Here is a 55259-nt window from a genome sequence, read left to right on the forward strand (position 1 = left end):
CGTCGACTACACCGCAACCGCTTCCACCGTCCGTACGCCGTCGACCGACAATCCGGAACAGAACGGCTACACCGCGCAGCAGTTCAACCGCTAAGGACGCACGAAAGGCTGTTGCCGGGTTCCTCCCACCGGCATCAGCCCGTTCGGACTCCCCTTCCGAACGTTCCTTGCAAGATGCCCCGGTCGACGACCGGGGCATTTTTCGTTTGCGGGCTCCCCGCTTCGCCGCTGACATGATCGGCGCTGCCCAAGCCGGCTTCTGATGACCGGCCGCACAGCAAAGCGCGGCAAATGCCTGCTCACTTGGCGCGTTGCGTGACCGCGATCCCGCAGACGCCCAGAGCGCCCCCAAATCGCACAGACCGGCGCCGGCCCTGGGCTGGCGTTCAGAACTGCCATGTCCCCCACTCTTCCTTTCTACCGACCCAAGCTTGTGTCCGGCAATGGACAGTCAACGGCCCGCACAGCCGCCGCCCCATCCCGGTCATTGTTGTGCGGCTCCGGCCATTTCGGCTGGCGCCTGGCGCTTCATCCGGGCCGAACTAGCGAGGCGGCGAAGGCGGCTTGCGACCTGAAAACGGGTGCGGTCAGGCAGGAATAGATCGTATTTTCATCACTTCCGGTCGAGGCCGATCACGCGTTGCGTGAACGGCCGTGAGAGCGCCTGGCGCGGGCCTCAAGGCGGGCGAAAAGGTGGAAAATTTCTGCAAAATCGACGCCCGCAGGGAAGCCCGGATTTCCGGGGTTTCGAGAGCGCAGCAAGCGCCGGATTGTGAACGGTGAGGGTGTGCCACGGTTGACGCCGGTCGCGCACCACGTATCGAAATCTCAACCTAACTCATTGTATTTATTAATTAAAACTTGCCTCTTCGATCGGATCAGTCGCGCTGGATCACGTTTTCATCCCCTGGCGATCACGGCCATGTGGTTCGTAAGTCATCCGGGCCCAGCCTATCTCTTGGTCATCGGAACGGCGCGGCCCGGACAGCAGATCGGCAGACGATCCCCGGGTCACCGCTCCAGACCAAGTTGAACATGAACTGTCGAAACAGACACACAAACCGAAACACAAGGAAGACCACAATGAACAAGATCATCATCGCCCTCGGCCTGACCCTCGCAGCCTCCACCGGCGCATTCGCACAGTCCCCCAACGACTGGGTTGAACTGAACGCACCGGTCCACGGCCCGGCTGCCGAAGCCCATGCCGCACAGAGCGCCCAGGGCGGCATCGACTACACGGCGACCGCCTCGTTCGACCGCGCTCCGGAAACCAAGAAGGGTTACACCGAGCTGCAGTTTGACCGCTGAGGCCGGCCACGAGGGAATGAAGCCGGGCACCTCCAGCCGGCTTCATCCCCCGCCGCAGGGGCAGACAAAAGAGACGTGAAACTTTTTTCCAAGCCCGCCCGTACTGCTCATATGACCTTCGAACACGGGTCATGAAAACGGAGCGCCCCGGACACGGATCGCACCCTTCAGACCAAACAATTGAACCAGACACACAAAGGAACAAGACCATGAACAAGATCATCATCGCCCTCGGCCTGACGCTTGCAGCCTCCACCGGCGCCTTCGCCCAGTCACCCAACGATTATGTCGAACTGAACGCTCCGGTCCACGGCCCGGCCGCAGAAGCCTATGCCGCAAAGAGCGCCATGGGCGGCGTCGACTACACCGCAACCGCCTCCACCGTCCGCATCCCTTCGACCGACAACCCTGCCAACGGTTACACCGCACTGCAGTTCAACCGCTAAGCCGGCCTGAGGGAAAAGGGGCCCGGGCGTTGACCATCGGGCCTCTCCCTTCCCGCAACCACACTCACACAGCTTAACCAGACACACAAAGGAACAAGACCATGAACAAGATCCTCATCGCCCTCGGCCTGACCCTCGCAGCTTCCACCGGCGCCTTCGCCCAGTCGCCCAACGACTATGTCGAACTCAACGCACCGGTTTACGGCCCGGCCGCTATCGAACATGCCGCAAAGAGCGCCATGGGTGGCGTCGACTACACCGCGACCGCTTCGACTGTGCGCATTCCCTCGACCGACAATCCGGCGAACGGCTACACCGCACTGCAGTTCAACCGCTAAGCACGAAACCGACGGACAGGCCGGGCTCCTCCCAACCGGATTGTCCTTCGCCAGGGCGCTCGCCCCCGCGCCCTGTAAAAAGCCCCGACCGAAAGGCCGGGGCTTTTTCGTTGAGGTCGTGTTCTTTCAGCGGCGGTAGGTGTTTCCGGCGGTATCGAACAGATGCAGCTTGGCCTTGTCGGCGGTGAAGCGCAGTTTGTCGCCGCGCCTAACCTGCTGATGGCCGGGCATCTTGGCGATGATCGGCTCGTCCTCGGTCAGATCCTCGACATAGAGCAGCGTGACCTCGCCCAGAGCCTCGACGATCGACACCGTGCCCTCGAACAGGAAGTCGTCGCCGGTGGTCGCCACAAGGTCTTCCGGCCTGACGCCGAAGGACGCCTTCCTGCCCTTGTCTGCGTCGGCAACGGCAATGCCGGTTTCCACCGACTTGCCATTGGCAAAGGCGATGGTGGCGCTGTCTCCGGTGCTTTCGATCGTGCCTGGAATGATGTTCATTGCAGGCGACCCGATGAATTGCGCCACGAACAGGTTCTGCGGCCGGTCGTAGAGCTCCATCGGCGGACCGACCTGCTCGATCACACCTTTCGACAGAACCACGATGCGGTCGGCCAGGGTCATTGCCTCGACCTGGTCATGGGTGACGTAGATCATGGTGGTCTCGGGCATGGATTCATTGAGCTTGGCGATCTCGATGCGCGTCGCCACGCGCAGGGCGGCGTCGAGGTTGGACAGCGGCTCGTCGAACAGGAAGACCTTGGGATCACGGCAGATGGCGCGCCCGATGGCGACGCGCTGGCGCTGGCCGCCAGAGAGTGCCTTTGGCAGCCGGTCGAGGTAATCCTCAAGCTGCAGGATCGAGGCAGCGGAACGCACCCGGCGGTCGATCTCGTCATTGCTCTGGCCGGCAATGCGCAGACCGAAGGCCATGTTGTCGTAGACCGTCATGTGCGGATAGAGGGCATAGGACTGGAACACCATGGCAATGCCGCGCTTGGACGGCGGCACGTCGTTGACCACCATGCCGTCGATTTCCAGCGTGCCGGCGGTGATCTCCTCCAGCCCCGCGATCATCCGCAGAAGCGTTGACTTGCCGCAGCCGGAAGGGCCGACAAAGACGATGAACTCGCCCTGCCGGATTTCCAGGTCGACCCCGTGGATCACGTCAACGGCGCCGTAGGACTTCTTCAAGCCCTCAAGTTTCAAGCCGGCCATGCAAATCTCCTCCCCCTCACGCCTGAACTGGCTTCACCCGAGCCTGGCGAAAAAAGCATCATAAGGTGATATTTCTATCGTATCCGGTCGCAGGAATCCCGAAAAACCGTGCCCGTCGAGCGGCTCGAGCGCGCCTTCGGGACGCTCGATCACTTGCATCTCTTCGCTCAGGTTGAAGGCGCAGAAGATTGCCTCGTTGCCATCGCGCCGGACCATCGAAAGCACGGCATCGCCGGTTTCGACGAATTCGAGGCTGCCCTTGACCAGCGCCGGGTGCGCCTTGCGGAACGCAACCAGGCGCCGGTAGTGGTTGAGCATCGAAGCCTGGACATGATCCTGCGCGTCAACCGCCAGCTGCCGATGCTCGGGGGGAACCGGCAGCCAGGGTTCGCCGCTGGTGAAGCCGGCGCACTGCTCGTGCTCGGACCAGACCATCGGCGTCCGGCAACCGTCGCGCCCCTTGAAATCGGGCCAGAACTGGATGCCGTAGGGATCCTGCAGGTCCTCGAAGGCCAAGTCGGCTTCGGTCAGGCCGAGTTCCTCGCCCTGGTACAGACAGACCGAGCCCCGCAGCGACATGATCAGTCCTGCGAGCAGCCGCATGTACCGCTCCCTGTCATTGACATGGTCGCCCCAACGGGTGGCATGGCGGACGACATCATGGTTGGAGAAGGCCCAGCAGGCCCATCCTTCCGGCGCCGCCGTCATGAAATCGGTCATGACGGTTCGCACACGGTCGACGGTCAGCCGCGTATTGGAGAGGAACTCGAAGGCATAGCACATGTGCATCTTGTCATTGCCGGAGGTGTAGTCGGCAACGATCTGCAGCCCGATCTGGGCATCGCCCACCTCACCCACCGCCGTGGTGCCGGGATACTCGTCGAGCAGGGCGCGGAAGCGCTTGAGGAACTCGAGGTTTTCCGGACGGTTCTTGTCATAGACATGGAGCTGATGGTTGTAGGGGTTGACCGCCGGCGCAATGGAATCGTTGCGCAGTTCCTTTGCGAGAGGTGGATTGTCGCGCAGTTCCTTGTCGTGGAAATAGAAGTTGATGGTGTCGAGCCGGAAGCCGTCAACGCCCCGGTCGAGCCAGAAACGCACCACGTCAAGCAGAGCCTGGCGAACTTCCTCGTTGTGGAAGTTCAGGTCGGGCTGCGAGGTGAGGAAATTGTGCAGGTAATACTGCTCGCGCTTGCCGTCCCACTGCCAGGCGGAACCGCCGAAGATCGACAACCAGTTGTTGGGCGGCGTGCCATCGGGCTTGGGTTCGGCCCAGACATACCAGTCGGCCTTGGGATTGGTGCGGTCCAGGCGGCTTTCGATGAACCAGGGATGCTGGTCCGACGAGTGGGAGAGCACCAGGTCGATAATGATGCGAATGCCGTGGTCGTGCGCCACCTTGACCAGATGATCGAAATCGCCAAGCGTGCCGAACATCGGCTCGACATTGGTGTAGTCCGACACATCATAGCCGAAATCCTTCATCGGCGAGGTGAAGAAAGGGGAAACCCAGATTGCGTCGACGCCAAGCGAGGCGATGTATTCGATCCGCTCGGCGATGCCGATCAGATCGCCAACGCCGTCACCGCTGGTGTCCTGGTAGGAGCGCGGGTAGACCTGATAGATGACACCACCACGCCACCATTCGGCATCAGCTGTCATCTCGGCGCCAGTTTGCTGCCGCTTGCCGGCAAGTGTCATGGTTTTCATAAAAGCCTCTTTATTTCACGGACCCGGCCAGAAGACCGCGCACGAGATATTTCTGCATGGCGAAGAAGACCACCAGCGGCACCGCGATCGAGACGAAGGCGGAGGTTGCCAGGATCTCCCAGTTGCCGCCGCGGGTGCCGAGCAGTTCGACGATCTGCTTGGTCATGACGGTGGTTTCGCCGGTCGAATCAATGAGAAAGACTAGTGCGACAAGCAGATCATTCCAGGTCCAGAGAAACTGGAAGATGGCAAAGGAGGCCAGCGCCGGAAACGACAGCGGCAGGATGATCTTGACGAAAATCTGGAAATCGGTGGCGCCGTCGACGCGGGCGTTTTCGATGATGTCACGCGGCAGGCCAACCATGTAGTTGCGCAACAGGTAGATCGCCAGCGGCAGGCCGAAACCGGTATGGGCCAGCCAGACCCCGAGATAGCCCTTGCCGATGCCGATGTCGTTGTGCAGCTTCAGGAGCGGAATCAGCGCCAGTTGCAACGGCACGACAAGCAGGCCGACGACCGCAGCGATGAGCAGAGATCTCCCGGGAAACCGCATCCAGGCCAGCGCATAGGCGGCGAAGGCGGCAATCACGATGGGAATGATTGTTGCCGGTATGGTGACCGTCAGCGTGTTGAAAAAGGCCTTGGCCATGCCCTCACGGTTGTTGGGATCAAACAGTACGAAGCGGTAGTTCTCGAGCGTGAACTCGGGCGGACGCGTGGCCGTGGTGAAGACCCGCGGCAGACGGCTGTTGCCGAAACTCTGAGGCGCGGACAGGCGGAAGGCGCCGTTCTCGGCCACGGTCAGGCGCTCGCCGTCGCCCAGATCAACCACCTGATCCGGCTCGTAGGCCTCGGGTTCGCGCGAACTGGTGCCCCAGCGGCTGATGGTGACATTGCCGGCCTCGAAGAGATTGCCCGCGATGACGAATTCGCCGTCAACCTGCTCTTCCGCGCCCTCGATCCGGATCGCCGGGGCCTGGCGTTCCTGGGTGAAAAGCGACGCCCACCAGCCCGAATTGGCGATCTGGTCGGCGGTGCGGAAGGAGGACACGAACAGACCGACGGTCGGGAACAGCCAGAGCGCGACAAGGGCCACGACCGAGATGTGAACGACCCAGACGAGAGGCGATTTTTTCGATGTTGCGTGCATCACCTTCTCCCTCAGCGCGTTTCTTTGCGGGCGTTGTAGACATTCCAGACCAGGATCGGCGTGACCAGCAGCATGATCACCATGGCGCTGGCGGAGCCGACGCCCCAGTCATTGGCGCGGAACAGCTTGTCGTACATGTAGTTGGCGAGAACCTGGGTCTCCCACTGGCCGTTGGTCATGGCAAAGACGATGTCGAAGACCTTGAGCACGACGATGGTGATGGTGGTCCAGACCACGACGATGGTGCTCATGATCTGGGGCACCTTGATCTTGAAGAAGATCTGGAACGGGTTGGCGCCGTCGATGACGGCGGCCTCGATGGTTTCCTCGGGAATGCCGCGCAGCGCGGCCGAGAGGATCACCATGGCAAAACCGGTCTGGATCCAGACCAGCACGACCATCAGGAAGATCGAGTTCCAGAACGGGATGGTCAGCCATGTCTGCGGTTCGCCATAGGGCAGCGTGGCTGAGAAAAGCGAGACGATCGCACCGAGCGACAGCCAGATCATCCACAGAGCAGCGATGGTGATGACGCCGCGCAGGACATGAGCCCACCAGTGCGATTTGCCATGGCCCTTCTCCCGGCCGAGGACCGGACGCAGGGTCTGGTAGATGGCGAGCCCCATCAGCACCGCAAAACCCGCGATCAACAGCAGCGGAACGATCTTGAGAAACAGCACCGAGAACGATCCGCCGTCGAAAGCCAGCCAGACGGCGTTGAGGATACCGATCTGGTCCTGGCCGGCGGGCCTTGTGTCATAGACCAGTTTCCAGATCACCGCGGCGCCGACGAAGGAGATCGCCATCGGCATGAAGATCAGCGACTTGGCGATGCCACCCCAGGAGATGCGGTCGGTGAGCTGGGCGGCGAGAAGCCCGAAGGCGGTGGAGAACGCCGGCACAATCACCAGCCAGAGCATGTTGTTGCTCATGGCTTCCCAGAATTTCGGCTCGCCGGCCATCTGGATGTAGTTGGCGAGACCGACGAACGCGCCGCCGGCATCGCGGTCGGTCAAGGACAGCCAGAACGTGGCGAACACCGGATAGGCAAGGTAAAGGCCGAGCGCGAACAGCGCGGGAAACATGAACAGCCAGGGCCTTATCTGGTTGGCCCGGTTGATGTTGCGACCGGCATTCTCGCCCCTGGCCGGGAACAGAACCCGGTCGAGAAACTGGTTGGAAAAATAGAAGTAACCTACGCATCCGCCGACGCCGACGATGATGGTGATCAAGCCCTGCAGTGCCGGATGCATCCCTTCCCTCCCCAAAAGGCAGTGCGGATGGCAATCCCGGCGGCCTGCCGGGATTGCCCTGTTTGCAAAGGACGCCGGATTACTTCAGCGAATCCCAGGACTTCTGGATTTCCGAGGCCACTTCCTCGGCCGGCTTGCCACCGGCGTAGTCGACCATGCCGGTCCAGAAGGAGCCGGCGCCGACACCGCCGGGCATCAGGTCGGAGGCATCGAAACGGAAGGTGGTGGCGCCAAGAAGAATGTCGTTCATCTTCTTGAGCGTCGGATCGGCGAAGACATCGGTGTTGACCGCCTTGTAGGGGGTCAGGAAGCCCTTCTGGGCCATCCAGACCTCATGGGCGATCGGCGATTCCAGGAACTTGATCAGCGCCTGCGCACCGGGGCTGTCCTTGGTGATCGCCCAGAGCGTGCCGGCACCGAGAACCGGCTTGCCGAGATCCTTGTCGGCATAGGCGGGCATGTAGAAGAAATCCGCGTCGACACCGACCTCGGTGCCTTCAGGGAAGAAGGCCGGGATGAAGGAGGCCTGGTGGTGCATGTAGCACTGCGGCGGCGAGGAGAAGAGACCCTTTGGGCTGTCGCGGAAATCGGTGGTGGCGACAGCGCCGGAGCCGCCGGCGACGAACTGGTCGTTGCGGGCAAACCAGCCGAATTCCTCGATGGCGCCGATGACGGCGGGATCGGTGAACTCGATCTCGTTTGCGACCCACTGGTCATAGACCGACGGCGGCTGCGTGCGCAGCATCATGTCCTCGACCCAGTCGGTTGCGGGCCAGCCGGTGGCGCCGCCCGATCCCAGGCCGATGCACCAGGGCGTGCCGCCATCGGCAACGATCTGCTCGGTCAGGGCCTTGAGCTCTTCCATGGTCTGAGGGATCTCGTAGCCGGCATCCTCGAAGTTCTCCGGGATGTACCAGACCAGCGACTTCACATCGACCTTGTAGAAGAAGCCATAGAGGTTTTCGCTGCCGTCCTTGCCGGCATAGGTGCCAAGATCAACCCAGGACTGGCCGGCGGCGTAGTTGTCCCTGACCCATTCGGCGGTGCCTTCGGGCAACGGCGAGAGGAAGCCGCGGCTGGCCATGTCCGAGGCGAGTCCTGGCTGCGGGAAAACCGCGATGTTGGGGGCCGAGCCGGCCTCGGCATCAATGACGATCTGCTGCTCGAAGCTGTCGGAGCCGACATATTTGACGTCGGCGCCGGTGGCCTCGGCGAAATAGGCGAGCACCGCCTCGACGTTCTCCTGGTCCGGCCCGAGCCAGGGACCGAACACCGTGACCTCCTCGCCGTCGAGCTGGGTGGCCTTGAGCGCCTCGTAGCTTTCCCAGTTGAAATCCCCCTCTCCCGGGGTGAACTTCAGATCCGCGGCATGGGCCGAGCCCAATGTCAGGGCTGCCGCCGCCGCGCTCATCAAGAACAGTTTTTTCATCAAATTTTCCTCCCGGCCGATGATTGGCCTTCTCAGTGAAGCTTAGCAGTTTCTCCGAGCCGGCGCCCTGCAATCCCAAAGCGCTTTGGCATGCTTTTAGAGGATTACGTGTGCCTGCCTGAGTCAAGGGCTAAAGTTGTCCCACGGCTTCAATTACGCCCTCTCCGGCAGACTGCGGTGCACCGCCTCACCTTGTGCTGCAACGCAAAATCATTTTGCAGCGCATGATCGGCTTTTTTGCTTTTTTTGCGCGCCCTGCTGGGCTTAGATGGTGGACTTGGACCGCCCGATACCACCCATTTTCAGGGTTTTCCAAACCGCTTTGAGACCACAGGACAACAGCGCCTTGAACCTTAAGCAGCTGTCAGAGCTATTGGACCTGTCGCAGACGACGATCTCGCGCGCGCTCAACGGATATCCGGAAGTCAGCGAACGCACCCGGTTCAAGGTGGTCGAGGCGGCGCGCAAGCATGGGTACAAGCCCAACTCCAACGCCCGCAAGCTGGCGACCGGCCGGGCGGGATCGATCGGCTATGTGCTGCCGGTGGGCCGCAATGTCGATCTCGATCCGCATTTCGTGGAATTCCTGTCCGGCATGGGCGAGCATGCGCTCAGCCGCGAGGTCGACCTGTCGCTGACGCCCGCGCCCTATGAAAAGGAAAGCGAGGCCTATCGCCGGATCGCCGCGAGCCGGTCGGTCGACGGAGTCTACCTGTCGTCGATGCGCAATGACGAGCAGCGCATCGCGCTGGTGCGGGGGCTTGGGCTGCCGTTCCTGGCGCATGGCCGGGCGCTCGCGCCAGCCGATGGCTATGCCTGTGTCGATATCGACAACGAGGGCGCGTTTCATGCCGCGACGCGGCTGCTCCTGCAACTGGGACACAAGCGGCTCGCCTATCTCAACGGCGACACCGATTATGCCTTCGCGGTGCACCGGCTCAACGGCGTGACCCGGGCAATGAGCGAATACGGCCTGGCGGCTGAAAGCCTGCGGCATCATTCGGCGGCGATGAACGAAGAGAACGGCTACCGGCTGGCGATGATGATGTTTCGCGACAGCGACCCGGCCACCCGCCCGACCGGCGTGCTGAGCGCCTCGATGTTCACCACGCTGGGGATCGTCCGCGCGCTTAACCATCTCGGACTGAAGATGCCCGACGACGTGTCGGTGATCACCCATGACGACGTGTTTCCGTTCCTGAAGCCCGAGAGCTTCTCTGTGCCGCTGACCACCACCCGTTCCTCGATCCGGGCGGCGGGCGCACGGATCTGCGAACGCCTTGTCGACATCATCACGGGCGTGGAGAGCGAGCCGGTGCAGGAGATCTGGCCGGTGGAACTGATCGTCCGCGCCTCGACCGGGCCTGCGCCGGCGGAGGGGAAACGGGCGCACGGGCGTGCCGCCGAGCCTGCGGAATAGGCCTGGACCGGTCTATCCGCCAGGTGGCTGCCGCCAGGATGCCGGGGACGCAGGCTTTCGGCTCGCCCGGGAAGAGCTCCTGACGTCAGGCAGAGCCTGACTGGCGGGCCATGACAACCAGATTGCCAACTGATTCCTGGACCACTTCGCCGTCCTGATTGAAAGTCCTGCTTCGCACCTTGATCATGCCCTGCGTCGGGCGGGATCTGGAGGGCCGCACTTCCAGAATCTCGGAGACGACGCGGAGCGTGTCGCCGGGACGGACCGGACGGGGCCAGTTCAACGACTCGAATCCCGCTCCGACAATACCGTTGGCAGGGGTCATCTCGCCATCAACAAGCAGCCGCATCGTCAGCGCCGCAGTGTGCCAGCCGCTAGCCGCGAGGCCGCCGAAGAATGTGTCCCTGGCAGCCTCCGGATCAAGGTGGAAGGGTTGCGGGTCGAATTCCGCTCCAAACCGCATGATCTCGCGATCGCTGACCATCAGGCTGCCCGAGCCGAAGGTCTGCCCCGCTGCGAAGTCTTCAAGATACAAAGCGGTCATGGCCGTGCCTTGCTCCAACCGCCGAATCGAACCGCAAGGGCTATGATAAAACCGTAAACCAGCATGGCTGCCCCGATCGCCGCGAAGATGCCATTTAGCCCCAGGTCCGTGTATGTCGTGAGGATCAGCGCGCCGACGAGGGCAACGGCCATGCGCCCGAGGCTGCTGATCACCGGCCACAGCATCCGCCCTGCCCCCTGCGAGGCGAAGTAAAGTGCGAGGCCCAGCCCGAAAAAGGCATAGAAGGGCGCAACATTACGGAAGTAGCTGCGCCCCGCGTCGAGCGCGGCGGTGTTCGAGGGTTCCAGGAACAGGCCCAGCCAGAGGTCCGGAAAGACTGCCAGCAGCATGCCGACACCGCCGACGACAGCGGCGGCCGCGCAGGAGCCGGTCCAGGCCACGCGCAGCGCGCGGTCGATCCGGCCTGCGCCGATATTCGCGCCGACCATCGCCGTCATCGCGGCACCTATGCCGAAGATCACCGGGATCATCAGGAACTCCAGCCGCGCGCCCAGCCCGTAGCCGGCCAGTGCCGCTTCACCGAAGCCCGCGACAAGACCCGTCATCATGATGATCGTAACGGTCGTAAGCACGGTGTTGATCGATGCGAGCGCCCCCACAGTCAGGATATCGCGGAACATCCCGGCACTGAGGCGTTGCATCGCACCCCGAAAGGCGAGGCCGGCCCGGCCGAAAACGATGTAGCCTATCGCGGCAACGCCCCCGAAGGCGAAGGCCAAGACAGGCCCAAGCGCGAGACCGGCCATGCCGAGCGCAGGCAACGGCCCCCACCCAAGGGCAAATCCGCCCGACAGAAGGATCGACGCCACAGAGACAAGGAGCAGTACGAGAGCGGGCATCTGCATTTCGCCAGTGCCGCGGATCACGCTGAGCGAGGCGTTGCAGAGCCAGATTGCCACGCATCCGGGAAAGAACACCAGCGCGTAGTTCGTCGCGGCCGCGACCGTCTCCTCGCCGCCGCCGAGCCACTCGAAAAAGAGCGCCCCCAACAGCCCAACCAGTACCGCCATCACAAGGGCGAGAGCTGCCGCAATAATCCAGGCGGCCACGGTCAAGGTTGCGGCTCGCGCAACGTCGGAGGCCCCGAGCGCCCGGGCGACGGAGGCCGAGATTGCCCCGCCGATCGCACCGGCCGAAAGCATCTGCGTCAGCATCACCAGTGGAAACACCAATGCCAGACCTGCGAGGGCCGTGACGCCAAGCAGGCTGGCGAAATAGGCCTCCGCGATGCCTTGCGCGGCCTGGACGAACATCGCGAGCACGTTGGGTGCCGCCAGCTTCGCCAGGGTTGGGGCGATGGGGGCCTCTATCAGAAGCCGGGTGCGGGAAGCCCGCGCATGTGCCGCGGCATCGGCAGCAGCGGGCGCGGCGGGAGCGGGGCTCGCAAGAGCCATCAGCTTGTTTCCCGACGGGAGTTGAGGCGTCGGCCCAGCATTCCTGTGACTACCGAAGCATTCATGGGCCCACCTCAATGCCTGACCTGTTTCGCCACCGGTCAAGATGGCTTTCAACAAGTCCATTCCTTTTTGGAACGCACAGTAGTAAGTTCCTTTTCAGAACCTGTCAATTGCTGCTATGGTGCGCCCATGAAATGGAACGACCTTCAAACCGAAGCCTGCCCCGTCGCCCGCGGCCTCTCGGTGATTGGCGACCGCTGGACCATGCTGGTGCTGCGCGACTGTTTCCTGGGTGTTCGCAGGTTCGAACAAATGCAGGAGCGGCTCGGCATCACCCGCCACGTACTGGCGGACCGGCTGCGCAAGCTTGAGGCTAACGGCGTGTTGCGCCGCGAGCGCTACCAGGAACGACCGCCTCGCCACGAATACCGGCTCACCGAGCGCGGCAAGGCGCTCTACCCGGTCCTGGTTTCGGTGATCGAGTGGGCGAACGCGCATGTTCCGCCAACGGGAGCACCCTCCGTCACCCTGGTCTCGCGCGAAACCGGCGAGCCCATCTTGCCCGTCCTCATAGACATGAACACGGGCAAGGAGATTACTTACCGGACCGTGACTGCCCTGGGATCGGATTAGGCGATAAAGAGCGGGACCGAGACGCCCCTTGCGGCGCGCTCCGCCAAGGCCCTGGTTTCACAATGCGTTCGTCGCAAAAATTGTGCAGTAGCAGCGGCCAACCTAGCCATGGTGGCCGGAGCCGGTGCAGGAAATCCGGCCGGTAGAGTCGATTGCGCGCGCCTCGACCAGCCCTGCCCCGGCCGACCGAACACCGGTACGCGGACGTGCGGCGTCAGATCGATCCGAGGTAATAGCCGATGGCCTCCGCCAACTCGGTTTCCTCATAGCCGAAATGAGAGCGTACGACCTCTTCGAGCTTTCGGAATGTGTTGCCGGCCTGAACGAAGTTTGCCTCCGAGGGGGACTCCGCCAATGCATCTGCCGCGCGACTGAGGCGGATGATCAATTCATGGACGACCTCGTGCTCCGCCTTTAGCTTCGCCACAACCTCGCGAAACCTGCCGCCACCCGCTGCCTCAATCCGGGGGAACATGTCGGCGCTTTCGATATCGTGGTGAAACTTGAGCACTTGGCATTCACGGCCGCAGAGCGATCCGAACGCCCGAAAATTCTCAGCCATATCGAGTGAAAGCACAAGCTGCTTCAGGTGTTCCGGCGGAGCGTCCCGCGCTTCGATCCTGACGAGGACCGCGCCGATTTGAGCCATTTCTCTGAGATAATGACTGTGGATTGCAGCGAGTTGCCGGCCTTGGCGACGGTGTAGGTCTGTTGCCTCTGGCACCGGCGGGGCCTTGGGTCGCGCAGCCTCATCGACGCTGAGTTCATCCAGCGGTTTGGTCGAAAGATCGGTCATGAGGCCTCATATTGGCTTGTTATGGGCTAAGTCAACGACCTCCGCTCGGGGGCGAAGGCGCCAATCATCCACCGCCGTTGCCGCCCATTCCGCTCCCGAGCCACCGCCTCAAAACGCGGGCGGCTTTATCCCGTGGGCGCGCATGGCCGCTGTCACGGTGTTGGCCATCAGCATGGCGATGGTCATCGGGCCGACGCCGCCGGGGACCGGGGTGATCACTGCGGCGACCTCTGCACATTCGTCGAAGGCGACGTCGCCGACCAGGCGGGTCTTGCCTTCGCCCCGCTCGGGCGCGTCGATGCGGTTGATGCCGACATCGATGACGGTGGCGCCGGGCTTGACCCAGTCGGGCTTTACCATGCGGGGACGTCCGACGGCGGCGACCAGGATATCGGCGTTGCGGCAGACGCCCGGGAGATCCTTCGTGCGCGAGTGCGCCGTCGTCACGGTGGCGTTGGCGGCGAGCAGCAGCGCCGACATCGGCTTGCCGAACAGGTTGGAGCGGCCGATGACGACCGCGTTGAGACCGGAAAGATCCTCTCCGTGGGTCTGGCGCACGAACAGCATGGCGCCAGCGGGCGTGCAGGAAATCAGCCCGCCCTCAAGATCGCCGGTCATCAGCTTGCCGGCATTGACGATGTGCAGGCCGTCGACATCCTTTTCGGGCCGGATCGACTGGATCACCGGGTCGGCAGCGAGATGATCCGGCAAGGGCAGCTGCACCAGGATGCCGTGAATTTGGGGATCTTCGTTGAGCTGGGCAACCAGCGCCTCAAGTTCGGCTTGCGTGGTTTCGAGCGGCAGAGTGTGCTGCACCGACTTGAAGCCACACTGCTTGGCCATGCGGCTTTTCGATGAGACATAGACATGGGAAGCCGGGTCATCGCCAACGATGACCACGGCGAGGCCGGGGCGGGCTCCGGTCTGAGCCTCGAGAGCGTTGCTTGCGGCGGTTACCTGTTCGATCACCTCTGCGGCGACCGCCTTGCCGTCAATCACCTTCGCCATATCCCGTCCCTTTCGATCTCATGCCTTGCGGTCTCAGATGCCGCGCCAGGCCCGCAACGGGGCCCGCATCGCTGAGCGGACCCTACGAAACCGAGGGCGGCGGCCGATAGCCTCTTTGCGTCCTCCGGTGTCAAAATTCAAGCGCTGTGACCCCGTCAGGCGCGGCGGCGGTCCGAGCCGTAACCATCGATCCGGGAGCGGAGTTCGTCCATCTCGCGGCGAATCCGGTCGACCGAGGCATTGTCGGGTGCCGGCCGTTCGGGGTTGCGGGCAGGCGCGGCGGGTTCGGTCGGCTGGTGCGGCGCGCTGGCAACCGGGGCAGCGGGCTGCTCCCAGGCGGGGGCGTGCACTGGCACGAAGTGCGGCTGAGGCTGAGGCTGATGAAATTGCGGTGACGGCCAGGGCATGGCCGCAGGCTGCTGCTGCGGATAAAATTGAGGCGGCTGGGCCGGCATGCCCTGCAGCGGTTGCGCCTGATAGGGATGGCCCGCCAGGGCGGCAGCGTAACCGGGCTGCGGGGCCGCATAGGCAGGCGGATAGGGCTGAGCCGGGTGGTGGTAGGGTGCAGGGTGGTGGGCGTGCGTCGGCGTCGCAGGCAGCGGGATCTGCGGCTGATGTTGCGGCGCGCCTGAGTACTGCGCATGGGCCTGATGCGGGGGTGGAGAGTAGTGTTGGGCCGGATAGGGTGCAGGCATCTGAGGCTGCATGTAGGGCTGGGGCTGTGCCGGCCGGGGTGCCCGGACCGGGTGAGTGCCCTGTGCATTGTGATGCTGCCCCTGTTCGTCCCCGTGGCCGCCAGCCTGAAAGGCTTCAGGCCTTGCCAGGTCGTGCGGCTGGCCATGGCTTGCGAAGAACGCCTGGGCGTTGCGTCCGTTCCCATGCTGCGGCACGGCGATTTCACCGTGCTCGTGATATCCGCCGCTGCTGGCGGAAACGGGGGCCTTGCCCCGGATCGGCCTGGGGCGCAGCAGACCGATGCGAAACACGTCACGGAATCCAGGCCCTGCCTCCTCCATCGTGGCCTGTCGGGCCACCGGCGTTTCGGCGTCGTGGTGGGCGCGTGCACCGGAAAAGGATGGTTCCGGGGTTCGGGCCGGGCCGGTGTCACGGCCGGCCATGTCGCTTTCAGCGCGTGGCCGGAACCGCTGGCCTGGGCCTGTTGGCGGCGTCCGTGGTCCGGGCGCAGGCGGCTGTGGATGCCCGCCGGCGGGGGGGCCGGGATAGCGGGCCTGATGCAGCGCGCTGTTGTAGGCGCGGACGCTCTCGACCGCGCCGGCAAGCAGCGCCAGGCCGAAGCCGGCCAGAAAGCCTGCCATCATGCCGCCAATGGCGATGAACTTGCGCGACGGGCCCATCGGCTGCAGCGGTGCCTCGGCGGGTGAAATGACCCGGACATTGCGGGTCGACAGGTTGGAGCGCTCGCTGGTCTCGCGCGAGCGGGTGAGGAAGGCCTCGTAGATGCCGCGGGTTGCGTTGGCCTTGCGCTCGAGCTCGCGCAGGGTGACGAGCTCGACCGACTGATCGATGGCGCGGCTCTTTGCCACCGCCATCTGGCTTGCCAGTTCCTGCTCGGTCTCGACCGCGCGCTGCAGCTCGGTCTGCGAGCTGGCGACGATGCGGCGCAGTTCGGCGCTGATCTCGTTGGTGATGGTCTCGAGTGACTGCATTGCGGAGATGTATTGCGGATGACGCGGTCCGAGCCGGGTGGCCAGCGATTCCGCGTTTGATTTGGTCTGGGCATACTGCTTGCGCAATTCGCTCAGATTGGACGACAGAAGCTCTTCGGGAAAGGCGCCGGAGAGGACGTCATCGATCTTCACCCGGGCGAGGTTGTCGGCCTTGACCCGAATGCCGACCTTCATGGCCCGGGCATTGGCGAGCTGATCGCTAAGCGCCAGGATTTCCTTGTCGTCAATGTACTGGCCGCCAACGCCGACAAGGCCGTTCTCGGCCTTGAAGCGCTCGACCTCGCGCTCGGCGGCATCGAGGTCGGCACGCAGGGAATTGATCCGGGTGTCGATGGATTCGGATGTCCGCTCGAGCAGATTGGATTGCGCCTGGCCTTCGGAATCGAGGTAGGTCTCGACAATCTGGTTGGCAATCAGCGCCGATTTTTCCGGATCACGCGTGTCAACACCAACGATGATGACAAAGGTCCTGGCATCACGGCCGACCGACAGTGCGTCGCGGAGATTGTTGAGCGCCTTCTGCTCGCCTTCGGTCGCGGGATTCTTGCCTGTGAACAGTTCCCTTATCAGCGAAATGCCGCCGCTTATGCCGCCGGGCGCCATGGATCCGTTGAACTCCGGATCCCGGTCGAGCCCAAGATCCTCGATCACCTTCTCCAGAACGCTGGTCGACGAGAGGATCTGCAGCTGGCTGTCGGTGATCGCCAGCATGGCTTCGGTTGAGAGCTGCTGGTTGCGGATATCGTCTTCGGTGACCCGGATCTCGCGCGGATCAACGAACAACCGGCTTTCGGCGTAATATCTGTGCGGTGTCGACAGCGCCATCAGCACGCCAACCATGGCTCCGGCCACAGTTGCCGCCACAATCAGCCGGCGGAAACGCCAGACTGCGGATATCAGAATCGATGCGTCGAGCAGCGGCCGGTTGCCGTCCTCGAACTGTCCGCCAGCCGAAGCCGCGTGCCAGTGATAATGATCATCGCCATTGGAATGGCCCTGTCGCGGGCGATAGGCGGGTTGCGCCGAGGCATCGGCCTCGTATTCGGGCCAGTTTTCGGGCTGCGGGCGGCGCTGTGAGCGGGCCTCCTGCCGCCGGTGTTCTTCCGGGCGGGCCGGCTCCGGCGGTTCGGCTGTCTCGCCGGCATCGGCCAGGCGGGGTTCAGCAGGTTTGGATTCGGGCGCGATGGTGCCGATCAGCCTCGAGATCCGGTCGCCGAATCTCTCCCGGTCCGCATTGGTCTTCCGGAGGGAGGCTGGTTGCCGAGCTTCGACAGAAGCGGCGGGGGCAGACGCAACGGGTTCCGGCGGTGCGGCGCTGCTGGCCGGGGCCGAGGACAGCAGGGATTGCGCGGGCCGGGCCGGTGCCTCGGAGCGATGATCCGCATAGCGGGACGTGGACACCCGGGCCGAGCGGTTGGGCGCGGTCAGCAGGGACGGGGACGCGGCGGCGGAAGGCTGCCCGGGACGCGCGGTCTCATTGGCACCCTGGCGCGCAGAAGCCGGCTCGGACGACTGCGCGTCCCGAGCGTGATCGAGCAGCGATCCTCGGCGGCCGCGATGTCTTCTGTCTTCGGGTGAATCGCTCATGTCCGGCTATGGCCGCCCCAAATGGCAAGTTTGTCGACTTCGTTAAGACAAGCTATAAATTCATGGGTAACAAAAGGTTAATTTCCACCGAAACGATTGGAAAATCGTCAGTTGTTCCACAAATTGCATATATCGCGAGGTCCTGGACCGGCACCTGCAAAACCGGACAATTTCCACCGGTCCAAACCCCGAATTAACATATTCCCCATATGATTTGACGGATGAAACGACGGGGGCGGCAGCTGCAATCGTCATCCCGAAACGGTACATGATGATTGTTCGCCTGAAACATCTTGCCAGCGCCAATGGCGAACTGATCCGCGCCTACCTATCCATGGTGGGCGGTTCGGCCGGTCGTCTGGTGATTTCACTGGTCTATTTCATCGCGATCGCAAACACGTTGTCGATCAGCGAATTCGGCCTGTTCGCCACCGCGTCGGCTTGTGGCATCATGCTTTCAAGGCTGCTGGCCTTCGGTTTCGTCTCACCGCTCTACCGGATCGCCACCGTCAAGACCCGCCTGCTCGGGGTCTACACGGCCGGCTTCCTGGGCGGCGTGGTGTTGTCGGCACCGGTCATCGCCCTGGCGGCCTGGCTGACCCATGCACTTATCTTCACCGACCAGATGGCGCTTGCGACCTTTGCAAAGATCATCGTGGCGGAAGTGCTGTGCTGGCGGATCATGGAGATCGCGGTCATTGTCAGTTACGGCACCAACCGCTTCGGCTCGGGGTCGGTGCTGGTGGTGGTGGCCACCGCGCTCAAGACCATTGCGGCGGTGCTTTTCGCATGGCTTGCAGATGGATCGCTTGCGACCTGGGGCTGGTATTACCTCGCCGCCAACGGTTTGGCAGCGCTTATCGCGATCCTGTTCTTCTATCCACGGGTGCGGCTGCGCTGGAAACCGGCGCTTTACACCAGGCGCTGGGTCGATGCCGTATCTGTGGCCGGTGCGGAAATGCTGTTTTACATCCAGTCGGAACTCGACAAGGTGCTGGTGCTTTCACTTGGCGGACCCGAAACCGCCGGGATCTACGCCATCATCATGCGGCTGGTCGACCTGACCGCGCTGCCCGTCCGCGCCTTCCTGACGGTGCTGACGCAGAAGCTGATGCGGACCTCAGCCATGCTCAACAGCCTGAGGAACCGGCTGTTGCTGGAGGGCGTGGTGGCCGCGGTCTCGACCGCGGGCCTGCTCGGCATGGCCGGTTTCCTGTGGCTGTTTCCCAATGCGCTGGGGACCAATGTCGCCGTGGCGGCGCCGCTGCTGATCCTGGTCGTCCTGGTGCCTGCGTTCCGCAACCTGATCGAGTACCACTCGGAACTGCTGTATGCGACCGGCCGGACGGTGGTGCGCATGCTGATCCTGGCCTCGCTCGGAGCGATGAAGGCCCTGCTGCTTGCCTATGTGCTGGGACTGACCACCGATGTTGTGATCTGGGTCGAACTCCTCAACCTGGCGTTCCTTGTGCTTTACCTGCAATCGGCGCTGATGACCTACAGGGCATTGCGCTCGATCAGCAAGCGACCGATCTGAGGCCGTGATCACGGCGTGACCGAAAACGCCAGTTTGCGGATTTCCGCCATCGGGTGGTGGACGAAGGACTGCACGCCGACAGCGACCTGATCGTCCCCCAATTCGCGCATGAACATCTCAAGCCCTTCAAGGGTTTCCGGGTAGGTCTCGCGGAACCAGAGCATGTGGCACAGCGGCCTGTCGGAGGGGATGTGTCCCTCCCCGCCACGCACCTCATCGGCGAAACGGCCATAGATCGTGCATTCGGAAATGGCGCGCGAGGAAATGAGCGCACGAACCCAGTTTCGGCCGGTGGTCCTTTCGATGTGATCGAGCAGTGCCCGGGCGGTATCGACACGCCAGCCAATGAAGGTGTTGATGTAGTCGGGCGCCGGAGCAATCGTTTCAGGCAATCCGAGCAGAGTGCCCGCGTGGGCAAGCCAGTCATGATGTTCGGTCATTGTCTCGCTGACCCCGGCATCGACGCGGAACAGCCGCATTCGGCCGTCAGCCCACATTTCTTCGGGATCATAGGGACGGACCATGACGACATCGGAATCGACCGAGAGCAGCATGTCGGCTTCGACATGGCGAGCCAGGGCCAGGCGGCGGATCTGTTGCGCATGCCAGCCGCGCAAGGGCATGGAGAAAGGGCTCAGCCAGACGCGGCGGCGGCCAAGACTTGCAGGATCGGGGAAGGACCGGAGCCAGCCAGGGAACAGGTCGGCTTCGCTGACAACCGTGCGGCGCGGCCCCTCGAGCGGCTTGAACGCGGCCTCGTCGCGGGGTTCGACCAGCAGGTAATGATGCCAATCGCCCGAAAGAAACCGGTCGAGGCTTTCACACATCAGGGTGCAGCGTTCCAGGTCGGCAGACCAGGACGCGGTCATTACGGCTGTCTTCATCACAGTTCCGGTCGGTTGCTCAAGCCCTTTTAACAGGCGGCGTCAGGCTGAAAGCCCGGCCTGCCGGCCCGCACCGGACAGCTTGTAGCGCAAGAGGTGGAAGAGGAAAACCGGATTGCCGAGAATGTAGCGGCGCCACAGACGCGAGGGTTCGAGAAACAGCCGCCAGACCCACTCGAGCCTGAGATTGCGGATCGTCTCGGGCGCACGCGGGACCGCGCCGGAAACAAAATCGAACAGCGCGCCGACACCGAAGACGACGCGGCCGTGACCCTGACCGATATTGCTGTCGATCCAGATTTCCTGGGAGGGACTTCCCATCGCCACCAGGGTGATGTCGGGATTGATAGCCGAGAGATCTGCAAGCACCTTCGGGCTGTCAGTCTTGTCAAAATATCCGTCGGCGACCGCGATGAACTCGTGCCATGGAGTGGCCGCGGAAAAACTGACCACGGCGCGCTCGAGAATGTCCGAACGGGCGCCGATCAGGGCCACCTTGAGCGGCTTCTCCGAATGCACCAGCAACGCCGGAATGAAATCGGTACCGTTGAGATTGGCCGGGAACGCAGACCCGTGAAGCGCGCGGGAGGCGATGTCGACGCCAACGCCATCGGGCAGCACCTCGGACTTTGTCAGACCCTGCCGGTAACGGGTATTGCGCATGGCGAGATTGGCGTTGTTGGCGTTGAGGAAATTGAAGATGCGCTGCGGGCCATTGCCGTAGATCGCGCGCTTCAGCTCGTCAAGCGCCTGCGCCCATCCAAGCGCAGCAACCCGGATGCCCATTATGTCGCGATGCTGAACCTCTTCCAATGCTGGCATTGTCACTCCGCACACTCGGTCTGGCCACACACTCGGTCGGGGCCTGGGTCCGTTGATCAGACCCCTCAGCCAACGTGTTAGCACTTTCTTAACTTGTTGGCAGTCGCAATTGCAAAATGGGGTTAAGGCCGAAATTAACGCCTTGTTAACGCTGTTCTTGTCACCACCGCAGCCCCTGTTTGAGGGCATCCATCAGGCCTTCGAGCTGAAGTGCGTGAAAGGCGCGGCCATCGCGGTCGAGCTCTTGCCCGTCACGCGAACGGCCAACCATATCGACGAGCGCACGGGCGAAGTCATCAGCATCATCGGCGAGAACGCAATTGTCCGGCTGGACAGAGATCCCGCGCAGGGCGCTGCGTGTCGCCACAGACGGCAGTCCCATTTCAAAGGTCTCGATGGTCTTGAGCTGAACACCGGTCCCGGTCTGCGAAATCAGCGGCACCACCCGGCAGGAACGCACGAAGTCGCGGGCGTCAGGTACCCGGCCGAGGAAAGATACCGTGTCGGGGGCTGCCGGCGGTTCCCCTCCGGTATCGCCGGCAATCGCAATCCGGAAATCAGCCGGCAACCGCGGCACGATCTGTTCAAGGAACCAGTCGAGGCCGGCGCGGTTGGCAGCCCAGGTCCAGGAGCCAATCATGCCCGCATCATAGACCAGCGCACGCGCGGCCTGAGGCTCGGGCGGCAGGACCGAGGTCACCAGCGGCAGGACGGTGGAGCGGTCGTCCCCGGCGACCCCAAGGGCCGCACGGTCGGCCTCGGCAAGCGTGAAGACATGATCCGCAATGGTGCAAAGGCTGGTTTCCAGTTCGGCGAGGAGGCGCGAATCGCGCCGGAAGAGGAAGCGGGTCACCCATCCTTCTGCATTGGCGGCATTGTCGGCGGCGCTGCGTGCCTCGACATTGTGGGCCACGAACACCGATCGGTAGGCCTCGAAGATCTCGCGGAATGCGCCGGGCAGTTGAACAGAATTGAGGATCAGACCATCTACGGGTTCGAGTTCGGCTAACGCAGACCGGATCCCGGACGATGTGACGGCATGCATCTTGGCCACCGACACAGGTTCGCCATGGACAAAGGCATCCTTGAGCCAGAGCGCCTTTTGCAGCTTTCCGACACGGGCATTGGTGACTTCGAGAGTGCCGAGCAACCGCGTCTCGTCCGGATGCGCGGGCCGATGCCCGGGCTGCAGGAAGCCAAGCACGGACACCTTGTGGCCGAGCAGGCGAAGTGCATCGGCGATCACCCGGTTGGCAATGTCGTAGCCGGATGCGGGAGCCGCAACCGGAACCAGCGAGGAAATGAAGACAAGGTGCATGCGGTTTCCGATCCGATAGTGCCCATGACTATAACGCAGCGATTTGAAAGGCCGGTTAAACGCCTGTTTCAAATGCCACATGCCGGCTTCAGGCATTGTTCAGAAAGCTGTGGTTGGATGAAATCGAGCCAACCGGATTCGAGCCATGACGCCAGACCCACGTACCGTTTCAGAGCATGCCCGCTCGGCCAACCTCAATCCGGACCGGATTCGGGTCGTGGTCACATTGCCAACCTTCCGCCGGCCGGACCATCTGGTGATGACGCTGGATTCGCTGGAGGCACAGGCATTCGGTGACGAGACGGCAGTGGTGGTCATGGACAATGACGCCGATGGGCTCCAGGGCGCAAACGCCGCAGCCGATTGGTTGCGGGGCTCGAGACTGAAGGGCGTCATCATCGTCGCGCATCAGCGCGGCAATTGCCATGCCTACAATGCCGGCTGGGAAACCGCCCTGGCAGCGTTTCCACGCCTCACCCATATCGCCGTCATCGACGATGACGAGATTGCCGGGCCCGAGTGGCTTTCGGGGCTGATGAAAACCGCGCAGAAGACCGGCGCGGACCTGGTGGGCGGGCCGCAGATTCCGGTGTTTGCCGACAAGACACTGGATGGCTGGCGACGGCATCCAGTGTTCACTCCGCACTATCATGAGACCGGACTGGTGCCGATCCTCTATTCGTCCGGCAATGTGCTGATCTCACGGCCGGTGCTGGACATGATGCCACGGCCGTTTCTCGACCCCGCCTTCAATTTCATCGGTGGCGGCGACAGCGATTTCTACCGCCGCGCCAAGGCACGCGGTTTCTCGTTCGGCTGGAGCGCGGAAGCGGCGGTGATGGAAACCCTGCCGTCGCGGCGGGCGGAATTCTCGTGGCTCAATGCACGGTCACTGAGAAACGGCGCGATTTCAGCCATCCTGGAAAAACGCCAGTGGCCGGGTGTGCCCGGACGTTTGCGGACGCTGGCCAAATCACTCGCCCTGCTGGCAGCGTCCCCGCTGCGCGGCCTGAGGCTTGGATTTCAGACAGGTTCGGCGGTGATAGGCCTTTACCACATTCAAGTCGCCGTCGGACGGCTGATGGCAGAGTTCGGGCTGGTCAACGAGCAGTACCGCAATCCCGAAAACAACTGACGGGCCATTGCGGCAATCTCCATGCCGGGCACTTGTGCCCCTTGCCGCGGTTCTCAGCCGGTTCAGTTCGACGGCGCCGCCGGAGCCGGCGTACGATCGATCGTCGGGTTGTTCTTCAGGGAGCGGCCCTGCTGCACGTTGGAGCGGATATCTTCCTTCGACAGGAAGTCGATCTGCTCGACGATGACATCATGGAACAGTTCCTCACCAACGCGCTCGTTGAGCGTGTCGCGGATATGGGTCTTGAAGGCTTCGAGATCGAAGCGCTCCATATCGGGGAAGTCAATGAGCGGCTCGCCGACCAGCGCCGTGTACAGGGCGTCCGTGATCAGTTCGTTGACCGGGACGCTCAGCTTCTGGATCTTGGCGGGATCGACGGTGTAGGACAGGCGCGTGAGGAAGTATCCCTGCACGGCTCCGCTGCTGATCACCGGGATCGAGGTGACCTCGCCACGGACCGTTTCCAGGCCCCCGAACATGGCCGGGTCCTCCTGAACAGGCTCCTCCTTGTTGGTGAGCTGGACAGAGAAATAGACCGACGCCAGCGCCACAGCGCAGATCCAGACGCCGGTGGCGAGCAGTTTTATCATGACAGACGGGAAGCCCTGAACTGGTCTTCGGAATAGGTTCCGTCAGCTTCCCAGGCGGCAACGGTTTCCTTGATCATCTCGGCGATGTCGCGGACAGCCTCCATGTGAGCCTTGACCTTGATGTTGTTGATCTTCAGTTTCTCGCGCACCGTTTCGAGATGCTGCTTGTGCTCGGGCTCGAGATCATCCGGACGGATGCCGTTGAAGAGCATTGTCATTTCATACAGGCATCGGCTCTTGATCGAATTCGAACGGCTGACGTCGAAGTCCGGGTCCTGTCCGATGGCGGCGTTCTCGGCGTCGACGACTGCCTCAAGCCGAGACAATACGCCAACGATACGATGATCTTGGGTGTTCAGGTCGCTCATGCTGTTGTTTGTCCCTGGCTGGTGCGCGCTGTCGCGTCTGCGGCGTCATCAGATCCGGCCACATCAGCGAGGATCTGCTTCTGAATTTCGTTGATCAGGCTGGCGGCCCGATTGGTGACGTTGGAACCGATGGCATCGGCTGATTCGGGCGCAACGGCCGCATCAAAACGATCGCCCATCATGCGGGCGGCAATGCCGATGCCACCGCCCTTGGCCAGAACCGCTCCGAGCTGTTCAGCCATCATGCCCTTCCAGATTTCGCCGGCAGTTCCCTTGCCATAGAGCTGCTCGCTGTCGGTGGGCAGCATGTCGCCGATGAAGCTCTGGAGGATCATCGCCTCGAACTTCTGGTAGACCTCGAGAGACTTGTCGGGCGCTATGTCCCTGGCAGAGGTGACGGAAAGGGCGGACGTGTCCGCGGAGGCGAGCAGTTGGTGCTGGAAGGCGGGCGTGGACGCTGCCTGCTCGGACTTGCGGGCCGACGCCGCCTCGAGCATGGCTTCCGCCCGCTGTGCGACGGCAGGATCGGCCGCGCGCACGACATCGAGAATGATATCGGTTGCTGTTTGTATCGACAAAGAGCTTCCCTCTCAGAAACTGACCGGAAATGATCGCTGACACTTTGTCCTACGAAGCTTACGCTGGCCTTGCGCGGCCGCGCCGGCAGACTGCCTCAGTCGGAACCGCGGCGCTGCAGCGAAGCGTCGAGGAGATCGAGCAGGGTCTCGTCTGTAGACAAACGGTCTTCCGCCTCGACCGCCTTCTCCGCATGCTCGGACAAGCGGTCCGCCTTGGTCTTCTCTGTGAGCATGCGGCGTTCCTGAACCGCCTTGGCGCCCTGGAGCAATTGCGATCTCGCCGAAAGCCGCTGAAACCGCTGCGCGTATTGATGCGACATGGCGGCATGAATCGGGTTGAAGGATCCGACGGCTGCGACCAGCGCGTCCTGGGTGGCTTCCGTCTCGGCCTGCTGACGGAGCGTATGGGAGAGTTCGAACTCGGCCATCCGCTCGATCTGGCGTTGAACCCTGACAAGGCGGGCAAGTTTTTCAGAGCGCGATTCCGCCATGTCAGATCAACCCCATGAACAATGTCTCGAAACCGTCGATGAACAGGGTGAAGAAGGTGTTCGAGCCGAAATAGAGCAGAATCAGACCGCCGGTCAGGATGAAGGGGATCGAGATGAAGTAGACCGGGATCTGCGGCGCCAGCTTGTTGACCATGCCGATCGCGAGGTTGAAAATCAGGCCATAGGCGAGAAACGGGCTCGCCAGCCGGAGCACCAGCATGAAGGCACCGGCAAGCGTGTCGGTCAGCGTCATCAGCACCAGCCGGGCATCGAAGCCCTCGTTCATCGGCATGAAACCGTATGAACTGACCAGCGAAGCGATGATCATGTGGTGGAAATCGGTCAGGAACAGGATGAACAGGGCGGTGAAAGAGAGCAAGGCGGTCAACTGGCCTTCCGGTTCCAACTCGACAATGCCGCTTCCGGGCGCGGAGTTGAAGCCGATCGCCATCGAGATGGCGGTGCCGGCAAACTGAAGTGCCACGACTATGTAGCGTGCGACGAGGCCCATGGTCACGCCGATGAGCATCTCGGCGGCAACAAGCAGAATATAGACCCTCTGGCTCTCCCGGACGTAGGGATAGATGGTATCCCAGAGGATCGGCAGCAGCGCCATCGAGACGGCCACCGCAAGGAAGAGCCGGATCTGGACCGGAACGCGAAAGCTCGAAAACCCCGGAAGCACCATGAAGCAGCCGCCAATCCGGCAGAACGCCAGGAACAGCGCCAGCACGGTGCCCTCGGGATCCTCGATCACGAGATCGAGCCGAGAAGCTTGATCTCAATGCCTTTCGCGATCTCGACGTGCGAAAGCACAGGCAGTGTTGCAAAGATCCGTTCGACTATCATGCGCACATATGGCCGTGAGTCGGGCGAAGTTACCAGCACAAACGGCACGCCCTTGTCCATGTGTTCACGGATAACCTTGGTCGCTTCCTCGGAAAACTCCTCAAGCATGCGCGGATCGATATCGAATTCGATGACCTCGCCCTTCGGGTCGCGCTTGAGCGCCTGGTGGAAGGCGAGATCCCAGCGATTGCCAAGCCTGAGCACGTTGAGCTGCCCGTTGCGGGCAATATCGCCACAGAGCTGCTGGGCCATGCGGATGCGCACATGCTCGACGATCTGCTCGGTCTTGCGTACATGCGGTGCGAGCTCGGCGACCGCCTCAAGGATGAGATGCAGGTTGCGGATCGAGACACGCTCGGCCAGCAGCAGCTTGAGCACGGCCTGGAAGCCGGAATAGGACATGTGCGAGGTGCAGATCTCGTCGGCCAGCTTGCGGTATTCGGGATCAAGCCGGTCGATGAGGATTTTCATGTCCTTGTAGGAAAGCAATTGCGGCAGGTTGTTGCGGATCACCTCCGAGAGATGGGTCAGCACCACCGAGACATTGTCGATCGGTTGGAAGCCTTCACGCTTGAGGTCCTCACCGAAGCTTTCGGGTACGGAAAGCGCAGGCAGGCCGAAGGCCGGTTCGCGGATCTCGTCCCCCGGAATTGAAGGACGGTGGGTGCCGGCAAGCACAACGAGCAGTTCGCCGACCCGGAGGTCATTGGCGGCAACCGTGGTTCCGTGAATACGGATGTGATAGCTCTTGTCCTTGATCGAGATGTCATCCGTGACCTTGATCTCGGGCACCACAAAACCGTACTGGGTGGCGAATTTCTTGCGCATCTTGGCGACGCGGAAGGCCAGTTCCTCGTGGCTTCCGAGCAGCTTGGTGGCAACCTGCTTGCCAAGCACGAGTTCGATTTCCGCAGTCTTGAGGATGGACTTGACCGAGTCCTTCTCCTTGTCCTTCGCTTCCTGCTCGGTGCGATGAACTTCCTGCGCCTCGGCGCGGGCCTTCTGGTCTCGCTGGCGAGGGATTATCCAGCTTCCGAACGCCATGCCTGACGCGAGAATCACGAAGGGGAGGAACGGCAGGCCAGGCATCAGGGCCAGGAGGAAGAGCAGGCCGGAAGCTGCGAAGAGTGCACGCGGATAGCCGCCCAGCTGGTCAATGACGGCCTCGTCGGTGGAGCCGAGCTGACCGCCGCGGGAGACCAGCAGGCCGGCCGCCAGCGACACGATCAGCGCCGGGATCTGGCTGACCAGACCGTCGCCGACCGACAGCCGCACGAACACGTCGGCAGCTTCGCCGATCTGCATGTCGTGACGGGCGTAGCCGATGATCACGCCGCCGAACATGTTGATGCCGGTGATCAGCAGGCCGGCGATAGCATCGCCGCGAACGAACTTCGAGGCACCGTCCATGGAGCCGAAGAAGGAGCTTTCCTGCTCAAGCTCGCGGCGGCGCTCATGGGCCTGCTTGTCATCGATCATGCCGGCTGACAGGTCGGCATCAATCGCCATCTGCTTGCCGGGAATGGCATCGAGGGTAAAACGGGCGCCAACTTCCGCGATACGGGTGGCGCCTTTGGTGATGACAATGAAATTGACCGTGACCAGGATCAGAAAGACGATGAGGCCGATGACAAAATCACCGGACATGACCATCTGGGAAAAGCCGCCGATAACGTGACCGGCGGCATCCGGTCCGAGATGCCCTTCCGACAGGATGATCCGCGTGGTCGCTATGTTGAGCGACAGGCGCATCATCGTGGCGATCAGCAGAATGGTCGGGAAGGAGGAGAAATCGAGCGGCCGGCGGATCCACAGCGCCACCATCAGGATCAGCACCGAAAAGGCTATGGAGAATGCCAGTCCGATATCGATAAGGAAGGCGGGGATCGGCAGGAACAGGATGGACAGAATGACGACAATGCCGAAGGCAAAGCCCATGTCCTTGCCCTGGAAGCCTGTTTTCTGAATCGCCAGCGCTTGCGGGTTGGCCATGTTTGAGGAGCTCCGGAACACAGCGCGGACGTCATGTCCACGCAACAGGTCATCGTGACCCTACAGGCCGAAGCTTGCGCGAAGGTGGCAAGTTGCAGGTTGCAGACGGCGGGGGATACTGACGGGCCGGACGTGGCGGGCCGAACGTGGCGGTCCGAACGTGGCGGGCATCGAGAAGATGGCAGGAGCGCTCGTCACTGCGACAGACGGACGGAATGGATCATGCTTTCAGGGCAACGGGCCGCGCGGGCAATGACAGCAATGACGCAACGGAACCCGTCGCTACAGCGCCGCGCCTCCAACCGGACGCGCAAAGGACGCTGTAAAGTTTTGAAAGAATGCATGTACGTTATCGCTCAATTGAATCCAATTGAACGCGACTTGCATTAGAATCCGGACTGAATGCGCTGGAAGACGACGTCTGTAAAGGTGGAGATCTGGGCGCCGACAAAAGGGGCCGAAACGGCAACGGTGACCAGGATGGCCACGATCTTGGGAACGAAGGTCAGGGTGATTTCCTGAACCTGGGTGAGCGCCTGGATGAAGGCGATGCCGACACCGACAAACATGGCGACAAAAACCGCCGGCCCCGAGCAGACCAGCACGGTCCAGATCGCGGTTTGGACAATATCGAGGGCGTCGGCTTCGTTCATGTCAACTGATGGTCACGCCGGCGCCGACCAGAACCTTCTTGCCGTTTTCAAGCACGGCAACCAGTCCGTCGGAATAGACCTGAACTTCCTTGATGACGCCGGACACGGTTGCGTCGGCGCTGGTGATGGTGCGGCCGATGATGGATCCGGCCTGATTGAGCGTGGAGGACTGGAGCAGGCTTTCCAGGTTCTTGTTTGTCTGGATGGTCTGCTCGACCTGGCTGAAGGTCGCAAGCTGGGCGATCTGCTCGGTCGCATCCATCGGCTCGGTCGGATCCTGGTTCTTCATCTGCTGAACCAGCAGGGTCAGGAACGTATCGTAATCGAGCGTTGCCTTCTTGGATGCGCTGTCCGCGGCCGAACCTGCGGTGGCTGATGCGCTGCTGACTGCACTTACGTCCATGGCGCCAACTCCTTGCGAATCTGTTCAATGGTTCCAGCCGACATGCCGGCCGTGTCGAGAATCTGCTCCTCGATCGGGTAGAGTGCGCGAATCGCCTTGAGCGCTTCGAACGCCCTGCCCTGCGTGACCATACCATCAATATGCTTGAGCTCGGTAAGAACTTCTTCATTCTTGAAGCAGGTCAGCAGCATGACGACCGATTTGCGGAACATGCCCATCGCCTGTTCGGCGCCTTCCGGGTTGATCAGCATCATCTGGACGATGAAGTAGAGCTGGCGCAGCGGCGTCGTGGCCTGCTCGGGCTGCAACACATGGTTCTCAAGCAGAAACGTGACGTCGTTGAGAAACTCAAGCGCAACCTTGCGATCCACCCGAAGCACAGCTCCGTTGATGAAGATCCGTTCGCCTGCCTTGAGGGAAATGCGCAATGAGCTTTTCATTTCAACCCGTCCCTGATGATGATCGAGATATCGATGATGCCCTGGAAATTGTCCGATTCGCGCTTCCGGATCCGCTCGGATTCCTTGATGATCCAGATGCCTATGGAGATCAGGTTGGCCCGGAGCTCCTCCGCAAGCTGATTGTCGGGCGAAGCGAGGTCCTCGACAAACCGGACCCAGAGGCGGCTGACAAAATAGACAGCTTCGATCGCGTCGCGGGATTCAAGACCGTTGGCCTTGGCTGCGTTCAGCAGCGAGATCGAATGATTGATCGCTTCCCGCTCGCGTTCGCGTGCTTCGGCGACACCATCCTCCTGAACATCCGCGTAGGAAAATTGGTACATTCAGACGCCCTTCATGTTTGTCCATTTACGCCCGAAAACTCCGGGCCATGCAGTTACAAGTAATTCATCAAGCTCATTTGCTGGATTCGGGCGGTGAGCGTGTAGGACGCCTCGACCTGGGCAAGCAAAGAATTCATTCGGGTGGACGCCTCGTAGGGGTCGACACCTTCAACATCCCCCAGATGCAGGGTGAGGATGCGGATCTGCGACTCCAACGCGGTGTTGGCCTTGGTGATGCGGTTTTCCGAAACGCCCAGCATGCTGCGCTCGTTGTCGATGCCCGTGACGGCAGCGCCGGCATATTCGATCGCAGTTTTGTTGAGCGAGGCGCGCACCTCTGCCGAAATCGGAGAGTTGATCAGTTCGACCCCGATGACCGCCGCCAGTGCGAAATTGCGCATGCCTTCAACATTGGCGTTGGTGCTTGAATCGACGATCTCGTTCTTCAGGATCCGGCTTGAGACATTGGTGTCTGAAGCGCTCGACCAGTCGGTGGTCCAGGCTGCTCCGGTAAAGGCAGGCTCAAGCACCGTGGTGATGAAGTTGTTCATCTGGGCAACGGTGATGTTGGCCGCGGCGGGATCATCCTGGGTAAAGCCGAAATGGCCGAGGAAGGTCGCATCGAAGGCGACCTTGGGCGGCGATCCGGGTGCAAGAAAATCCTCAAGCGGCTGGGTGTTGGTGTTGATGCCTGCGAAGAGGTACTCGCCATTGGACGAGGTGTTGGCTGCGGTGGTGAAGGCATCGAGAGCGGTCTCGACATCACGCTGAGCGATGAGCAACCGGTTTGCATCGTCCGAGCCATTGACCGAGATGAAGGCTTCGAGCATCTGCTGGGCGGCATCCGACATGACGTCCATCGAGGCCTGCGCAGCGGAAAGCCGCTGGGTCACGAGCGCGTTGGAATCGAGGATGCCCTTGAGCCGGGATACGTCGCTGTTGAGGGTGACGCTGTTGGACGCCTTGGCGCCGAGCGCAAGGCCGATGTCCGCGTAGCGCCCGGTAACCACCTCGGTGTTCAGCTTCTGGATCTCATTCTGTCCGCGGCCGATGGTCAGCCGCATGGCATTCTGCATTGCCAGATTTGAAACGAAACTCGTCTTCATCTACCTACCTCGCCGCTGCCAGAAGAGCCTGGAGCATTTCGTCGACCGCGGTGATCAGTCGTGCCGATGCCTTGTAGGATTGCTCGAGTTCGAGCAGCAAAGACATCTCCTCGTCCAGTGAAACGCCGGTGATGTTTGACAGGGCTTCTGCCGAGCGGAACCGGGAGGCTTCACGCGATTCGGCCGAAGTCTCCGCGTCGCTGCGGTTGAGTTCGAGCCAGCCGATCGAGTCGGCGGCAAAGCCCATGAGGCTGGTTGTCGTCGAAAGACCTGCGGCGACATCGAATGCGACCGGCTCGTCAAGCTTCTGAACGTAGGAATCGAGCAGTGCGGAATAGCCCGATGCACCCGACGGGTTGGAATTGTAGGCAGCACCGTTGATACCGCCGTCCCGGAGCAATTGCGGATTGCCGCCGAGCGACTGGATGAGCGCCGGATTGACCGTTATCGTCGAAGACATGCCCGGTATAATGGTGGCGCCTGCCGGAATGGTACCTCCCGCCCAGGTGAACAGGCCTGGCAGGTCAGGAAGCGCCGACGCGGTCTGATCGGTCTCGGCAAACGAAACCACCAGGACGCGCGCAATCTCGTCAAGATGATCCTGCATCGACGGGGCGTATTCGTCACGGATCTGCAACAGCGACTGCAGCGACCCGCGACCGGTGGTGGTGGCGCCCTGGCCGGCAGCCAGCGGGACACCATCAATATAGATCTGATTGCCGGTCAGTGCAGCCGAGTAACCCGACGATGTATCGAATTCGACGGGCCGCGCGACCGCCTCGAACAGTGTCACCCCGTCACTAGTGTACAGTGCCATGTCGTTGCCCGACCGGGTGACCTGGGTGACCCCGACAATCGAGGAAATCTGCTTGATCAACGATTCGCGCTCGTCGAGTTCAGCACTGACATCCTTGCCGGTCTGGGTGCCGCTGAAGACCTTGTTGTTGTTGACCTCAAAGCGAGCAAGCAACTCGTTGAGCTGCGCCACCTGACGGCCAATTTCCTTGTCGGCTTCGAATCTCACCGTCTGCACGGCCTTGGAAGCGGTCTGCAACCCGTTTGCCACGGTGACTGCGTCGGCGATCGCGGTCTGCGCCAGCGTCGCTTCACCCGGCTTGGCAGCATAGGTGGCCAAGGTGTCACGCATGGTTGCGATCAAGGCCGAAGGCGAGGTTTCGTAGTCGTTGCCACCCAGGATGTTCTTCAGATTGCTCAGCCCATTGAGCAGGGTATCCTGTGCACTCGAGGTCGATGTGTCCGTGACGGTCCGCACAAAAAGCGCCATATCCTGGGCACGCTGGATGCTCACTGCCTGAGCACCAATCAGGGAGTTTGTCAGAACAGCATCGCGCCGCGCATAGTTCGGATCAGTGGCGTTGGATATGTTGCGCGAAATGGTGTTGGTCTGTGTCGCGTAGTTCGACAGAGACGTTTGCGCGGTATTGAGTGCTGATGTCAGAGACATTGACGGTTCTTTCTAGTTCCCTAACGAGACTATCGCTTGAGATTCACGAGGACGTCCAACAGGTCGGAGCCTGTCTGGAAAACCTTTGAGTTGGCAGTGTAGCTGCGCTGGGAGGCGATCATGTCGGTCAGCTCGCTGGCCAGATCGACGTTCGAGCCTTCCTGGGCACCGGAGATCAGGTTTCCGAAGCCGCCGGAGCCGCCGAAACCCGTCGTGATGACGCCAGAGTCGATGCCCTGAGAATAGACATTACCCGGCAGCGGGATGAGATTGTCGGGACTGGCGACGTTGGCAAGGGCGATCTGGTAGAGCGGCTTCAGGTCACCGTTTTCATATTTCGCATAAACGGTTCCGTCGGCGGAAATCTCGACATCGGTCACAGCAGAGGGCGCATTGCCATTGACGTCGGCATCATCGACCGTGAACGGGTAGTTGAGCTGTGTCATCTTGGCGAGATCGACCGTCAGAGCCGCGCCGCCGGGAACGGCCAGCGTGATATCGGTCGCACTGGCCGCTGCCAGGGCGCCGTTGAGCGCAGGGTCAAAGGTCAGGGTCTGGGTGGCGAGAGGGCCCGCACCGTAAGGGAAGCCGGTGGTCGGCGTGGCCGTCGAGCGGTCAAACACCGCAACTTCCCAAGTGTCGTTGGCGGTCTTGGTGTAATAGAAGTCGAGAAGAACTTCCTTGCCGACCGTGTCATAGACCACGAGCGAGCTCTTGTGGGAGTATTCGGCAGTCGCGGCATTGGCGGACGGCAGGTTTGCGGCCGCGACAACAGCCGCACTGTCATCAAGGTTTGCGTAGAACAGGCCGGTGGTGGATGGCGTCGCGGTCAGGCCCGCGGATTCGACATTGACCGGAACCAGGCCGTCAAATCCGTTTACGACCGGCGCAGGCGTGCCGCCGGTGTAGTCATATCCCATCAGGGTGAAGCCGGCGGCGTTGACGAGATTGCCGTCACCGTCCTTCACGAAGGAGCCGGCCCGCGTCAGGAAGGGGCTGCCCTTGCTGTCGTTGACAATGAAGAAGCCGTCACCATCAATCGCGAGGTCGGTGTTGGACGTCGTGAACTCCAGCGGACCGGCATCGGTAATGGCATAGCGGACGCTCGTCTGAACCGCACCGGAATTGTAGGAACCGGCGCTGCTGGGCAGGATAAGCGATGAAAAGGCGGTGGTGGCACGCTTGTAGCCAGGCGTGCTGGAGTTCGCAATGTTGTCGGCCACAGTGCTCAAGCGGTTGGCTTGCGCGTTCATCCCGGACGCACCGGTTTGCATCATTCCGTAAAGGCTCATCGCGTAATCCCTCGTTTACTACTGAAATCCAGATTAGCTTGCGGGCCTTGCGTGAACCTGATTGCCGGTGATGCACCTGGCTTCGACCAACCGGATTTTCCGGATGGCCGGGTCACTTACTTCCAGTCGATCAGATAGCCGAGGAAGCGCTTGGAATCGATCGGATCGAAGCCCAGGCGCTTGCGCAGTTTCTTGCGCAGCTTGGAGATGTGGCTTTCAACCACGTTCTCTTCGACGTCCTCGTCGAAGATGCCGTAGATCGCATTGAAGATCTGCTGCTTGGTGACGCGGCGGCCGCGGTTGGCGACAAGATATTCGAGGATGCGGCGCTCGCGCCTTGGAAGCGCAAATGTACGATCTTCGATTTCGGGATCGCGTCCGTCGGAAAACACCCGGATCGGTCCAATCTCGATATGCGTCGACAGGGCCTTGAGCCGGCGGCGTATCGCTGCCGCACGGGCAAGGATTTCGCGCGGATGAACCGGCTTGCGCACAACATCGTCAACGCCGCTATCATAGAATGCCAGGGTGGATTCCAGAGACGGGGTATCGCTTACGGCAATAACAGGAGCCTGCGAACGGTCGCGGATTGCCCGGGGCAGATCCATCATCAGCTTGCCCTGCCCGATCAGGAAGGCTTCGACAGCCTCCAGATCGGAATCCGCGGCAGTGCCGACCCACTCGCCGAACTCTGTTGAATCAAAGCTCGCCGATGGTACTCCTTCCCGCCCGAAAAGAGATGTGTATCCGTCTTTTACCAATTGCCGATCATCAACCACTACGATCATTCGTTCGCCTCCGAATCAGTGTGGTGCCTCGTTACCAAAGAAGTACGAATCCGCTGAATCTTGGTAAACTATCAATTCGATATGGTGACAATTAATAATTGATTAACCATGATTGCCGCTGATTTGCCTAGATATGGTATGCCTCACAAAGGACACACACAAAATTGTCTGGAAAAGTTAACAAATGGTTAATTTTTTTCTTGCACCGTTTAGAAATGCCTAATTCTTAACAAATTGTGTCAAATCCGGCAGAAATTTGGCAAACACTCGTACAGGTTGTATCAACTGCAAAATGATCTGGCCTGTTTTGTCCACGCTCCGTGGCCGGTGGCGATGAGGTTGGCGATCACCCGGCAGACATATCTCTTCTGTGCCGGATCGTTGTTCGGGCCAGCGTGATAACGCGCCACCGCCATTGTCCAGGTTTCATGCCTGGCATGCAGCCGCGCAAGGAACCGGGCGGCATAGACAACATTGGCATGGGGGTCGAGCATGGCGCTCACGGACTTGAACTCGGCGCCATGATAGCGGTGATTGATCTGCATGCAGCCAAGATCAATCAGGGTCTTGCCCTCGGCCCGGGCCTGTTCAAACTCACGCAAGGCCTCGCTGCGACTGTTGGCGAAAACCGTGCGGCCCTCGATATTGAGCGCGTAGGGATGAAGCGATCCCTTCCTTCCGGTCTCTGTCAAGCCGACGGAATGCAGGATGCCCGGGGGCACTCCATAGGCGCGGGCTGCAGCGAGTATCTCTGCTTCGCACACACCGGTCGCGGCCTCGGCCGAGCGCGGCGTCAGACCATCATAGATAGACGCCGTCAGTGCGACCAGTACCAGGGCCAGTATACGAACCTTGTTCATGCGCTTGCCCCCCCTGATTGCCTGTACCCTGCTGTCCGGCATTGTTGCGTCCGCTCTCCCTGCCGGATGACTGGGCATCATTGGACCCTGTCCCCTGCTGACTGGCCTGGAAGCCCTGTTGCGGAGTCTGGCTGGATGCCCGGTCCGGACCGGGCACGTGTTGGACGGAAATCTGTTCCACACCAAAGCCCTGGGCGCGCAGCGCCTTGAGCATCGACTGGTTGTCTTCCTTGATCTGACGATAGGCTTCGGCGGTCTGAACCTTTATCTCGACCGACAGATCATCACCGGTAAGCTTGAGCACCGCGGTGACGCTGCCCAGCGACACCGGATTGAGCTGAAGCTTAAGCGTATGCAGGGTCTGCCCCGGCTGCGAGAGGCCCGTCTGCGTGAGCTGCTGCGCCGGAGCGGCCTTCTGCGCCGCGATCGCCGTACTTCCGGCTTCGGCCAGTGTGCGGGTCAGCAACTGTCCATTGGCCGACATGTTCTGGGCAGGCATGAACTTGCGGGATTCGACCACTTCGACCTTGCCGCCCTTGGCGCCCATTGCATCGTCGAGGCGACGGTCGGCGACATCACGCTGGCGTCCGCCATTGCCACTGCGGAGATCGCGCTTTCCAGCTTCCGCATCGGTGGGCTGGGCCGAGCCTTCCATGCCAAGCGCACGCATGACTTCCCGGACCGATGTCTGATCTTTCTGGCGCTCCGGCCCTGTGTCCGCCGCGGGGGCCTTCGGCCCGGCTTGCACAGCTGCCTGGGCCGCGACTGCGGCTACACCGCCGGTGGCTGCCTGTGCGGCTGCGGCCGGCGCGCTGGCACGCTGGTCGGATTGAACGGTGTTTGCCTGGAGGCTGGCTGCCTTGGCCTTGTCGGATGATTGTGCGGCAACCTCAGCCTGTGCGGCATCACCATCGGCCTTCGGTTCAGCGACATTTGCAGGCTTTGCGACCGCCGTCACCCGGGCTTGATTGGCATCGGCAGCTGCCGTCTTCCCTGCAGCAGCGGCGATAACGGCTGCCATCTCGTCATTGCCGGCCTCGGGATCGGCCGGCATTCCGTTTGCCTGTTCAGTCGGGAGTTCTTCGCCTGGCGCAGGCTGTCCCAGTGCAGCATCATCCGAGTAGGATGCACTCGACATCAGGCCCGTGAGCAGGTTCAGGATCTCGTCTGACTGCGCAGCCTGCTCGTTCGCATCGTCTGCTTCGTCGCGCACGGCCGAGGCTTCATCAGCCTTGTTGACCCGGTCGCGATCAGCGGTGGTGCCGCGTTTTTCCTGTGAAAGGGCGGCGGAGAATGCGTCATCGCGACCGTCCCCGGCCGCTCCGTTGCCATCGCCGGCCTTGGCTGCGGGCCGAGCAGGCACCTGCCGCTGCATCACCATGTCCAATGCGCTCACGAGGCTTTCCTCTCCACTTCACTCAAGCAGCTTGTCTATGCGCTCGAGTGCCTGTTTGCGGTCCGACACATAACCCTTGAAGGTTTCGTCTTCCGCGGCACGCAACTCCTCATTAGGGGTCTTGGCGCGTCTGAAAATGGGACTCCCGGCTTTCTTTTCGCCATCGGCAGCAGTCTTCAAGGGATCACCGGCCTGTGTCATGTCCGGTTGCTGTATCATGGCCGGCATTGCTTGCGTGAAGCTGTCGGGCAGTGGTTTCTTCACGACTTCACTTGCGACAATCTCTGCTGCCTTGCGCAAAGCACGGTCACGGCGCGACAAACGGGCGCCCGACAGTGCATTGATGCTTTGAAGAACACCGTCGACGCCGTCGGTCGGGATCTTGGCCATGCCGGAGTAGAGCTCGGCCATGGCCTGTGGTGCCGTGTCATTGATTCCGAGCAACGCCTCGGCCCTGTCCGAAGCAAAGACCGCAAGATCGCGCAGACCCGAAATGGCCGCCTTGCGGGCGATACGCAGATAGATCTCGCGTTTTCTCGGCCGGTCCATGAAGGACAGGATCTCGCTCAGGCCCTCATCACCGATGGTTTCGTAATTCAGAAGCACGAGGTCGACCACGAGATCGGCATACTGACCGGCATAGGGCGAATTGATGAAACGGCGCGCATAGAGTTGCGCGTAATGCAGTGCCTCCTCCACCATGTTCTTCTGTGCCGCGATGAACAACGAGCGGCGCAACGCGGCTTCCTCGACCAGCGTCCCCGGCGCCGTCAACCGGGCCCAGTCAAACAATTCGAGCGCTCCGGAATCGTTGAGCGCAGCGGTGACATTGGCCGCCACCAGCGTGATATAGGGACCGATCTCGGTATCACGGTAGATCTCGACCACCTCGGTGAGTTCCGTCTGCGTCTTGGCAGCGCGGCCGTTCAGATAGGCCCGCAGGACCGTGGTCACCTCGTTGTCGAAATTGCCGAACTTGTCCTTGATCGCAAGAATGTCGAGCGTGGCGGGATTGCCGCCACTCATGGCATAGATCAGGGCGGCATCGACATTGCGGGGATCGTCGAAGACCTTCTGGTCTGCCTGACGCAGCCGGCTGTCGATCACGCCAATGAGAAAGCGCTGCATCTCCATGGCGGAATGATCGCCCTGGACGACCGCGTCCTGAACGAACTGCAGAGAGCGGACCAACTTGTAGGGTTCGAGGCTTTCCATCTGCTCGCCGATTTCCAGCCCTGCCACTTCGGCCGGTTCGGAAAACGGTGCCTTGACACCTTCGGTCTCGGCACTCTGGGGATCAGCAGCTGCGTCGTCGCCAGCTCCGTCCACCATGCCGGCTGCCGGCTGGTGCGGATTGGCTGCGCCGTGTGATTCCGCAGATGTCTCGCCATGCTCCGGAGCCGAGGCAGCGTCCTGCCCGCCGGTCCCGGATTTGGCGCCGTGAAACAGCTCAAACGGCAATGGTTTCGCCGGCTCCTGAGCCAGCGCACCAAACGCAAACATCGCCGCGGCAGCGGCGAAGCTCACAGGCGCGGGATAGAAGGCGCGCCGCACCATCAGCTCCCTTCGGCCTCGACAAGGATCTCGATGCGGCGGTTGACCTCGGAATAGGGATTTTCCGGATCCTTGAGCCGGCGGTCAGCAAAGCCCGAGACCTGGATGATCCTGTCCTCTGGTACGCCGCCGCGGACGAGCATGAAAAGGGCGGAGTGTGCCCGGGCGGTCGAGAGCCGCCAGTTGTCATCATTGCCGGATGTATAGGGCCTTGCATCGGTGTGACCGCGAATCGCGATGGCGCCGGGCCGTTTTGACAAAAGCTCGCCGATTTTCTCCATGGCAACAACAAGGTCACGGCCCGGCACGGCAGATCCGACATTGAACATGCCGAAATCAAGCTGGTCGGTGAGCGAGACGAGCAAGCCGCCCTCGGTCGGGGTGACGGTCAGGCCTTCGGCCAGCTTGCCGACGGTACCGCCGAGTGCCCGGGCGATCTCCTTCTGGAGCTCCTCGGCCTCGGCCTCCGCCTTGGCGATCTTGGCTTCTTCTTCGGTGGTTTCCGACCCGTTTCCACCTTCGCCGGCAACATCGGCGGACTGGTTGCCGGTCGGTCCATCCTCGGGATTGCCACCAAAGTTTCCGGCCTGCGCATAGGGATCCTCAAGCAATCCCAGATCGTCAATCGCGTCGGGGGGCGCATTGTTCTGCGGGTAGCCGTCGGCTTCCACCATGGCCTGGCTATCCTCAAGCGACTTGCGCTCCTGCTCGATCTGTTTCGACCAGAAATCCGGATCGAAAGGATCGCGGTAGGCATCACCGCCGGATGCGCCGGTTGCAGGTCCGGATTGCGAAGCACCGCCATCGCCTTTTTCGGAGATGTTGGTCTGGGTTCCCGTTTCCTGGGCGATTTCAGCCAGTACCGAGAACGGATTCTCGAAATAGTCGGATTCGGAATAGTCCTGCTTTTCTCCGGCGGTGCTGTTTTCCTGGTTGCCGACCTCGGCCGCCTTGCCGTCGGTGGTCCCCTGACCGTCCGACTTGGATTTCGGTGCCTTGGCCTCACCGTCCTGGGTGTTGCCAACCTGCTTGATGCCGCGATCGGTCGGCTTGTCGTCCATCAGCTTGATCGGGTTGAAGTAACTCGCGACAGAGGCCTTGCTTTCCTCGTTGGCGGCATTGACCAGCCACATCACCAGAAAGAAAGCCATCATTGCAGTCATGAAGTCGGCGTAGGCGATCTTCCAGACGCCGCCATGGGCACCGTCATCGGCGTTGTTACCACGCCGCTTGACGATGATGATCTCGTTCTTGCCCTGGTGGGTTGAGTCGCCTTCGGCCATCAGAGAACCTCAGCCAGAGCTTTGGACCATTCCTCGAGGCGGCTGGCAAACTTGGTCTTGTTGATCTCGACCTCAATGTCGAACTGGTCGTTGCGGTGGACTTCGAACCTGTCGGCATCGGCACCGATATTGGCCTGCAGCGCTTCGACCAGAGCGTCAGGTCCGGAGACGCGGATCTGACCGGCGTTTTCCAGCGCCAGGATCTTGCGGATCTCGTCGGAGAGGCCGGAGAGAATGCGGACGCGAAGCGCCTCATCGATCAGCGGCTTGAGGACGGCCTCAACATCACCGGCGATCATGTCAGCGATTTCTGCGCTTCTTGCGGCAATAGCGTCGGGAATTTGTGTCGCGGCACTGGCTTCAAGCTCTTCACGCAGGGCCGCGAGCTCGGCGGCGTGAAGATTTTCGATGGCGAGATGTTCTTCTTCGAACTTGCGGGTCAATTCAGCCCGCGCAATCGCTTCGCCCTCCGCCCGGGCCTCGGCGCGGATGCTTTCGACATTGATGTTGGGCAGCGCTGCGGGCTTGTCTTCTTCTTCCACATGCCGGTCAGCATGGAAACCGCTCATATCGGTGAATTCGAAATCCGGCAGATACCTGGCGAAACTGGCCGTCATGAGCCTCTCCGTTTGGTGGCAATTGCTGACGATAGCCGGTTCACTGTCTTTCCCTTCGAGAATTGAAGGCGGGGACTGCAGGATCCGGCTGCGCCTTCATGCGCGTGAGAAACCTAGGGAGTTAAACTTGTGTGAGAATGACCTCGGGCTGCCCGACCCGATGAAAAATGCCCGTCCTCACCAAGATTTGCGCTGATCCGCACCAAGGGCAATTTTGGTGCGGATCAGCTGATCCACCATGTCCGTTGACCGGCGGCACGGTAGAATTCGATCATCCAGCCCGCCCGTTCAGGGCCGGTCCGGCTTACTGCCGGAAGAGCTGAAGGATGTTTTCCGAGTTGGTGTTGGCGATCGACAGTGACTGGATGCCGAGCTGCTGCTGCGTCTGCAGGGCCTTGAGGCGTGTCGATTCCTCGTTCATGTCGGCGTCGACCAGACGGCCGATACCCTTGTCGATGGAGTCCATCAAATTGGCGACGAAGTCTTCCTGCATGGAGACGCGCTTGTTGACGGCACCGAGATTGGATGCGGCATCGGTCATCGTGGTGAGAATGGAATCCACCACCCTGATCATATCGTCAACCTGGGCATCGGTGGTGGTCGCGGCCAGGGTGATGGCCGTACCGGATGCCTGGGTGCCGGTGGTCGAGCCCGTATCAATCAGGAAGTAATCGCGGGTTGCGGTACCGGTTGCGTTGGGATCAAGGGCGTTGGCGTCGATATCCTTGGTCAGGATGCCGAGGCTTTCGTTGGCGGCGCCGATCATGGTCAGGCTGGTGACGTTGATGTCGAGCGTGGTGATCGAGACGAGGCCGTTGACGTCGCGGTTGAAGCCGCCGACGACCGACTTGGTTCCGGCGGCTGCGGTCGAGGTGTTGTTGAGCCAGTTCTCGCCGGAGAACGATGCCGAAACGGCAATCGACTGAAGCTGGTTCTTCAGCTCTGTCAGTTCCTTGTCGATCTTGGTCTTGTCGACGCCAGGCTCGCGGGCCGCAACCAGCTTTGCCTTGATTTCGGAAACCACGTCGATGGAGCTGTTCATCGCGGTGTAGGCGATGTCCACCTTTGCCGCACCCAGTCCCAATGCATCCTTGACGGTGGACAATGCCTTGTTGTCGGACCGCATGGTCGTTGCGATCGACCAGTAGGCCGCGTTGTCACCGGCGGTTTCGACGCGGTAGCCCGAAGAAACGCGCGCCTGCGTCATCTGCATTTCTGAATTGATTGTGCGAAGTGTCTGAAGGGCAGCCATTGCGGCTGCGTTGGTCATGATGCTGGTCATATTTAAATGCCCCCTATAATTGCCCAGGGACATACCGGCCTCAATTCCGGCTACGATGATCTTGCGTCATGCAACCGGTTTGGCACTTGCCTTGCTCGCCGGTTCATCGTTGGTAACTAATCGGTAAACGTTTATGGTTAACGAGGGGTTAATTCAACCCCTAAATCTACTAATGAAAACCTGTTGCTGTTTACTTCTTGCTGTTTTAGCGAAGCTGTAACGAAGGTTTTACAACGCGTTACCGCGCCGCACAAAGTTCGATGCCAGTCGCAATCAGGGTTGGACCAGCGAGCAACGCGAAAGGGCCGCATCGTCCCCGATGCGGCCCTTGTTTCCTGTTGCCGTGGCCGCCCGAAAGCGGCCCACTCACGTCCGGTCTTAACGGAAGAGCTGCAGGATGTTTTCCGAATTGGTGTTGGCGATCGACAATGACTGGATGCCGAGCTGCTGCTGTGTCTGCAGGGCTTTCAGGCGGGTCGATTCCTCGTTCATGTCCGCGTCAACCAGACGGCCGATACCGCTGTCGATGGAGTCCATCAGGTTGGCGACGAAGTCTTCCTGCATGGACACGCGCTTGTTGACGGCACCGAGGTTCGAAGCCGCATCGGTCATCTGCGTCAGCATCGAGTCAACCGCGCGGATCATGTCGTCGACCTGTGCGTCGGTGGTTGTCGCAGCCAGTGTGATGGCCGTACCGGAGCCGGCGGTTGCCGCTGTACCATCGGCATCGATCAGATAGTAGTTGCGGGCGGTACCGGTGGCATTGGGGTCCAGCGCATCGGCATTGATGTCCTTGGTCAGGATGCCGAGGGCTTCGTTGCCTGCGCTGATCAGGGTGGTCGAGGTCACGTTGACCGAAAGAGTGGTGATCGAGACCAGGCCGTTCACGTCGCGGTTGAAGCCGCCGACGATTTCCTTGGTACCGGCAGCCACGGTGCCGACATTGTTGAGCCAGTTCTCACCGGAGAACGAGGCGGATTCGGAGATCGAAACCAGCTGGTTCTTCAGCTCGGTGAGTTCCTTGTCGATCTTGGTCTTGTCGACGCCAGGCTCGCGGGCGGCAACCAGCTTTGCCTTGATTTCGGAAATAACGTCGATGGCCGAGTTCATGCCGGTGTAGGCAACGTCGACCTTCGCGGCACCGAGTCCGAGTGCATCCTGAACGGTGGAAAGCGCCTTGTTGTCCGAACGCATCGTGGTTGCGATCGACCAGTATGCGGCATTGTCCGCAGCAGTTTCGACACGGTAGCCGGAGGAGACGCGGTTCTGCGTCATCTCCATGTCGGAGTTGATGGAACGGAGGGTGGCGAGCGCAGCCATTGCTGCGGAGTTGGTCATGATGCTTGTCATTGAGGTGTCCCTATTGACGATCTTACGCGGGACATACCGGACTCGGTTACCGGCAACGGTGGCCAGGCATCATACCCATCGCATCCGGTTTCCTCCGATCCGCGACCCACCATTTCTTGACAACCAAAATGTCGGATTATGGTTACTGAACACTTAACCGTGGTGACTTTCTTACCGGTGCGTGAACAAAAAAACGCCGGGGATTTCTCCCCGGCGTTGTTGTTGGGCCCAACCCTATGATCGGGTCTGAAGCGCTCCTTAACGGAACAGCGACAGGATGTTCTGCGAGTTGGAGTTGGCGATCGACAGCGACTGGATGCCGAGCTGCTGCTGTGTCTGCAGGGCCTTCAGGCGGGTCGATTCCTCGTTCATGTCGGCGTCGACCAGGCGGCCGATACCGGTTGTGATCGAGTCCATCAGGTTGGCGACGAAGTCTTCCTGCATGGAGACGCGCTTGTTGACGGCACCGAGGTTCGAAGCGGCATCGGTCATCTGCGTCAGCATCGAGTCGACAACACGGATCATGTCGTCAACCTGGGCGTCGGTGGTGGCTGCAGTCAGGGCAATCGCGGTACCGGAAGCCTGCGTACCGGTGGTCGAACCGGTGTCGATCAGGAAGTAGTCGCGGGTTGCGGTGCCGGTTGCGTTCGGATCCAGCGCGTTGGCATCGATATCCTTGGTCAGGATGCCGAGGCTTTCGTTGGCAGCACCGATGAGAGTGGTCGAGGTGGTGTTGACTGCCAGGGTGGTGATCGAGACCAGGCCGTTCACGTCGCGGTTGAAGCCGCCGACGATTTCCTTGGTGCCGGCAGCAGCAGTGCCGGTGTTGTTGAGCCAGTTCTCACCGGAGAACGAAGCGGATTCGGAGATCGAAACCAGCTGGTTCTTCAGCTCTGTCAGTTCCTTGTCGATCTTGGTCTTGTCGACGCCAGGCTCGCGGGCCGCAACCAGCTTTGCCTTGATCTCGGAGACGACGTCGATGGCCGAGTTCATGCCGGTGTAGGCAACGTCGACTTTCGCGGCGCCAAGGCCGAGAGCGTCCTTGACGGTCGACATGGCCTTGTTGTCCGAACGCATGGTTGTTGCGATCGACCAATACGCGGCGTTGTCTGCAGCCGTCTCAACCCGGTAACCGGAAGAAACGCGGTTCTGCGTCATTTCCATGTCGGAGTTGATCGAACGGAGAGTGGCGAGTGCAGACATTGCTGCGGAGTTAGTCATGATGCTTGTCATGGAAGTGTCCCTTTTGACAAAAAAATACGCGGGACATACCGGACTCGGTTACCGGCAACAGTGGCCAGGCATCATGCCCGTCGCTTCCGGTTTCCTCCGATCCACGACCCACCATTTCTTGACGATCAAAATGACGGAGTGTGGTTACTGAAGGTTTAATCGGGAATTATTTATTCGACGGGATTGTTTCGGAATGGAAAAACGCCGGGGATTGCTCCCCGGCGTTCTTTACATGCTCAAACTCGAAACTTAGTCTTAAGCAATCCTTAACGGAACAGCGACAGGACGTTCTGCGAGCTGGAGTTGGCGATCGACAGAGCCTGAATACCAAGCTGCTGCTGGGTCTGCAGAGCCTTCAGGCGGGTCGATTCCTCGTTCATGTCCGCGTCGACGAGACGGCCGACACCCTTGGTGATCGAGTCCATCAGGTTGGAGACGAAGTCGTCCTGCATGGAGACGCGCTTGTTGACGGCACCGAGGTTCGAAGCGGCATCGGTCATCTGCGTCAGCATCGAGTCGACAACACGGATCATGTCGTCAACCTGGGCGTCGGTGGTGGCTGCAGTCAGGGCAATCGCGGTACCGGAAGCCTGCGTACCGGTGGTCGAACCGGTGTCGATCAGGAAGTAGTCGCGGGTTGCGGTGCCGGTTGCGTTCGGATCCAGCGCGTTGGCATCGATGTCCTTGGTCAGGATGCCGAGGCTTTCGCCGGCGGCACCGATCAGGGTGGTCGAGGTCACGTCGACGTCGAGCGTGGTCAGCGTGACCAGGCCAGCGGCGTCACGGTTGAAACCGGCAACGATGTTCTTGGTGCCGGCAGCAGCCGAAGTGGTGTTGTTGAGCCAGTTCTCACCGGAGAACGAAGCGGATTCGGAGATCGAAACCAGCTGGTTCTTCAGTTCTGTCAGTTCCTTGTCGATCTTGGTCTTGTCGACGCCAGGCTCGCGGGCAGCAACCAGCTTCGCCTTGATTTCGGAGACGACGTCGATGGCCGAGTTCATGCCGGTGTAGGCAACGTCAACCTTCGCAGCGCCGAGGCCGAGAGCGTCCTGAACGGTGGAGAGAGCCTTGTTGTCCGAACGCATGGTGGTTGCGATCGACCAGTAAGCGGCGTTGTCTGCAGCTGTCTCAACCCGGTAACCGGACGACACGCGGTTCTGCGTGCTTTCCATGTCGTTGTTGATCGAACGCAGGGTGGCGAGCGCAGACATAGCTGCGGAGTTGGTCATGATGCTAGTCATGGGATTGTCCCTTTAAAAAATAACGCAATACTGAGGAGGGACATACCGGGCTTATGTTTTTACCGGTCATGCGGTTCGGCATCATGCCTGTCGGAACCCCTTGACTTCGCAAGAGTGTTCCTCCCCGTCATGTTGGCACCATAATCCCAGTTGGCGCTTTCGAATTGATTAATCGAAAGCCAAATAAGCGAGTAAATTCAATATAGTTAACCGTCACTTAAGTTAACCATAACAATGCTTGAGATACCGCCACACCGGGCCGGAGAGCAGCATCAAGCGGGCGCCGGAATCAGGTCCGCGCACGGCTGCTCAGGCGTAAACCTGTTTACACAAAGGAGCGAACGAGGCTTCCGACAAGCAGGTTCCAGCCGTCGATGAGGATGAAGAAAAGGATCTTGAACGGCAGCGAGATCGCCGTCGGCGGCAGCATCATCATGCCCATGGACATGGTGATGGTGGCGACCACCAGATCGATCACGAGAAACGGCAGGACGACAAGAAATCCGATCTCGAAGCCGCGCCTGATCTCAGAGATCATGAAGGCGGGGACCAGAACGCGCATGTCGATCTTGCCTTCCGTTTCGGTCGTCTGGCCGCGCTCGGTGGCAATGTCGATGAATAGGTTGAGATCCTTGGGACGGGTGTTGACCAGCATGAACTCGCGAAACGGGTCGGCGATGAGCTGGATGGCCTCCTCTTCGCTGACCTGGTTCTCGAGAAGCGGGCTCACGCCCCGCTCCCAGGCGCGATCAAATGTCGGGGCCATGACATAGAAGGTCATGAACAGGGACAGGCTGACCAGAATCATGTTGGCCGGCGTCGTGGCCAGCCCCATGCCGGCGCGCAGAATGGCGAAGGCGATGATGAACCGCGGAAAGCTGGTCACCATGATGAGGATGCCGGGCGCCACTGACAGAACGGTCAGCAGTCCGAAGGTACGGATGATCCAGCTTGCAACGGATCCGTCAACCGGGGCCTGGAGCAGATTGGGATCCAGAACCTGGCCGTGCGCCGCCGTTGCAATCGCCATCATGGCTGCAAAGGCTGATAGAAATCGAATCATTCGATCACAAATGTCCTCAAAAGGAGGTCGTTGACGCGGCCTTCCGACCGCAACTTCACGCGTTCACGCAGATCCTCGCGCAGATACTGAAAGCCGCGCGGCCCTTCTATCTGCTGAAGCGATACGGTGCGCAGATAGGCAAGCATGTCCTGGTGGATCCGATCCGCCATCGCCTGATCGGGTTCATCGATGAACACGAGAGACACTTCGATTCGAATCCAGTTGTCGGAAGGATATGACAGGTTTGTGGTGATCGGCTCAAGCGCAAGAACGTTTTCCCGCGGTTTGTCCTCAGCCTCTTCCTCTTTTTTCTCGTCCTTGCCTTCAGAACCTGCAGATGCAGCCGTTTCCGGCTGATCCACCTGCGGCGCGATAATGCCGCCGACCATCCAGCCGCCTCCAGCCGCGACCAGGCTGAGCACCAGCACGACCGCAATGGTGACGATCAGACCGGACTTCTTCTTGCCGCCATCGTCTTCTGCGCTTTCAAAGTCAGCCATGGGTCACGCCGTCAGATCGGAGAAAGGATATCGACAAGCTGCTGACCGATCGGCGGTTGCTGCACTTCGGTCAACCGACCGCGACCACCGTAGGAAACCCGGGCTTCCGCAATCTTGTCGTAGGCCACGGTGTTGTTGTGGTCGACATCGAGCGGCCGGACAATGCCCGCCACGTTGAGAATGCGGAGTTCCTGGTTGACCCGGACTTCCTGGCTGCCGCTGATGACGAGATTGCCGTTCTGCAGGATGCCGGTGACGACCGCGGCCACACGCAACTGCAGTTTCTCGGACCGTTCAGTCGTGCCCTGCCCCTTGGTCGAGGTGTTGGAGCCATATTCAAGGTCACCGGCGCCAACGGCGGAGATGACCGGAATGTTCATGCCGAGATTCATGCCGCTCGCATTCTTGCGGCTGCGGTCGGTGGCATTGTCAAAGCTGGCCTTGTCGTTGATGGCAAGATCGACGGTGAGAATATCGCCGACGCTGACCGCGCGGGCATCCTGAAACAGCTTGGAACGGCGATCGTCCCAAAGCGAGAAGCTGCTTGAGCGCGGTGGCGGCTGCTTGGGATATGCCGCCATTTGCGGCGTTTCCCCATAGGCAAGACCGGACCCCACCGGGCTCATCGACGGCGCCTGACCAACCTCGCTCAAGGTCTGCGAGTTGCACCCGGCCAGGATGAGAGCAAGAACGGTAATGGCTGAAGCCCTAATCATGACGGATCCTCGGGTTGTTCGGGTGCCGCGGCTGCGGCAATGATGGTCGTGAGGGCAGCCGCCTTCTTGGTATCCATCTCGTTGAGTATCGAGCTTGCGAGTCGCGGGCTGAGTTTCATGACGATGGCAGCCGCAATGCCCGGCTTGACGATTTCCAGCTGCGCGGCAGCGGAATCGGGAGCCATGTTCTTGTAGATTTCAACCAGCTGCGAGTCGGCCACCTGCATGAAGTCTTCCCGCTTTTTCAACCATTCGCGGTACTTTTCGGACCGCTCCTCGAGCAGGCCGATCCGTTCGTCGACTTCCGCCTGAAGCTCTTCGAGCTCCTTCTTCTGCAGAAGATAGCGCTGGTCACGCGCTGCATCGGCGATGTTGCCGCAGAAGGCGCGGATCTCCTCTTCAAGAGTTGGCGCCGGCGCCTGCTGGGCAAATGCGCCGGGAGCGACCAGGCCCAGAAGGACAACCGCGGCTGCGCCACGGAACCATCTGCGGGAGGGTGACTGCCGCGCGCTGTTCATTGCAGCACCAGTTCGGCATGCAGCGCACCGGCTGACTTGATGCCCTGGAGAATGGCGATGATGCCGTCGGGCTTGACGCCGATCGAGTTCAGGCCGGCGACCAGCGTTCTGAGATCCGGCCCGTCGATGATGGCGACCTGGCCACCGTCGACGCCGGCGGTGATGTCGGTGAGCGGTTCCACGGCTGTCACGCCGTCAGAGAACGGCAATGGCTGGACCACGGTGGGCGTTTCGTTGATCTGGACAACCAGCGTTCCATGGCTGACGGCAACCTTGGAGATACGGACATCATTGCCGATGACGATGGTGCCGGTGCGCTCGTTGACCACGACACGCGCGGGTGAATCGGTCTCGACGACAAGACCCTCGAGTTCCGCGGTCAGGCGAGCGAGGTCGGCGCGGGGCGGCTTGCGAACCGCCACAGTGGTGGAATCGCGGGCTTCGGCGATCGGCGTGCCGTAGCGCGCTTCGGAGAATGCATTGATGACGTCGGCCATGCCCACGGCCGTTGTGAAATCGGGATTGCGGAGCTGGTAGACCAGCCCCTCGGTCTGTTTGAAGGTCGCCGGAATCTCGCGTTCGATGATTGCGCCGCCGGGCAGGCGGCCCGCGGTCGCGGTGCCCTGCTGGAGGATGGCCGCGTCGCCTTGCGCATTGACCGCGGACACGATGACGGAGCCCTGTGCAACCGCATAGATCTGGCCGTCCGGCCCCGACAGCGATGTCATGACCAGTGTCCCGCCACGCAGCGAGGTGGCGTCCCCCAGAGAGGAGACCGTGACATCGATCCGCGAACCCAGGCTGGCGAAGGGCGGCAGATTGGCGGTGACGATCACGGCCGCAACATTGTTGACCCGCGACGCGCCGCCTTCTGTGGAAATGCCAAGATTTTGCAGCATTGCACGGAGCGACTGTTCGGTGAACGGCGAATTGCGGAGGCCGTCACCGGTTCCCTGCAAACCGACGACGAGGCCGTAGCCAATGAGCTGGTTGTCGCGTCCTGCCTGCAGCGAGGCAATGTCCTTGATGCGCGATGACGCGCCCGCCGGCCGGATGAAGCTCAGCCCCGACCCGGAGGCAAAGTCCTCGACAGACCGTGAGCCGTTAGCCGCATCCATTGCAGGCCCCGGCCCGGATCCGGCGAGGCAAATCATGGCAATCCAGATGCTGAATATCTTGGCAATCCTGCGGATCATTTCGCGGCCACCCGTATGCTGCCGTTGTCCATAACCGTGCCGGACACGATCAGTCCGGATTCTATGTTGCGGACACGGATGAAATCGCCGATCGCCGCATTCTCAAGCGGCGTGCCGGCTGCGGTGATGGTCAGGCCATTGCCGCTGAAGACAAGTTGAACCGTCTTGCCACGCTCGACCGCCCAGGAATCGCGCAATGCAGCGACCGGGATGGTCCGGCCTGGCAACAATGTGCGGGTGGTCACCTTGCCAAGCACCTCGCTGGTGATCTCGGCATAGCCGCCGCGCAGGTTCGGGTTGGTGACATCGACTTCGCGAACCATGTCGGCCAGCAGTTCCTCGCCGGGATAGATGGTCCGTTCGGGAACCACCGCGGTGCCGCGGCCGGCCTGCGCCGCGGGAACGGCGCAGATCAGCCCGGCCAGGACAACTGCCGCGCGAAACAGGCCTTGCAGAGGCGTTGTGGGGCGAAACGTCATGTCTGCCTTGTCCCTTGTTGTTACCTAAGGTTCTTGGAAACGACGGACGCCATTTCATCCGCCGCCTGAATGATCTTCGAATTCATCTCGTAGGCTCGCTGGGCGGAGATCAGGTCGGTGATTTCCTTGACAGGATCAACATTGGAGGCTTCGAGATAGCCCTGCTGGATGTGGGCAAACCCGGGATCCGCGGGAACACCGACGATCGCCGGACCGGAGGCTACGGTTTCACGGAAAAGGTTGTCGCCGAGCGGCTCAAGGCCGGCCTCGTTGACGAAGTTGGCGAGGGTCAGCTGGCCGAGATCCTGCAATTCGACATCATCGCCGATGCGGGCCAGAATCTGTCCGGTGCGGGAAATCTGCACTTCGCTGGTCTCATCGGGGAAAGTGATGCCGGGGACGACCACGTAACCGTCGATGGTAACCAATTGGCCGTCGGCGTTGGTGTTGAAGGCGCCGGCGCGGGTGTACTGGGTTTCACCGTCCGGGGTCTCGATCTGGAACCAACCGCGCCCGACCAGCGCCAGATCCAGCTTGTTCGAGGTGCCGACCAGGCTGCCCTGGATGTGCAGGTTGCGCACGGCCGAGGTCTGCACACCGAGACCGATATGCGCGCCTTCGGGAACGATCGCCTGGTTGGAGGCATTGGGAACGCCTGAGTTGCGCTCGACCTGGTAGAGCAGATCGGAAAACTCGGCGCGGGCCCGCTTGAAGCCCGTCGTGTTGATGTTCGCCACGTTGTTGGCGATCACCTCAAGATTGAGCTGCTGGGCATTCATACCGGTAGCTGCGATGGCCAAAGCCTTCATGGCGTGTTCCTCAGATTTGCATACGTGCGATTTCGAGATAAGCAGTGACCATCTTGTCGCGGATGGCGACTGCGGTCTGCAGCGACTGTTCGGCCGTCATGATGGCGTCGACGACATCACGGGTCGGCACCTCGCCGCGGATGGAGGCGAAGGACTGGCCTTCCGCGACCTTGAGGTTGCTCACCACACCTTGACCGAGGTTTTTCATGGTATCGGCGAAAGAGCTCGGGGACGGGCCCGCTATCGCGGCGGCCATGTTCGGCATGCCGGCTGCACCGGCCATGTCGGCATCGCGCGCGCCAGCCAGGCCCGAAAGGCCGGAAATGCCGGAAATTCCTGAAATCTTGTCAATCATTGGCCAGCCCTCAGCAGATCGATGGTCATGGATACCAGTTCCCTGGTTTGTTTGACGGTCTGGAGATTGGCTTCGTAAGACCGGTTGGCCTCGCGCATATCAGCCAGTTCGACCAGGACGTTGATATTGGGCAACTTGACCATGCCATTTCTGTCAGCCGCCGGATTTCCGGGGTCGTATTCCATGGTGAACTCGGCCGGATCGACATCGATCTTGGACACTTCGGCACGCGAAGCGCCGAAGGTGCGGTCGAGTTCCCAGGAGAAACTGATCGTCTTGCGGCGATAGGCGTCGGCTCCCGGCGTGTTCCCGGTCGACTGGGCGTTTGCGAGGTTCTCGGAGAGCACGCGCATCCGGGTTTCCTGAACATTCAGGCCGGAAGAGGCGATGCGGGAGGCGAGAGTAAGCGGATCAACAGGCATAATCAGCGCCTCACGGTCAGAAGCATCATGCGGTGAAAGGCTTTCACCAGTCCCGTGTTCATTTCGTACATGCGTTTGATTTCTCCGGTCTTGCTCAATTCCTGCGGCAGGCTGACCGAGTTTCCGGAAGGCTGGACATCCACGTCACCAAAGCTTCCGCTGCGGACCGATCCGCGCATCAGGTCTTCCTGGATATGTCCGGGATGGGTTGCCGCCATGCGAACCTGCGGCTGGGTCTTGTCGAGCACGGCCTCGAATGCCGCCACTTCCCGCGTCGCATAACCGGGTGTGTTTGCATTCGCGATGTTACCGGCAACCACGCTCTGGCGCACGGTGAGCCAGTGAGATTGCTTGGATGCCAGTTCGAAAAGCTGAATCGGCTGCATGGCGTTTCCCTGTCCTTAACAAGCCCGGAGACTAGGCCGTTAATCTTGCGTGTGCCTTACGGAAGAAAGCCGACGCCGCCCTGCTCCATACCGATGGAACGGACCACCGGTCCCTGCCCCCGCACGGGATCGACCGGCCGGATGCGACGGGTGTGCATGAAGGCGTCCGACGCGACCGGAGTTGCCCACATATCCGGGGTGTGCACGCGGCGTGAAAAAGCCGCCGGAAGCGCATCCGGCGGCTTTTAAGGCCTGTTAGGTCAGGAAGGGAGCGACTTGGCTCCGGTCAGCTTCACCTGACCTCAACGCTGGATGACCTCACCGTTGGACGTGATGATCACCCACTGCCCATCGCGCTTCTCGAGAGTGGCAAGGCGGGAATTGTCCGGCAACACCGAACCGATGCGCACAATGTACATGCCCGACTTGTCCTCGATCAGCGCACGGCCATTGGCGACATGCAACAATTTGTAGAGGGGCTTGCCGGGAAACGTCCTGTCGGGGTCAACAATGGTCGCCGACGGCGGTCCGCCGTTGCCCTCTTCGCCAAGATTGGAAACCGTAGCGGTGGTGATCGGATCGAAAGCTGAGGGCTCGGCGCTTCCGTCATTTTCATCCGGTATGGCCAGCGGCGAGACATTGACGACGGAACGGCCGCCGGATTCGGGAAGGTCACGGGTTTCGCTGTATCCCATGGGTGCGATGCCGAAGCTTTCCTGGTTGAAGAAGACGTACCATGGGAAGAATGCCGCAGCGGTTGCCAGCAGAAAGCCGGTGACCGCCACGATCCGATCACCCGAGCGCCTGGCCTTGGGTGCGGGCATCGGAGCCTGATCTTGGGTCTCGATCGCATCGGTCGCGATCTTGGAAGCTTCGGTCACGGTTTCGTCCTTTCCTTGGAGGCCGGCGCCACGGGCAAGCCCGCCGCAGCCTTCATTGCATCCGCGAGTTCGGCAAAGGCATCTTCGCTTGGCGGCTGTTCAGGTGTCTGGCGCAGGGTCTCATAGATGACCGGGGTCTGCTTGATCGCCATTTCCAGTTCGGCATCTGAGCCTGCGCGATAGCCGCCAATCAACCTCAGGTCGCGGGTTTCCTCGAAACGGTGAATGAGGGCCTTGAGCCGCATCACCAGTTTCTCCTCGTCACCACGCCAGGCCTTTCGCGCCAGACGCGAGATCGAGGTCAGCGGATTGACCGGAGGATAACGGCCTTCGTCGGCGAGTGCGCGATCAAGCACCAGATGCCCGTCGAGAATACCACGCGCGGAATCGGCCACCGGGTCGTTGTGGTTGTCGCCATCGACCAGGATCGAGACAATCGCGGTGATCGCGCCCGCCCCTTCCGGTCCCGGACCGGCACGTTCGAGCAAGCCTGGCAGGGCGGTGAACACAGATGCGGGATAGCCGCGAGCGACCGGCGGTTCACCCGCAGCCATACCGATCTCACGCAGCGCATGGGCAAACCGGGTCAGGCTGTCGACAATCAGCAGGACATTCTCGCCAGTATCGCGGAAGTGCTCGGCAATGGCCATTGCCGTCAGCGGCGCCAGCTTGCGCTGCATCGGGCTTTCATCGCTGGTGGCAACCACGGCGACGGTCTTGGCCATGTTCGGGCCGAGCGTGTCCTCGATGAATTCCCGGACCTCGCGGCCGCGCTCGCCAACAAGCGCCACCACCGCGCGATCGAAGTCGGCCGCCTTGGCAAACATCGACAGCAGGGTCGACTTTCCGACACCGGAACCGGCAAAAACACCCAACCGCTGGCCCTGGCACATCGGCGTGAAGACATCGACGACGCGAATGCCGGTCTTGAGCGGCTTGTCGACCCTTTGCCGCAGCATCGATGCCGGCGCGGCACCGGTGACCGGGCGAGAAGCCGGGCCCTGCGTGAGCGGGCCGAATCCGTCGACGGGCTCGCCAAGCGCGTTGATGGTGCGACCGCACCAGCTTTGATCCGGCGACAGCCTGAACGGCCCGCGGCGCCAGACCCGTTCGCCGATATTGGCCTGGGATGCACCATCTACCGGACAGGCGATCAATTCATCCGGTCCAAGACTGACCACCTCGGCCAGCTTGCTGGTGCCGCCATGGCGAAAGGTGAGGAAATCGCCGATTCGGACATGCCGCGACAGGCCGGCGACGACGCAGTGGCCGGGGGCCACGGCCGTGACCGTGCCAGATATGTCGTAGGCGCCTTCGGGAGTGGAGAAGGTGCGCACGGTCTCGGCAAGCCTGGCAAGAGCCGGCCGGCCGCTCATGGCGTGCAGGTCTCCGGCAAGGGGCTGCAACCTTTCCCAGTTTCAGGCATCAAGATCATTGCCCGCTGCCAAGGGTTCGGATGGCTTCCTTGAACACATTCTCGGTGGAGTTGGTCATCGCCGAAATGTTCTCGAATGCACGCGAGATGATGATCAGCTTGCTCATCTCGGACATGGCATTGACGTTGGAATTCTCGATATAGCCCTGCAACAGACCGGCGCTTTCCTCATCGAGCACCGGTTCGGGCTGAATGGTGGGGACAATGCCCAGCGGCGCCTTGCGGGTAAATCCGGCGCTGAAATCGGCCGTGAACAGGCCGATCGCACCGCGGCGGAAGCCATCCTGGGTCAAACCGCCGTCACGGCCGGCCTTGGGCGCCTCTCCGTCGGGATCGAGCTGGATCGGCGCTTCACCCGGGTCGAGCACCGGGTAGCCATCGATGTTGACCAGCGCGCCGGTATTGGTGAGCGTGAAGCGGCCGTCGCGGGTCAGCATCTTGCCGGTCGGCGTTTCGATCATGAACCAGGCGTCGCCACGAATGGCGAAGTCGAGCGCGCTGCCGGTCGTCTTCAGGCCGCCATTCGCGGTGGAAAGGTAGTCCTGACCCTCGTCGACGAAGGACACATCGGTCGATCCGGTGTTGGCCAGGACCTCGTTGAACTTGACCTCGGTCGCCCGGAAGCCTGTGGTATTGGCGTTGGCGACGTTGTCGGCCAGAGTGGTCAGACGGCGCTCAAGCG

The 55259-nt window shown here is 61.3% G+C and carries 57 protein-coding genes (2 of these 57 only partly in view); 8 read left to right on the forward strand and 49 right to left on the reverse strand.

The window, feature by feature from the left end:
• From GTW23_RS21440 to GTW23_RS21455, 4 genes are all read left to right on the forward strand, one after another.
• Nucleotides 1-94, forward strand: partial view of a hypothetical protein gene (locus GTW23_RS21440; protein WP_252917427.1) — the 3' end only. Its footprint begins 146 nt before the window's first position; the window shows 94 of its 240 coding nt (coding positions 147-240); its start codon lies beyond the left edge, outside the window; its stop codon occupies nt 92-94.
• 989 nt (nt 95-1083) lie between these two features.
• Nucleotides 1084-1311: a hypothetical protein gene (locus tag GTW23_RS21445; protein ID WP_252917428.1), complete on the forward strand. Its 228-nt coding sequence runs from the start codon at nt 1084-1086 to the stop codon at nt 1309-1311.
• Between the two features lie 209 nt (nt 1312-1520).
• Nucleotides 1521-1757, forward strand: coding sequence for a hypothetical protein (locus GTW23_RS21450; RefSeq protein WP_152010122.1), 237 nt, complete (start codon nt 1521-1523; stop codon nt 1755-1757).
• Between the two features lie 101 nt (nt 1758-1858).
• The gene (locus GTW23_RS21455; protein ID WP_152010123.1) at nt 1859-2095 is read left to right on the forward strand and encodes a hypothetical protein; all 237 of its coding nucleotides are present in this window, start codon (nt 1859-1861) and stop codon (nt 2093-2095) included.
• 126 nt (nt 2096-2221) lie between these two features.
• Here the strand turns inward: GTW23_RS21455 and GTW23_RS21460 are convergent, their stop codons facing one another.
• From GTW23_RS21460 to GTW23_RS21480, 5 genes are all read right to left on the reverse strand, one after another.
• Complete coding sequence (locus tag GTW23_RS21460) at nt 2222-3310, reverse strand: ABC transporter ATP-binding protein (RefSeq protein WP_252917429.1); 1089 nt, start codon at nt 3308-3310, stop codon at nt 2222-2224.
• 33 nt (nt 3311-3343) lie between these two features.
• On the reverse strand, nt 3344-5020 hold the full coding sequence (bglA, locus tag GTW23_RS21465) for a beta-galactosidase BglA (protein WP_375589556.1): 1677 nt from the start codon (nt 5018-5020) through the stop codon (nt 3344-3346).
• Between the two features lie 10 nt (nt 5021-5030).
• Nucleotides 5031-6170 (reverse strand): carbohydrate ABC transporter permease, encoded by a 1140-nt coding sequence (locus tag GTW23_RS21470; RefSeq protein ID WP_152010126.1) that lies wholly within the window; start codon nt 6168-6170, stop codon nt 5031-5033.
• Nucleotides 6171-6181: 11 nt separating this feature from the next.
• Nucleotides 6182-7423 carry a carbohydrate ABC transporter permease gene (locus tag GTW23_RS21475; protein WP_152010127.1) on the reverse strand — a complete coding sequence of 414 codons (1242 nt, stop codon included), beginning with the start codon at nt 7421-7423 and terminating at the stop codon, nt 6182-6184.
• Between the two features lie 79 nt (nt 7424-7502).
• Nucleotides 7503-8852, reverse strand: a complete 1350-nt coding sequence (locus GTW23_RS21480; RefSeq protein ID WP_152010128.1) for an ABC transporter substrate-binding protein — start codon at nt 8850-8852, stop codon at nt 7503-7505.
• A gap of 346 nt (nt 8853-9198) precedes the next feature.
• Between GTW23_RS21480 and GTW23_RS21485 the strand changes: the two genes are divergently transcribed.
• Nucleotides 9199-10272: a substrate-binding domain-containing protein gene (locus tag GTW23_RS21485; protein ID WP_252917430.1), complete on the forward strand. Its 1074-nt coding sequence runs from the start codon at nt 9199-9201 to the stop codon at nt 10270-10272.
• Nucleotides 10273-10357: 85 nt separating this feature from the next.
• On the opposite strand, the gene GTW23_RS21490 is transcribed toward GTW23_RS21485, so the two are convergent.
• Nucleotides 10358-10816 carry a MaoC family dehydratase gene (locus GTW23_RS21490; RefSeq protein WP_152010130.1) on the reverse strand — a complete coding sequence of 153 codons (459 nt, stop codon included), beginning with the start codon at nt 10814-10816 and terminating at the stop codon, nt 10358-10360.
• Nucleotides 10813-12231 (reverse strand): MATE family efflux transporter, encoded by a 1419-nt coding sequence (locus GTW23_RS21495; protein ID WP_252917431.1) that lies wholly within the window; start codon nt 12229-12231, stop codon nt 10813-10815. Before GTW23_RS21495 ends, GTW23_RS21490 begins: the two co-directional genes overlap by 4 nt.
• A gap of 192 nt (nt 12232-12423) precedes the next feature.
• Here GTW23_RS21495 and GTW23_RS21500 point away from each other — a divergent pair, with 192 nt between their 5' ends.
• On the forward strand, nt 12424-12867 hold the full coding sequence (locus tag GTW23_RS21500) for a winged helix-turn-helix transcriptional regulator (RefSeq protein WP_152010132.1): 444 nt from the start codon (nt 12424-12426) through the stop codon (nt 12865-12867).
• A gap of 214 nt (nt 12868-13081) precedes the next feature.
• On the opposite strand, the gene GTW23_RS21505 is transcribed toward GTW23_RS21500, so the two are convergent.
• The 3 genes from GTW23_RS21505 to GTW23_RS21515 all read right to left on the reverse strand — a co-directional run bounded on the left by GTW23_RS21505 (nt 13082) and on the right by GTW23_RS21515 (nt 17946).
• Nucleotides 13082-13663, reverse strand: a complete 582-nt coding sequence (locus tag GTW23_RS21505) for a hemerythrin domain-containing protein (protein ID WP_152010133.1) — start codon at nt 13661-13663, stop codon at nt 13082-13084.
• A gap of 108 nt (nt 13664-13771) precedes the next feature.
• A complete protein-coding gene (gene folD / locus GTW23_RS21510; protein ID WP_252917432.1) occupies nt 13772-14671 on the reverse strand; it encodes a bifunctional methylenetetrahydrofolate dehydrogenase/methenyltetrahydrofolate cyclohydrolase FolD in 900 nt (299 codons plus the stop codon).
• Between the two features lie 155 nt (nt 14672-14826).
• Nucleotides 14827-17946 carry a GNVR domain-containing protein gene (locus GTW23_RS21515; RefSeq protein ID WP_252917433.1) on the reverse strand — a complete coding sequence of 1040 codons (3120 nt, stop codon included), beginning with the start codon at nt 17944-17946 and terminating at the stop codon, nt 14827-14829.
• A gap of 268 nt (nt 17947-18214) precedes the next feature.
• Here GTW23_RS21515 and GTW23_RS21520 point away from each other — a divergent pair, with 268 nt between their 5' ends.
• The gene (locus GTW23_RS21520) at nt 18215-19483 is read left to right on the forward strand and encodes a lipopolysaccharide biosynthesis protein (protein WP_152010136.1); all 1269 of its coding nucleotides are present in this window, start codon (nt 18215-18217) and stop codon (nt 19481-19483) included.
• An 8-nt stretch (nt 19484-19491) separates the two neighbouring features.
• Here GTW23_RS21520 and GTW23_RS21525 read toward each other — a convergent pair whose 3' ends face one another.
• The 3 genes from GTW23_RS21525 to GTW23_RS21535 all read right to left on the reverse strand — a co-directional run bounded on the left by GTW23_RS21525 (nt 19492) and on the right by GTW23_RS21535 (nt 22507).
• The gene (locus GTW23_RS21525; protein ID WP_252917434.1) at nt 19492-20367 is read right to left on the reverse strand and encodes a DUF6492 family protein; all 876 of its coding nucleotides are present in this window, start codon (nt 20365-20367) and stop codon (nt 19492-19494) included.
• 42 nt (nt 20368-20409) lie between these two features.
• Nucleotides 20410-21189 carry a WecB/TagA/CpsF family glycosyltransferase gene (locus GTW23_RS21530; protein WP_252917435.1) on the reverse strand — a complete coding sequence of 260 codons (780 nt, stop codon included), beginning with the start codon at nt 21187-21189 and terminating at the stop codon, nt 20410-20412.
• A gap of 160 nt (nt 21190-21349) precedes the next feature.
• Nucleotides 21350-22507, reverse strand: a complete 1158-nt coding sequence (locus GTW23_RS21535; RefSeq protein ID WP_252917436.1) for a glycosyltransferase — start codon at nt 22505-22507, stop codon at nt 21350-21352.
• 145 nt (nt 22508-22652) lie between these two features.
• Here GTW23_RS21535 and GTW23_RS21540 point away from each other — a divergent pair, with 145 nt between their 5' ends.
• On the forward strand, nt 22653-23642 hold the full coding sequence (locus GTW23_RS21540; protein WP_252917437.1) for a glycosyltransferase family 2 protein: 990 nt from the start codon (nt 22653-22655) through the stop codon (nt 23640-23642).
• Nucleotides 23643-23704: 62 nt separating this feature from the next.
• Here GTW23_RS21540 and GTW23_RS21545 read toward each other — a convergent pair whose 3' ends face one another.
• The 36 genes from GTW23_RS21545 to flgF all read right to left on the reverse strand — a co-directional run.
• Nucleotides 23705-24232, reverse strand: a complete 528-nt coding sequence (locus GTW23_RS21545; protein WP_152010141.1) for a hypothetical protein — start codon at nt 24230-24232, stop codon at nt 23705-23707.
• Nucleotides 24229-24600 (reverse strand): hypothetical protein, encoded by a 372-nt coding sequence (locus GTW23_RS21550; protein ID WP_152010142.1) that lies wholly within the window; start codon nt 24598-24600, stop codon nt 24229-24231. The genes GTW23_RS21545 and GTW23_RS21550 overlap by 4 nt, the downstream gene beginning before the upstream one ends.
• Nucleotides 24597-25178, reverse strand: coding sequence for a rod-binding protein (locus GTW23_RS21555; protein WP_252917438.1), 582 nt, complete (start codon nt 25176-25178; stop codon nt 24597-24599). Before GTW23_RS21555 ends, GTW23_RS21550 begins: the two co-directional genes overlap by 4 nt.
• Before the next feature lie 95 nt (nt 25179-25273).
• Complete coding sequence (locus GTW23_RS21560) at nt 25274-25669, reverse strand: hypothetical protein (RefSeq protein WP_252917439.1); 396 nt, start codon at nt 25667-25669, stop codon at nt 25274-25276.
• Between the two features lies 1 nt (nt 25670).
• Nucleotides 25671-26426, reverse strand: coding sequence for a flagellar biosynthetic protein FliR (fliR, locus tag GTW23_RS21565; protein ID WP_152010145.1), 756 nt, complete (start codon nt 26424-26426; stop codon nt 25671-25673).
• Nucleotides 26423-28510, reverse strand: a complete 2088-nt coding sequence (gene flhA, locus GTW23_RS21570) for a flagellar biosynthesis protein FlhA (protein ID WP_152010146.1) — start codon at nt 28508-28510, stop codon at nt 26423-26425. The genes fliR and flhA overlap by 4 nt, the downstream gene beginning before the upstream one ends.
• Nucleotides 28511-28896: 386 nt before the next feature.
• Entirely contained in the window at nt 28897-29163 is a 267-nt protein-coding gene (gene fliQ, locus GTW23_RS21575) for a flagellar biosynthesis protein FliQ (protein ID WP_152010147.1), read from the reverse strand.
• A 1-nt stretch (nt 29164) separates the two neighbouring features.
• Nucleotides 29165-29566, reverse strand: coding sequence for a flagellar hook assembly protein FlgD (flgD, locus tag GTW23_RS21580; protein WP_252917440.1), 402 nt, complete (start codon nt 29564-29566; stop codon nt 29165-29167).
• Nucleotides 29557-30006: a flagellar biosynthesis repressor FlbT gene (flbT, locus tag GTW23_RS21585; protein ID WP_152010149.1), complete on the reverse strand. Its 450-nt coding sequence runs from the start codon at nt 30004-30006 to the stop codon at nt 29557-29559. The genes flgD and flbT overlap by 10 nt, the downstream gene beginning before the upstream one ends.
• Nucleotides 30003-30350 (reverse strand): flagellar biosynthesis regulator FlaF, encoded by a 348-nt coding sequence (gene flaF / locus GTW23_RS21590; protein ID WP_152010150.1) that lies wholly within the window; start codon nt 30348-30350, stop codon nt 30003-30005. Before flaF ends, flbT begins: the two co-directional genes overlap by 4 nt.
• A gap of 53 nt (nt 30351-30403) precedes the next feature.
• Complete coding sequence (locus tag GTW23_RS21595; protein WP_252917441.1) at nt 30404-31456, reverse strand: flagellar hook-associated family protein; 1053 nt, start codon at nt 31454-31456, stop codon at nt 30404-30406.
• Between the two features lie 4 nt (nt 31457-31460).
• Nucleotides 31461-32921: a flagellar hook-associated protein FlgK gene (flgK, locus tag GTW23_RS21600; RefSeq protein ID WP_152010152.1), complete on the reverse strand. Its 1461-nt coding sequence runs from the start codon at nt 32919-32921 to the stop codon at nt 31461-31463.
• Nucleotides 32922-32950: 29 nt separating this feature from the next.
• A complete protein-coding gene (locus GTW23_RS21605) occupies nt 32951-34213 on the reverse strand; it encodes a flagellar hook protein FlgE (RefSeq protein ID WP_152010153.1) in 1263 nt (420 codons plus the stop codon).
• A gap of 116 nt (nt 34214-34329) precedes the next feature.
• Entirely contained in the window at nt 34330-35001 is a 672-nt protein-coding gene (locus tag GTW23_RS21610; protein WP_152010154.1) for a response regulator transcription factor, read from the reverse strand.
• A gap of 281 nt (nt 35002-35282) precedes the next feature.
• On the reverse strand, nt 35283-35861 hold the full coding sequence (locus tag GTW23_RS21615) for a transglycosylase SLT domain-containing protein (RefSeq protein ID WP_152010155.1): 579 nt from the start codon (nt 35859-35861) through the stop codon (nt 35283-35285).
• The gene (gene fliK / locus GTW23_RS21620) at nt 35803-37257 is read right to left on the reverse strand and encodes a flagellar hook-length control protein FliK (RefSeq protein WP_252917442.1); all 1455 of its coding nucleotides are present in this window, start codon (nt 37255-37257) and stop codon (nt 35803-35805) included. Before fliK ends, GTW23_RS21615 begins: the two co-directional genes overlap by 59 nt.
• A gap of 18 nt (nt 37258-37275) precedes the next feature.
• Nucleotides 37276-38814, reverse strand: a complete 1539-nt coding sequence (locus GTW23_RS21625) for a chemotaxis protein (RefSeq protein ID WP_252917443.1) — start codon at nt 38812-38814, stop codon at nt 37276-37278.
• The gene (locus tag GTW23_RS21630) at nt 38814-40094 is read right to left on the reverse strand and encodes a MotB family protein (RefSeq protein ID WP_152010158.1); all 1281 of its coding nucleotides are present in this window, start codon (nt 40092-40094) and stop codon (nt 38814-38816) included. Before GTW23_RS21630 ends, GTW23_RS21625 begins: the two co-directional genes overlap by 1 nt.
• Nucleotides 40094-40711 (reverse strand): hypothetical protein, encoded by a 618-nt coding sequence (locus GTW23_RS21635; RefSeq protein ID WP_252917444.1) that lies wholly within the window; start codon nt 40709-40711, stop codon nt 40094-40096. The genes GTW23_RS21630 and GTW23_RS21635 overlap by 1 nt, the downstream gene beginning before the upstream one ends.
• 304 nt (nt 40712-41015) lie before the next feature.
• A complete protein-coding gene (locus GTW23_RS21640; RefSeq protein ID WP_152010160.1) occupies nt 41016-41993 on the reverse strand; it encodes a flagellin N-terminal helical domain-containing protein in 978 nt (325 codons plus the stop codon).
• A gap of 378 nt (nt 41994-42371) precedes the next feature.
• Nucleotides 42372-43343: a flagellin N-terminal helical domain-containing protein gene (locus GTW23_RS21645; RefSeq protein WP_152010161.1), complete on the reverse strand. Its 972-nt coding sequence runs from the start codon at nt 43341-43343 to the stop codon at nt 42372-42374.
• A 258-nt stretch (nt 43344-43601) separates the two neighbouring features.
• On the reverse strand, nt 43602-44576 hold the full coding sequence (locus GTW23_RS21650; RefSeq protein ID WP_152010162.1) for a flagellin N-terminal helical domain-containing protein: 975 nt from the start codon (nt 44574-44576) through the stop codon (nt 43602-43604).
• 266 nt (nt 44577-44842) lie between these two features.
• Entirely contained in the window at nt 44843-45817 is a 975-nt protein-coding gene (locus tag GTW23_RS21655; RefSeq protein WP_152010163.1) for a flagellin N-terminal helical domain-containing protein, read from the reverse strand.
• A gap of 325 nt (nt 45818-46142) precedes the next feature.
• Complete coding sequence (gene fliP, locus GTW23_RS21660; RefSeq protein ID WP_152010164.1) at nt 46143-46880, reverse strand: flagellar type III secretion system pore protein FliP; 738 nt, start codon at nt 46878-46880, stop codon at nt 46143-46145.
• A complete protein-coding gene (locus GTW23_RS21665; RefSeq protein WP_152010165.1) occupies nt 46877-47380 on the reverse strand; it encodes a flagellar basal body-associated FliL family protein in 504 nt (167 codons plus the stop codon). Before GTW23_RS21665 ends, fliP begins: the two co-directional genes overlap by 4 nt.
• 11 nt (nt 47381-47391) lie before the next feature.
• Entirely contained in the window at nt 47392-48096 is a 705-nt protein-coding gene (gene flgH / locus GTW23_RS21670; RefSeq protein ID WP_152010166.1) for a flagellar basal body L-ring protein FlgH, read from the reverse strand.
• A complete protein-coding gene (locus GTW23_RS21675; protein ID WP_252917445.1) occupies nt 48093-48614 on the reverse strand; it encodes a MotE family protein in 522 nt (173 codons plus the stop codon). Before GTW23_RS21675 ends, flgH begins: the two co-directional genes overlap by 4 nt.
• On the reverse strand, nt 48611-49732 hold the full coding sequence (locus GTW23_RS21680; protein WP_152011619.1) for a flagellar basal body P-ring protein FlgI: 1122 nt from the start codon (nt 49730-49732) through the stop codon (nt 48611-48613). Before GTW23_RS21680 ends, GTW23_RS21675 begins: the two co-directional genes overlap by 4 nt.
• Before the next feature lie 74 nt (nt 49733-49806).
• Complete coding sequence (flgA, locus tag GTW23_RS21685) at nt 49807-50289, reverse strand: flagellar basal body P-ring formation chaperone FlgA (protein WP_252917446.1); 483 nt, start codon at nt 50287-50289, stop codon at nt 49807-49809.
• Between the two features lie 20 nt (nt 50290-50309).
• Nucleotides 50310-51098 carry a flagellar basal-body rod protein FlgG gene (flgG, locus tag GTW23_RS21690; RefSeq protein WP_152010169.1) on the reverse strand — a complete coding sequence of 263 codons (789 nt, stop codon included), beginning with the start codon at nt 51096-51098 and terminating at the stop codon, nt 50310-50312.
• 10 nt (nt 51099-51108) lie between these two features.
• Nucleotides 51109-51453, reverse strand: a complete 345-nt coding sequence (gene fliE, locus GTW23_RS21695) for a flagellar hook-basal body complex protein FliE (protein ID WP_324288382.1) — start codon at nt 51451-51453, stop codon at nt 51109-51111.
• Nucleotides 51450-51875 carry a flagellar basal body rod protein FlgC gene (gene flgC, locus GTW23_RS21700; protein ID WP_152010170.1) on the reverse strand — a complete coding sequence of 142 codons (426 nt, stop codon included), beginning with the start codon at nt 51873-51875 and terminating at the stop codon, nt 51450-51452. Before flgC ends, fliE begins: the two co-directional genes overlap by 4 nt.
• A gap of 2 nt (nt 51876-51877) precedes the next feature.
• Nucleotides 51878-52261, reverse strand: a complete 384-nt coding sequence (gene flgB / locus GTW23_RS21705; RefSeq protein WP_152010171.1) for a flagellar basal body rod protein FlgB — start codon at nt 52259-52261, stop codon at nt 51878-51880.
• 302 nt (nt 52262-52563) lie between these two features.
• Nucleotides 52564-53085: a flagellar protein gene (locus GTW23_RS21710; protein ID WP_252917490.1), complete on the reverse strand. Its 522-nt coding sequence runs from the start codon at nt 53083-53085 to the stop codon at nt 52564-52566.
• Nucleotides 53086-53138: 53 nt separating this feature from the next.
• Nucleotides 53139-54518 (reverse strand): flagellar protein export ATPase FliI, encoded by a 1380-nt coding sequence (gene fliI / locus GTW23_RS21715; protein ID WP_252917447.1) that lies wholly within the window; start codon nt 54516-54518, stop codon nt 53139-53141.
• A 55-nt stretch (nt 54519-54573) separates the two neighbouring features.
• Nucleotides 54574-55259 carry the 3' portion of a flagellar basal-body rod protein FlgF gene (gene flgF, locus GTW23_RS21720; protein WP_252917448.1) on the reverse strand. 40 nt of this gene lie beyond the right edge of the window, so the window shows 686 of its 726 coding nt (coding positions 41-726); the start codon falls outside the window, past its right edge; it ends in the stop codon at nt 54574-54576.

It is taken from the genome of Parahoeflea alexandrii, assembly GCF_024105735.1.
Classification (GTDB): Bacteria; Pseudomonadota; Alphaproteobacteria; order Rhizobiales; family Rhizobiaceae; genus Hoeflea; species Hoeflea alexandrii.

What these genes read in the sequence shown, in the direction of transcription:
- GTW23_RS21445 (WP_252917428.1), top strand. Translation starts at nt 1,084, where the DNA reads ATGAACAAGATCATCATCGCCCTCGGCCTGACCCTCGCAGCCTCCACC.
- GTW23_RS21450 (WP_152010122.1), top strand. Translation starts at nt 1,521, where the DNA reads ATGAACAAGATCATCATCGCCCTCGGCCTGACGCTTGCAGCCTCCACC.
- GTW23_RS21455 (WP_152010123.1), top strand. Translation starts at nt 1,859, where the DNA reads ATGAACAAGATCCTCATCGCCCTCGGCCTGACCCTCGCAGCTTCCACC.
- GTW23_RS21460 (WP_252917429.1), bottom strand. Translation starts at nt 3,310, where the DNA reads ATGGCCGGCTTGAAACTTGAGGGCTTGAAGAAGTCCTACGGCGCCGTT.
- bglA (WP_375589556.1), bottom strand. Translation starts at nt 5,020, where the DNA reads ATGAAAACCATGACACTTGCCGGCAAGCGGCAGCAAACTGGCGCCGAG.
- GTW23_RS21470 (WP_152010126.1), bottom strand. Translation starts at nt 6,170, where the DNA reads ATGCACGCAACATCGAAAAAATCGCCTCTCGTCTGGGTCGTTCACATC.
- GTW23_RS21475 (WP_152010127.1), bottom strand. Translation starts at nt 7,423, where the DNA reads ATGCATCCGGCACTGCAGGGCTTGATCACCATCATCGTCGGCGTCGGC.
- GTW23_RS21480 (WP_152010128.1), bottom strand. Translation starts at nt 8,852, where the DNA reads ATGAAAAAACTGTTCTTGATGAGCGCGGCGGCGGCAGCCCTGACATTG.
- GTW23_RS21490 (WP_152010130.1), bottom strand. Translation starts at nt 10,816, where the DNA reads ATGACCGCTTTGTATCTTGAAGACTTCGCAGCGGGGCAGACCTTCGGC.
- GTW23_RS21495 (WP_252917431.1), bottom strand. Translation starts at nt 12,231, where the DNA reads ATGGCTCTTGCGAGCCCCGCTCCCGCCGCGCCCGCTGCTGCCGATGCC.
- GTW23_RS21500 (WP_152010132.1), top strand. Translation starts at nt 12,424, where the DNA reads ATGAAATGGAACGACCTTCAAACCGAAGCCTGCCCCGTCGCCCGCGGC.
- GTW23_RS21505 (WP_152010133.1), bottom strand. Translation starts at nt 13,663, where the DNA reads ATGACCGATCTTTCGACCAAACCGCTGGATGAACTCAGCGTCGATGAG.
- folD (WP_252917432.1), bottom strand. Translation starts at nt 14,671, where the DNA reads ATGGCGAAGGTGATTGACGGCAAGGCGGTCGCCGCAGAGGTGATCGAA.
- GTW23_RS21515 (WP_252917433.1), bottom strand. Translation starts at nt 17,946, where the DNA reads ATGAGCGATTCACCCGAAGACAGAAGACATCGCGGCCGCCGAGGATCG.
- GTW23_RS21520 (WP_152010136.1), top strand. Translation starts at nt 18,215, where the DNA reads ATGATGATTGTTCGCCTGAAACATCTTGCCAGCGCCAATGGCGAACTG.
- GTW23_RS21525 (WP_252917434.1), bottom strand. Translation starts at nt 20,367, where the DNA reads ATGAAGACAGCCGTAATGACCGCGTCCTGGTCTGCCGACCTGGAACGC.
- GTW23_RS21530 (WP_252917435.1), bottom strand. Translation starts at nt 21,189, where the DNA reads ATGCCAGCATTGGAAGAGGTTCAGCATCGCGACATAATGGGCATCCGG.
- GTW23_RS21535 (WP_252917436.1), bottom strand. Translation starts at nt 22,507, where the DNA reads ATGCACCTTGTCTTCATTTCCTCGCTGGTTCCGGTTGCGGCTCCCGCA.
- GTW23_RS21540 (WP_252917437.1), top strand. Translation starts at nt 22,653, where the DNA reads ATGACGCCAGACCCACGTACCGTTTCAGAGCATGCCCGCTCGGCCAAC.
- GTW23_RS21545 (WP_152010141.1), bottom strand. Translation starts at nt 24,232, where the DNA reads ATGATAAAACTGCTCGCCACCGGCGTCTGGATCTGCGCTGTGGCGCTG.
- GTW23_RS21550 (WP_152010142.1), bottom strand. Translation starts at nt 24,600, where the DNA reads ATGAGCGACCTGAACACCCAAGATCATCGTATCGTTGGCGTATTGTCT.
- GTW23_RS21560 (WP_252917439.1), bottom strand. Translation starts at nt 25,669, where the DNA reads ATGGCGGAATCGCGCTCTGAAAAACTTGCCCGCCTTGTCAGGGTTCAA.
- flhA (WP_152010146.1), bottom strand. Translation starts at nt 28,510, where the DNA reads ATGGCCAACCCGCAAGCGCTGGCGATTCAGAAAACAGGCTTCCAGGGC.
- fliQ (WP_152010147.1), bottom strand. Translation starts at nt 29,163, where the DNA reads ATGAACGAAGCCGACGCCCTCGATATTGTCCAAACCGCGATCTGGACC.
- flgD (WP_252917440.1), bottom strand. Translation starts at nt 29,566, where the DNA reads ATGGACGTAAGTGCAGTCAGCAGCGCATCAGCCACCGCAGGTTCGGCC.
- flbT (WP_152010149.1), bottom strand. Translation starts at nt 30,006, where the DNA reads ATGAAAAGCTCATTGCGCATTTCCCTCAAGGCAGGCGAACGGATCTTC.
- flaF (WP_152010150.1), bottom strand. Translation starts at nt 30,350, where the DNA reads ATGTACCAATTTTCCTACGCGGATGTTCAGGAGGATGGTGTCGCCGAA.
- GTW23_RS21595 (WP_252917441.1), bottom strand. Translation starts at nt 31,456, where the DNA reads ATGAAGACGAGTTTCGTTTCAAATCTGGCAATGCAGAATGCCATGCGG.
- flgK (WP_152010152.1), bottom strand. Translation starts at nt 32,921, where the DNA reads ATGTCTCTGACATCAGCACTCAATACCGCGCAAACGTCTCTGTCGAAC.
- GTW23_RS21605 (WP_152010153.1), bottom strand. Translation starts at nt 34,213, where the DNA reads ATGAGCCTTTACGGAATGATGCAAACCGGTGCGTCCGGGATGAACGCG.
- GTW23_RS21610 (WP_152010154.1), bottom strand. Translation starts at nt 35,001, where the DNA reads ATGATCGTAGTGGTTGATGATCGGCAATTGGTAAAAGACGGATACACA.
- GTW23_RS21615 (WP_152010155.1), bottom strand. Translation starts at nt 35,861, where the DNA reads ATGAACAAGGTTCGTATACTGGCCCTGGTACTGGTCGCACTGACGGCG.
- GTW23_RS21625 (WP_252917443.1), bottom strand. Translation starts at nt 38,814, where the DNA reads ATGGTGCGGCGCGCCTTCTATCCCGCGCCTGTGAGCTTCGCCGCTGCC.
- GTW23_RS21630 (WP_152010158.1), bottom strand. Translation starts at nt 40,094, where the DNA reads ATGGCCGAAGGCGACTCAACCCACCAGGGCAAGAACGAGATCATCATC.
- GTW23_RS21635 (WP_252917444.1), bottom strand. Translation starts at nt 40,711, where the DNA reads ATGACGGCCAGTTTCGCCAGGTATCTGCCGGATTTCGAATTCACCGAT.
- GTW23_RS21640 (WP_152010160.1), bottom strand. Translation starts at nt 41,993, where the DNA reads ATGACCAGCATCATGACCAACGCAGCCGCAATGGCTGCCCTTCAGACA.
- GTW23_RS21645 (WP_152010161.1), bottom strand. Translation starts at nt 43,343, where the DNA reads ATGACAAGCATCATGACCAACTCCGCAGCAATGGCTGCGCTCGCCACC.
- GTW23_RS21650 (WP_152010162.1), bottom strand. Translation starts at nt 44,576, where the DNA reads ATGACAAGCATCATGACTAACTCCGCAGCAATGTCTGCACTCGCCACT.
- GTW23_RS21655 (WP_152010163.1), bottom strand. Translation starts at nt 45,817, where the DNA reads ATGACTAGCATCATGACCAACTCCGCAGCTATGTCTGCGCTCGCCACC.
- fliP (WP_152010164.1), bottom strand. Translation starts at nt 46,880, where the DNA reads ATGATTCGATTTCTATCAGCCTTTGCAGCCATGATGGCGATTGCAACG.
- GTW23_RS21665 (WP_152010165.1), bottom strand. Translation starts at nt 47,380, where the DNA reads ATGGCTGACTTTGAAAGCGCAGAAGACGATGGCGGCAAGAAGAAGTCC.
- flgH (WP_152010166.1), bottom strand. Translation starts at nt 48,096, where the DNA reads ATGATTAGGGCTTCAGCCATTACCGTTCTTGCTCTCATCCTGGCCGGG.
- GTW23_RS21675 (WP_252917445.1), bottom strand. Translation starts at nt 48,614, where the DNA reads ATGAACAGCGCGCGGCAGTCACCCTCCCGCAGATGGTTCCGTGGCGCA.
- GTW23_RS21680 (WP_152011619.1), bottom strand. Translation starts at nt 49,732, where the DNA reads ATGGATGCGGCTAACGGCTCACGGTCTGTCGAGGACTTTGCCTCCGGG.
- flgA (WP_252917446.1), bottom strand. Translation starts at nt 50,289, where the DNA reads ATGACGTTTCGCCCCACAACGCCTCTGCAAGGCCTGTTTCGCGCGGCA.
- flgG (WP_152010169.1), bottom strand. Translation starts at nt 51,098, where the DNA reads ATGAAGGCTTTGGCCATCGCAGCTACCGGTATGAATGCCCAGCAGCTC.
- fliE (WP_324288382.1), bottom strand. Translation starts at nt 51,453, where the DNA reads ATGATTGACAAGATTTCAGGAATTTCCGGCATTTCCGGCCTTTCGGGC.
- flgC (WP_152010170.1), bottom strand. Translation starts at nt 51,875, where the DNA reads ATGCCTGTTGATCCGCTTACTCTCGCCTCCCGCATCGCCTCTTCCGGC.
- flgB (WP_152010171.1), bottom strand. Translation starts at nt 52,261, where the DNA reads ATGCAGCCGATTCAGCTTTTCGAACTGGCATCCAAGCAATCTCACTGG.
- GTW23_RS21710 (WP_252917490.1), bottom strand. Translation starts at nt 53,085, where the DNA reads ATGCCCGCACCCAAGGCCAGGCGCTCGGGTGATCGGATCGTGGCGGTC.
- fliI (WP_252917447.1), bottom strand. Translation starts at nt 54,518, where the DNA reads ATGAGCGGCCGGCCGGCTCTTGCCAGGCTTGCCGAGACCGTGCGCACC.